We start from the raw sequence: 57,028 nt of genomic DNA, 5'->3' as shown, positions 1-57,028 counted from the left end.
CCGCAAGATAGAGTTTGCTCCACTCGCCCATGACCTGATTGGTCTTTAAGTTCAAATCACCCGCGATCGCTTCCAGGGTGCACCCTTCGCGTAGGCGATCTAGCAGTTGGCGCTGCTCTGACGTGAGGTTATCGACATAGTGCTGCCATTGCTCTGGCGTTAAACCAAGGCTGTGTTCTTGCAGAGAGGTTTCGAGCCAATTCGCGACAAGGTCCGGTTCATTTTTTAAGGCGAAAACCCGAATCGCGTGATAGCTGATTTTCTCCCGTAGCCGATAAACTTGCTTAATCGGTAGGTTGAGGGTGCGAGCGATCGCTTCTTGGGAGTGACCTTGCAGGTAAAGCTGTAACCAACGGGCTGCATCGGGTTCTACTTTCTCGGCTAGGTATTGCTCAAACGATTGCTTCACGGCAGTCCGAGCCATCTGCTGTTCTTCCCAAGCTTGCTCATCTTGGTATTGAGCTACGGCTTGGTTATCAAGCAAACTCACGGGGTTTTCGGCTTCGTCGGGGGTAATTTCTTCTGAAACCAGTCGCACTAAATCGCCGCTGGGCACTTGAGTCATACCACCCCGCTGAGAGCGCCGCAAATAGTTAACGAAGCGATAGACTAGCAGCGGTTGATTGCGAATAGGTCTGAGGCAGTATTCTTCGACACTTGCCAGGAGCAGTATATTCCGCAACCGAGGCTCTGGGGTGCACTGAGAAATCCAGGTTACTTGCTGTTGCATATAGCCATCGCTCTGCAACAGTTCCTGAACTACTTCCTGCAAGACATCCACAACCGAACGTTGGCGATCGCGGCTAAGAGCAACCCAGGTCTTAATTTTGTTGCGAATCAAAAACAAGCTACTAAGGCGCTGAATCAGCTTACGGTAAGCCCGTTCTGGCCCCACGCCAAGATAGCGCTGCTGCAAAATCCGATAGCGATAATCCATTGCTTGCTGAACGATCGCTAGTTGGTCGGGAGCTAACGTGTCAAAACGCGCTAAGTCCTCTCCCATCAGCCAACGGATAATGCTTTCCCGATGTGCCACAGATTGCTCTGGGCATTCCGTTTCCAGTTGCGATCGCCAGTCATTTGCCAGTTTGTCTGCCAGTCTCATGGAGTTGCGATCCTGTTAATCCCTATTAGTCCCTATCTATAGAGTTTGTCGCCAACCCCCGCACTTGGCCCTCACCCACATGGGTAAAAATATCCCTTACTGATACGTAAATTTACGTTAATTAGGCTCTAGCCTAGAAGCGAAATTAACTCTAGCCAAGCTTTCAGTGTTGGTTTACACCTTACACCTATCGTCACGCCTTGCACCTAAAGCCTTAGGGTTATAAGTTTGCTTAGAAGTGAGTCCGCCTAGTAATCGGCATTTTCGCTACTGTCATCAATAGAAGTCACCAAACGCTCCAACGCTTCGGTCAAGTGGTTCAAGCGCTCCATAGAATGGTTTTGGGTTTCAGCCAAGGTCTGCACAGCATCGCTCAAGGCAAAAATTTGGTATCCCTGCTGCTGTACTTGCTGAGACTGCTGCTGCACTTGCACCGCCAAAACATCTACCCGCTCAGCTAAGCGATCGATTGTTTCGGTGGTAGCTAGTACAGCTTCACCAATTTGCTGAATAATCGATTCTAAACGGCTTACTCTAACTTCCACGCCTCAGAGTCCTTATCATCAGATTGCAATTTGAGTGAGCATTTTGCACCCTAAAGTCTCGTAAACTCTTAACCGCTGATTGTCAAGGCATTTCTGCCCTCTGGAGTTGCTAGCTTTCTAGGCCGTGGAGCTATCGATTGCAATCGCGTTTGCAATTACAAAGAGCAGCCCACGATCAGCGCTAGTTGATCTGAACTCAGCTAAGAACCTGAATAATCAACAGTTCTAGCATCTTCTCAGGATTAACCGACAAGCTTAAACAATCTAATTAAACGATTAAGCAGCCCAATATATCTGGCCCAATGTATCTGGCTGAAATAAATTTTGCTCAAAAATACTGGCCCACAGACGTTGGGTTGACAGAAGCTTCATCTGTGTCCGTGACAGGTCAGACAGAAAACAAGGGTAAGCTCAGGGGCAGCTATAGAGCCATTAATGTCGGTCTTGAGGGCAGATGCCGCCCTAAGTTTGAAATCTTGACCTGCCTTCATTGAAACTTTATAAAACAGTAGAGTTATGCAGAAGGTAATGAAGATTTAGATAAGCCTTGGGAGAAACCTATCACTATCCATCGAGACGCGTCTATATATTATGTGTGCGTACGTGCTTCTACGGTCCTATAATGACAGGCTTGTCATGACGACGCATTCTCTACTGTCATCAACAGCTAGTCCCCTCATGGTGCCGGAGTCTGCCTTTCAGGTTCCCCATCCATCCACCTGCTCTGTAGCGAAGCGGTTGCTCGACATTGTCGGCAGCATTATTGGCTTATTGATTTTAGCTTTGGTGTTCGTCCCGGTGGCGATCGCAATCAAGCTAGACAGCCCTGGCCCGATTTTCTATAAGCAAAAACGTTATGGGCTGCATGGCCAACCGTTTGAGATCCGCAAATTCCGCTCAATGGTGGCAAATGCCGATGCCCTCAAAGCGCTAATCCCTAACGAAGCCAAAGGATTGATCTTCAAAAATCGGGAAGACCCCCGAATCACGCAGACAGGTCGTTTTCTGCGTCGTACTAGCCTGGACGAATTCCCGCAGTTTTGGAATGTGTTGAGAGGGGAAATGAGTTTGGTGGGTACCCGTCCTCCCACGGCTGACGAGGTGGTTCACTATGATGAGCGTCACTGGCAGCGCTTGTCTGTGAAGCCCGGTATCACCGGAGAATGGCAAGTCAACGGTCGTTCTTCAGTCAAAGACTTTGAAGCAATTGTGGACTTGGATTTGCGCTATCAGAGTCATTGGACTCCCTGGTACGATCTGACGCTCATCTTCAAGACCGTATTTGTGATCTTTGCCAAAACAGGCGCTTACTAACTCACTCAGCCGCGATCGCCTCACTTTCAGGCTGACACCAGCCTGACAAAAGACAGCATGCTCTAGTTCAATCACTCTGTCCTCAAACGGCAGGGTGTTTTTTGTAGCAGTGCAGTAGAGCAGGATCACCAATAGCTACGAGGGAACTACTGGGAAACAGATTAGCTAAAAAAAGCGTTCAGGATGTCTCGTTGTACTCACTTCGTGCTAGCGTTAGCCCAACTATGGGAGAGTTGCTTGAACATTCACAAATGCAAACCAATGGGTCCAGATCAGAGCTGAGATGGCTAGCAATGCCATTAGTAACGCCAGTAAAGCAAAACTCCCTAGTTGGTGATGTGAGGAAGTGCCGCAATGTTTGAACTATTAACGTTAGTTCTGCTGTGGCTGCTAGTTGGCATAATTATTTGGTACGTCCTCCAGAAGCTGATTCCGAAGGAGTACTACACCTGGCTCGGTGCCTTTGTGATGGTGTTGTTCATCATCCTGGCCTTCCTAACGCCGACCAGTCGAATTGTCTCTACCGTTTGGAGTGTGCTATCGCTGCCTTTTAAGCCACTCGGCTTGTCGTTACTGCTACTAGCCAGTGCTGCTGCCAAGATGGACAAAGGTGGGCTCAAGAAACCAGGTGGTACTTTAGTCATCGCGGCCCTACTCATTCTGTTGATTTCTAGTACTCCCTTTGTGGCTTACGCTTTAGCTCAAAAAACTGAGCAATCTGCTATCCAGTTCGATCAGCAACGGCGAGAACTTTGTGATCTCCAGTGCCCTACTACATTGACACCGCCAGAAGAGCAAACAGCCGCCGCGATCGCGGTGTTGGGGTGGGGAACCACGCAGGCAAATCTACCGTATCGGCGGCAAATTCAACTGACTGATACGGGCGATCGCATTATTTACGCCGCTCAACTGTATCAAGATCAACTGCGGCTGGGGAATCGACCTTTGGTGATTGTTAGTGCAGGTCCGAGGGGCGATTTACAAGGCAAGCCTGAGGAAATTGTGGAAGCAAGGGATATTGAAACTTTGCTGATCAATATGGGAGTGGCTCGGGACGATATTGTAGTGGAGCCGACTGGTGTAGATGTGCGAACCAGTGCCGTAGCGGTGGGCCGAATTTTAATGGAGCGGCGACTGGGCGATCGCGTCATCTTAGTCACCTCAGCGACCAACACTCGGCGAGCAGCTCTAACCTTTGCCAGAGCTGGCATTCGAGTCATTCCTCGACCCACCAACTTTTATACCTTTGAGTCGGGTGGCAATCTCAGGCGCAGATTGCGGCTTGCGGATTTTGTCCCTAGTGCCGATACTCTCGTGATCACAACTCGCGTAATTGAGGAGTACTTGCTCTCGGTGTACTACTTCTTAAGGGGTTGGCTCGCGCCTTTAGGTATCTAGATCGGCTCCTAGAGGGGTGCCTGCTACCCAGGTAATTCGTTTACGATGATCAAAGGGATGACGATCAAAAGGTTGCTGGATTTTTGCTCATGGCTCGCTCTCAGCTACGGAAACTTGCGGCTTACTTACAACCCCACTGGAAAACCACCGCTTTAGGCGTTCTATCACTGCTAATTGTGAACGTAGTCGGGGTTTATATTCCGCTGGTGATCCGCAATGCGATTGATGATCTCCAAGTCACCTTTAGCTTCGACCGAGTTTTGTACTATGTGGGGCTAATTTTGGCCCTAGCGTCCGTCATGTGGGGGATCCGCATGATTTCGCGGATTTTGCTGTTTGGCACTGGGCGGCAGGTGGAATTTGACCTAAAACAGAAGATCTTCAGTCACCTTCTGACGTTAGAGCCGTCTTACTTCTCCCTCAACACCGCTGGGGATCTGATCAGCCGCGCTACGAGTGATGTAGACAACATTCGGCGGTTGGTAGGGTTTGCAGTGCTCAGCTTGGCGAATACTGTCTTTGCCTACAGCTTAACGTTGCCCGTCATGCTGACGATTAACTGGAAGCTGAGCTTACTGGCGATCGTGCCTTATCCGTTTATGTTGATGCTGGTGCGCCTGTTTAGCGATCGCCTCCGCAATGAGCAGATCGCGGTGCAAGAAGAACTCTCTAGAATGAGCGACCTGATTCAAGAAGACATGAGCGGCATCGCCTTGATCAAGATCTACGCTCAAGAAGAAAATGAGCGGCGAGCCTTCCGAGAACTGAATCAGCAACTCCTCAAAGCCAACCTGAATCTAGCCAGAACCCGCAATACTTTATTTCCCTTACTGATCGGCATTGCCAGCCTCAGTATTCTGGTGTTGTTGTGGCAGGGGGCTAGAGCGATCGCCACGGGAGCGCTGAGTGTAGGTGACTTTATCGCCTTGCTCCTGTATGTCGAACGCCTGATCTTCCCAACAGCGCTGCTCGGCTTTACGATCACGGCGTATCAACGAGGTGAAGTTAGTATCGATCGCGTCGAGTCAATCTTGACGGTGGAACCGAAGATCAAAAACGAACCGGGTGTGGTGCCGTTAGCCTTAGCAGAAGTCAAAGGCCGCCTCACCGCTCGCGATCTCAGCTTTACCTATCCTGGCTCCGTCATGCCAGCGCTGCAAAATGTCAGCTTTACGATCGAACCGGGGGAAACAGTCGCAATTGTGGGGTCAATCGGGTCAGGTAAGTCTACTTTAGCCAACGCCATTCCTCGGTTACTGGATATTGCGCCAGGGCAGTTGTTCGTCGATGGCTACGATATTACCCAATTGCGATTGCAGGATTTGCGGTCTGCGATCGCCTATGTCCCGCAAGATAGCTTCCTCTTCAGCACCACAGTCAAGAACAATATTCGTTACGGCGACCCTCTAGCAGAACAGCCAGAGGTGGAGTACGCAGCCAAGCAGGCCCAAATTCACCAAGAAATTCTCAACTTCCCGCACCAATACGAAACGGTCGTGGGCGAACGCGGGATTACCTTATCAGGTGGGCAACGCCAGCGTAGCGCTTTGGGTCGAGCCTTATTGGTCGATGCTCCGATCTTAATTTTGGATGACGCCCTCTCCAGCGTCGATAACCAAACTGCCACCCAGATTCTGCAAAATTTGTCAGAAGGCACCCAGCGTAAGACCGTCTTGTTTATCTCCCACCAACTGGCTGCGGCTGCCACCGCCGATCGCATTTTTGTCATGGAGCATGGTCAGATTGTCCAGACGGGTACCCATGAACAGCTTCTGAAACAGCCTGGATTGTACAAATCGCTGTGGAACCAACATGCTTTGGAGGAGATGCTGCGATAGGACTGCCAAGAGACGCGATCGCAGTTTTGTGTCAATAAACAGTGATATGATTGCCCTACTCATGCGGTTCTAGTGAGGAACAGTCACTAGAGGTAACGGGGAAAGTTTGGTGTAAATCCGACGCTGTCCCGCAACTGTGAAGGAGTTTCAGCAACTAGGCGAAAACTTCTGAGCCAGGATGCCCGCCGATGGGAAGTTCTATAGCTCTAATGTGCGAGGTACACGATGAGAACTGCATCCCTAACTTCTGGATCTCTTCAGCAACAGGCCATCCGTTGGACGCTTTCGGTGCCTGTGCAAGCCACCCTATTTACTTCCTTATGTGCGTTGACGCTCTGGACGGTTTATTTCTCCACCTATCCTGCCGCTCATAACCACATGCACTCGCTGCGTCACAACACCTTGAGCGTTAGCTGCCACTAGAATTTCGCGCTTCGTCAGAATTCTCAATCCTCAGCACCCTCAAGGTTTTAAGTACCAATGACAAAAATTAAACTTGTTTCGCTCCTCAGCTTATTAGGGCTGCTAGGAGCTTTAGGCTATGGGTCGGTAGGGCGATCGCAAGCAGTCCAGCCATCCGTGAAACTGGCAACCGAACCACCCGCTAGCCAATTGCTGCCGTTTGAGGCCGAAGCCGCGCAGCCCCAACGACCAGTGCAGTTGACGCTACAAGCACTTGATGTGAATGGCAAGCCGCTGCAAAATGCCAACATTCACGTCAAGCTCTTGACTCCACCTGCAAATCCTTGGTTGCCCACCGATTTCCCTATGGTTGAGGGCACTCAGCTCCTAGACTTGGCTGCGATCGCACCTCAGGGCCAACTGCAATTCCAGCAGATGCTACCGATTCGCGGTAAGTACCAGTTGCAAGTTGAAGTAACACCAACTGTTGCCAATGCTTTTACCCCGTTCCAGCAGACCTTAACGCTGCCCGTCGCCGAGAACTCGATCAAATATCGCAACTTTGCCATTTTGGTCGTGATTCTGTTGGGAGTAGGCTTTGGTGGTGGTTGGGTGATTGGCGGCAAGCAAGAGCTACAACCAGGAGAAATTGCGCCGCAGCGCGTTCGCTTACTATTAAGTGGAGCCATTGTCGTTGCGATCGCGGCTCTACTCGTAGTCAACATCAGTGCTGAGTTGTCTCACTCTCATGAGCACTCCCATGAACATGCTCATGGAGAGCAGGCCGCAATCCCTAGCAGCTTGAACACTCAAGGCTTAGAGGTCAAGCTGCTAGGACATCACCATGCCACCGTGGGCGAACCTGCGGAACTCGCAGTCCAGGCGATCGACGCTACAACAGGTCAACCTGTCCAAGATATTGTCTTCAACATCCAAGCCAAATCTTTAGAAGCAGGTTGGGTGGCATTTGCTCATCAAGCCAGCCCCGATCGCCAAGGTAAGCTTGCTTGGCAGCAACAGTTTTTTGATGGCGCACCCCACCAAATCGAAATCGAAGTCGCGCCAAAACCGGATGCAGCTCGTCAGTTTTCAGCCTTCAAAGTTGCCCAAGAAATTGAAGTGGAAGGCATAGAGCCACCATTGCGATCGCGCCTCCTTGTCTTGGGTTATTTCGTTAGCATTTTGCTGGTAGGTTTGGGGCTGGGTTTGTGGGTACAACAACGGCGACAACCGCGATCGCACCTTGACATTAAGGCGGCAAATTAGGCATAATGGCAAATTGTCTGTCTATTCCTGCTCGGATCAGGTGAAGGCACCACAAAAAGCTGGCATGCTGATTGTGCAAAGCATTTCATAAAGAGCATTAACCAGCTACCTGTACGGCAACTGTTAGGAGAATTTCATGGCTTACGCAATTATTGAAACGGGTGGAAAGCAACTGCGGGTAGAACCGGGTCGCTTTTATGATGTCGAGCGGATTGCAGGTGATGTCGATGCCGCTGTCACCATCGACAAAGTTCTGTTTGTGCAGAACGATGGTGAAATCTCTGTGGGTCAGCCTTTAGTCGCAGGGGCAGCGGTTCAGGGTACCATCCTGCGCCAACTGCGGGGCCGCAAGATCATCGTGTATAAGATGCAGCCTAAGAAGAAAACCCGTAAGAAGCAGGGCCACCGTCAAGAATTAACCCGCTTGATGATCAACTCCATCAATGTGAATGGCACCGAGTTGGGTGCAAGCGAAGGCTAAGATCAAGTCAGGCAGCATTGTCAACCTGAAAAACTTGTAGAGATCTCTGAGGGAAAAATGGCTCATAAGAAAGGTACAGGTAGTACTCGTAACGGTCGCGATTCGAATGCTCAGCGCCTAGGCGTTAAGCGCTTTGGTGGTCAGGCAGTTCGCGCTGGCAACATTTTGGTGCGTCAACGGGGCACCAAGTTCCACCCCGGTAACAACGTCGCTCGTGGTAGCGATGACACTCTCTTCGCATTGGTTGATGGTGTCGTTACCTTTGAAAGAAGAGGCAAGAGCGGCAAGAAAGTCAGCGTTTATCCCGCTGCTGCTGAAGCTGCTGTTGCAGTGACTGCTTAAGCTAAAGCGATCGCAATTCATTGAAATCAACTGTAAGGACGCAGCAGGCTGTGTCCTTATTTTTTGTTCAGGAAATATCTGGAGTTTTACAGAAAGTTACTGAGTTGTAAGTGGCTAAGCAACAAGCCTTACACTAAATAAATTGTTGAGAAGTTTGAGAGTTAGTCAACCTTTCGTTACGAGGTTGCTAAGCCAGGTAGGTTTTCTAAATTTTTTACCTTTAGTAGACGCTATGTTTCCGACCCATCGCCCTCGCCGCCTGCGTGCCAATCCTCAGCTTCGTCGGATGGTACGTGAAACTATTGTCACCACCAGCGATTTGATCTACCCGCTGTTTGCCGTTCCGGGAGAGGCGATCGCTCAGGAAGTTCGTTCCATGCCAGGCGTTTACCAACTCTCGATCGACAAAATTGTTGAGGAAGCCAAAGAAGTCTATGACCTAGGCATCCCTGCAATTATTCTGTTTGGCATTCCTGCTGACAAAGATATCGACGCAACAGGCGCTTGGCATGACTGCGGCATTGTCCAGAAAGCGGCAACGGCAGTGAAAGAAGCAGTTCCTGATCTAATTGTGATTGCTGACACCTGCCTGTGCGAGTACACCTCTCATGGTCACTGTGGCTATCTACAAGTCGGAGATTTGAGCGGTCGGGTACTGAATGACCCCACCCTAGAGTTGCTGAAGAAAACCGCAGTTTCCCAAGCTAAAGCGGGCGTTGACATTATTGCGCCTTCGGGGATGATGGATGGTTTTGTGCAAGCGATTCGGCAAGGTTTGGATGAAGCGGGTTTCCCAGATCTGCCGATTCTTTCCTATGCGGCTAAGTATGCTTCTGCCTACTATGGCCCTTTCCGGGATGCGGCAGATTCTGCGCCTCAGTTTGGCGATCGCCGTACGTACCAAATGGACCCTGGCAATGCCCGTGAAGCCATCAAAGAAATTGAGCTAGACATCGCCGAAGGTGCGGACATGCTGATGGTGAAGCCTGCGCTGTCCTACATGGACATCATCTGGCGGGTGAAGGAAGCGACCAACCTACCTGTCGCAGCCTATAACGTCTCTGGCGAATACTCGATGGTGAAAGCCGCAGCCCTCAACGGCTGGATTGATGAAGAGAAAGTCGTGATGGAAACCATGACCAGCTTTAAGCGTGCGGGTGCTGATTTGATCCTCACTTACCACGCCAAGGATATTGCTCGTTGGTTGGGTGCTTAACCTAACCCCCAGCCCCTTCCCTAGTAGGGAAGGGGAGCTAGATTCATAGCCCCTCTCCGCGTCGGAGAGGGTTTGGGGAAAGGTTATTTATTTAGTCCAACAAATCTGGTTGTTGCCGCACAATTTTGTCGTAGAGCGGTTGGAAGCTGAACCAGCCGATGTTGTGGCTACCAACTTGGCGTTGGGCGATCGCGGCATTTTCAGAATCGATCGCGATCGGTTTTCCTGCAGCTTCTGCCATCAATTGCACTTGGCAAGAGCGATCCATCGTGATGAACCACCAGGCCGCTTCATCGACGGTGTGACCGACTGTGAGTAAGCCGTGGTTGCGGAGAATCAGGGCTTTTTTCTCACCTAACGCTTGAGCAATGCGACGACCTTCGACTGGGTCGAGCACGACTCCGGTGTAGTCATCAAACAAAGCGTGGTCTTGGTAGAAAGAGCAGGCATCTTGCGTCAGCGGATCGAGCAAGCGACCTAAACAGGACCAAGTTTTGCCGTAGGTAGAGTGGGAGTGAGCTGCTGCCACCCCATCCGGACGAGCGGCATGGATTTGGGAGTGGATCGCAAAGGCAGCACGGTTCACGGGGCGATCGCCCTCCACCACTTCACCTGCATCGTTCACCAAAATGAGATCGCTGACCCGAATGTGACCAAAGTACAGGCCAAATGGGTTGACCCAGAAGTGATCCAGATGCTCGGGGTCACGGACAGTAATATGGCCTGCAATGCCTTCATCAAAACCGTACTGAGCAAACAACCGGAGTGCTGCGGCTAAGCGTTGTTTGCGGTGTAGACGTTCTTCGGTAACGGAGGTGAAGGCGGGGAGCTGCGGAAGGTTGGGAGTAGCGATCGCAGTCGTCAACATGGGGTTAGACCTCAGGTTTGAGGGTTGAATAAAGCGTCTAGAGCGATCGCTTGGGCGGCAGGTATTTGACCGTAAGTAAAGACATAAGGCACATCAGCAGGGAGTTGGGGAATAAACTTCTCCACTGCATAAGGACTGCCGTAGATCACCAATGCTTGGAGTTGATCTGTTTTGAGCAAAAATTGAAACCAATCCTGAGCCGTCTGGGTGAGTCCAGCGCTACCGCGAAACGGGTTCCCCCGAATAAAGAGTTGCAGCAGAGTTGGTTGGTTGGCTGTAGCCTGAGGCTCAAAAGGGATACTTGGTGTATGACTGTCGATTAACTGGAGTTGATAGCCTTTGGTTTGGGGTAGGGCGATCGCGGGGGTATAGCGCCCTAAGAAATCGCAAGTTAAGGCATCATCCACAATCACGACGTTGCGTAAAGGCTGGTTCTCCTGCTTCTGGCTGAGACGCGACTCTGTAGGCAGGTGCATCTGCATAGAGTCTTGGAGAATGCTGTTGACAGTGGCGATCGCCTCTGGTGGTGAGAGTTGCTCTAGTTGAATTGGGGGTGGCGGTAAATTTTCCCAAGCGTAGGTAATGTCAGCACTCTCAGGCATGGGAGAACAAACTTTGAACTTAGCCCGCCAGATCCGCTCTACTGAGGCTTGAATGCGCTCTGGCGTAATCCGACCTGTTTCTACCGCTTCACACACTGCTTTGATCGCACCTGCGGGGTCGAGTGGCATCAACAAAATGTCTGCGCCTGCTTCCACTGCCAAAATTGGCGCTTCGTTCACACCATAACGGTTGGCGATCGCGCCCATGACCAAAGCATCGGTGACAATCAGCCCCTCAAAGCCCAAGTTTTGTCGCAGTTCTTGAGTCAGAATCCGGTGAGAAAGCGTCGCAGGATATTGAGCATCCCAAGCAGGGATTTGTAGGTGAGCACTCATTACCGTATCGACACCTGCCGCGATCGCGCTCTTAAATGGTGGCAATTCCAGTGCAGCTAAGCGATCGGGAGAATGAGCTAGGACAGGCAAATCCAGGTGAGAATCTGTTGCGGTGTCACCGTGGCCTGGGAAATGTTTAGCCGCAGTGAGAACCGGATGCCGTTGTGCCCCTTGAATGAATGCCGTTGCTAGCTTGGATACCGTCTCTGGTATTTCCCCAAAAGCCCGCACATTAATCACGGGGTTATTGGGGTTGTTGTTAACATCCACAATCGGAGCCAATACCCAATTAAGGCCGATCGCTAGGGCTTCCTGAGCCGTATAAGCGCCCATCGCCTCAGCGTAACGCAGTGCTTTGGCTAAATTACTTTGGGCGATCGCATTTAACGCCATTGGTGGGGGAAACCAGGTGGCACCTGGAAAGCGCTGGCCTACGCCTTCCTCAATATCAGCGGCAATCAAGAGAGGAATCTGCGCCCAGTCTTGCAGTTGTTGCGATCGCAGCGCAATCTCGGCAGCACTTCCGCCCAACAAAATCACGCCTCCCACACCCAGATCTTGCAACCAATGTTGCAGTGTGGCAGCAGGAGGCTCCCAAATTGGATATTGAATTTGGTGGTCGAACAGGTAGCCCGAAGCTCTGACAACCACCATCTGAGCTACTTGCTCAGCCAGAGATAAGCTTTCCCAGTTGGGTAGGGGAGGAGTTGCGCTAGATCCGACCAAAGGTGTTATTCCTCATCATCTTCGTCTTCCGCTCCAACCAGATCTTTTTCCCAATCGTCAGCGTCCTGGTCAATTTCTGCGGCTGCATCGTCGGGTTTGCGGTCTTGGCTCAGTTGGTTGATCAGAGAAAGAACTCTCGTCCCGCGTTCAATCGAGCGATCTTCAACAAAAATCACTTCTGGCGTACGCCGGAGCCGAACTCGCTGCCCTAGTTCACTACGCACAAAGCCTGTCGCTGACTTTAGCCCCGCCATTGTCTCTGCTCTCGCTTCGTCGCTACCATAAATGCTGACGAAAACCTTGGCATGCTGCAAGTCGCCCGACACATCAACATCGGTGACGCTAACCATGCCCGTACCCACTCGGTCATCTTTGATGCCAGAGAGGAGCATTTGGCTGACTTCTCGTTTGATTAATTCTGAAACGCGAGAGACGCGACGACTAGTAGCCATAACAAACCTGCTCTTTAACTCGAAAGCGAGACATCAATTTTACTGTGTCCGTACCCGAAACAGGAGCCTTGTATCAGGGCTGAACTCGGTACAGACTTCTAATTTAGGCAGGGATTGAGCAGTCAACCTCTCTCCAGAGAAATGAAATGCTTATGCAGGGCTTAGTCCTAGCATGGCCCGGAGCGTCAGACTGAGAAAGACCAAGCCTGCGACGAAGATACCCGTCAAGGCGATCGCGGTGGCGGGATTCTTAAAGAGCGGAATTAAGGGTCTGACAGCATTGAGGAAAACCCCTAAACCAATGCTGATGAAGTAGGTGGGGTAGCGAGATACGTTAACCAAAAAGTCTCTCATGGCTTTGATCTAGTAGCGGGTTTCAAACTTAAAGGTTGCCAGGTGCTGAGTCCGAACTTTTATTTTAATGCCAGAAGCAGCTTCTCCAGGGAGTCAGTACCAAGCTGCAAGATTTCTCTACAACTCTTGGGCTTTCAGTTAGGTTGGTTTGACATCATAATATTGAGTCTGCTGCTGCACCGCTTTCTTTGATGTCACCTCAAACCGCTCCCTCTATCGCTCCGCGTCCCTTCTTAAAGTGGGCAGGCGGAAAAAGCCAACTGATTTCTCAGTATCAACCGTTCTTTCCGCAAGAAAGATTTAAAACCTACTACGAACCTTTCTTAGGGGGTGGCGCAGTTTTCTTTCACCTCTTACCCGCACAAGGAATTCTGACGGATATTAATCCAGAATTAGTCAATGTTTATTGCTGTGTGCGAGACCAGATTGAACCTTTAATTCAACGCTTGCAGGAACACCAGAAAAATCATTCCTACGATTATTACTATCAAGTAAGAGCCAAAAAACCTATAAATAAATTAGCACGGGCGGCTCGTCTAATTTATTTAAATAAAACTTGCTTTAATGGCCTATATCGAGAGAATTCCAAAGGAGATTTTAATGTACCAATGGGGCGTTATAAAAATCCTGGAATTTGCAATGCAGACTTATTGCGAGCGGTTTCTATGGCATTGCGATCGACCATCATTGAAATCAAACCTTTTGAAGCAATTTTGCAACATGCTACGCACGAAGATTTTGTCTATTTCGATCCGCCTTACTACCCCTTAAGCCCTACCAGCAATTTCACTGCTTATAGTCGCTATGCTTTTGATCAAGAGCATCAAGTCAAACTGAGAGATGTATTTGTAGAACTTGCAAATCGAGGCGTAAAAGTGATGCTTTCCAATTCAGATTGTGAATTTATTCGAGAACTATATCAAGGCTTCAATATTTATGCGATCGCTGCTGCCCGCTCAATTAACTCTAAGGCAAGCAAACGAGGCAAGATTACAGAAGTTTTAGTGACTTCCTATTAACTTCTCTAAAATAGAAGCTGTCTGGTGGTCTTGGAGATGACCGAAAATGGTACAAGCACACCTGAAACCCATCATCTTAGAAGAGTTTCTGGCACTACCAGAGACTGAGCCTGCTAGCGAGTACATTGACGGCTACAGTATTCAAAAACCCATGCCTCAAGGAGAGCACAGCACGATTCAGGGAGAGTTAGTAACTGCGATTAATGCCGTCACCAAACCTCAAAAAATTGCTCGTGCTTATCCAGAATTACGCTGTACCTTTTCTGGACGCTCAATTGTCCCAGATGTCGCAGTCTTTCGCTGGGAAAGAATTCCTCGTAATCCAGATGGGAGTGTGGCAAATATCTTTGCCTTGGCTCCGGATTGGATCATTGAAATCTTATCGCCAGAGCAAAGTCAAACGAAGGTGACGGCTAAAATTTTGCATTGCTTGAAGCATGGAACCCAGATGGGATGGCTGATTGATCCGAGGGAGCGGGCTGTGTTCGCGTACTATCCCCAACAATCACCAGACTTACTGGACGAGTCCGCTCAACGGCTACCTGTACCATCCTTTGCCAATGAGCTACAGCTAACAGTTGGTGATTTGTTTGGTTGGCTGCTCGAATAACGTCCTAAATCTGCGATCGCTCCTCAGCAGTCAAATCGGCTTCCTTTACATCTCGACGCAGTACCCAACCATTTGGCCCCACGATCAGTCTGGGTAGATCTTGCTGTCTCACCAGTTGCAAGGTAGTCATGTCGTAGGTGGTGTAGGTCGTCGAAGCAGAACCTAACTTGACATCTACAATCGTCAGCGTTTTTTGTGGAGAGCGATCGCTGTTAAGCAAGCGTCTGGGGCCAGCACCGATCGCGCCTGCATGCAGCAGTTCTAGCTTGCCGCGATACCCAGGAAAATAAGCGTGATGATGACCGCTGATGTAGGTATGGACACGATATTTTTCTAACAGCGATCGCAACTTATCGGGTTGGTCAAGAATTTCACCCAGGCGATCGCGCCTCACAGCAACGGCATAGAGCGGTAAGTGACCGATGGCAATTCGCAGCTTGGCATTTTGGGCCGCAGGACTAGCTAAGCTTTTCTCAACCCAAGCCAACTGATCTGCTCGAATCGTGGCACTAGAAGCATCCCAGACTAAATAAAAGATGCCGTTTTGCTGAAACGTGTAGTAGAAGGGGAATTTAGCACGATCGACAAATTGCAAACTCGGATTGTGCTTGGGGTTATTCCAATGAGCCGCTGCTAGATTGCGATCGCGCTGGAAACTAAATGTGCCATTGGCAGACAAAGCAGCAGAAGCATCGTGGTTGCCAACTGTGAAGCCATAAGGCAGTTTAGCTTGGCGGAGCGGTGCCCCAATATGGCGATCGAAGGCAGCCCACATTGCTTTCACCTCAGCATCCGACAGCGCTTGAGATTGCCCTGCTACCATGTCACCGCCGCAAAGCACCAAATCGGGTTGCCAAGCAGGAATCCGCGCGATCGCTTTGTCTACCTCGGCTTCGTAGGTGGTGGAGCCATACTGGCTATTCAGGTCGCTAATCACCGCAATCCGCACATCGCCTCTAGCAGGGGCAAACATGCCTTTAGGCGCGATCGCTTTTCCCACTTGTGGGTTGGCACTTTGGAGCTGAGCGGTTTGTTTGGTGGGAACTTGCCCCAGAGACGGTTGGCTAGCAGGCTGCTTTACGACTGATTCGGCAAAGGTTCGTTGCATCAGCACAGCAAGACCAAAACCACCTGTTAAACCGCTCAAAACCAGAAATTGACGGCGATTCAGGCTCATAGTTGTGTGGAGGGATAGAGCGACAGCGTTAGGAGAATATCGGTTGTTGGGGAGAAAATGATAGGCTTTGTGGTAACACCCGTAAGAATTTACCGCGTTTCCTGCGGTTTGCGTAGCCTTAGAGGGAGATGTCATGTCAGAGGAGCAGCCAAACCAACCATCATCACCTGTCCCCCCGACTCCCAACCGATCGACCCCCACCAGCGCAAGTGGAACGGGTGGGACTAGTTTGCAACAGATCACCCAGACCTTGCAGCAAAAATGGGAGCAGGTCAAACCTGCATTGAAAACGCAAAGTGCCAAAGCGTTGCGCTTCACAATTCGAGGTTTAGAAACGGCAGCCGAAAAACTGGAGACCGACGCTCCAGAGAAATCTACATCAGGCGCGGCTACAACTCAGGAAACTTCCTCTAGAACCGGAACCAAGTCAGCGGCTCAATTCAATGCTTCGGAACTCCTAGAGCGATCGCGTCCTTTTTTAACCAAGCTCCAAACCTGGGCGACGACAGCCCTAGAAAAAATCCAGCCTCAACTTACACGGTTGCAAGCTTGGTGGACAAAAACCCTGCCCCAAATTCGCCACCGCCTGCCCGCTTCTCTAAACGAAAAACTGTCTGATCGCGCCCTGACAAACTTGGCGATCGCGACAGTTGTGTTTCTGGTTCTAACGACGAATTCAATCCTCTCTCCTAGCAAGCCCAAGGCACCGGAAGTCGCCAGAGTGCCACTTTCCCAGCGGGTGCCGCCAGCAGAACTCACCGCTCCACCAGAACTCAGTGCTCCGGAAGCCGAAATTCCCGTGGCGATCGCCCCACCTGAGGAAACCGCTCCTGTCCCTGCACCCATTTTGGTGGAACCAGAAGTACCTGCGATCGCTGAAGCCCCAGAAATACCTTTAGATCTCGTTGCTCCTGAACCGCCAGAGCCAATCGCGGTGACGGCACCCGAACCGAGCGAGCCTCCCGCCCCTGTCTTATCTCCTCAAGAACAAATCCTGGCTTCAATTCAAGCCAAAGTGTCTGAAGTCACCAATCAGTACACTGCGGATTTGGTGCAGTCGGTCAAAACTAACTTAGTCGGCAATCGCCTCACGGTGGCGCTGAGCGATCGCTGGTACAATCTGCCAATCAATCAGCAAGACCAGTTAGCCAGTGAAGTGCTAGCCAAGGCCAAAACCCTAGACTTTACCAAGCTAGAAATTACTGATACCGAAGGCAAACTAATTGCCCGTACCCCTGTCGTCGGTTCAGGCATGGTGATTTTGCAACGAGGCAATCTCGCCACTGCTTCTTAATCAACGTTTCCGTGAACCTGTAAAGTGTGTTCTCTCACACGTGTATCTAGGGAAGTTCATTTCTCCTTCATCCCTCCCTTCCAGCCAGTGCTTTCTGCGCCGATTGCGTAATCTGAACGATCGCAGCTAAATCCGGTGTGGAGGTGTTGCTATTCATGCTTAGCCAAAGCAGGTATTCAATGTTTCCGGCGGGGCCTTGCAGGGGAGACCAGGTTAGGTCTTGGTAGTGCCAACCAAGGGCTTGAGCGGCTTGGATGACTTGGGCGATCGCTTCTGCTTGGTCTTTGGGGTCGCGGACTACGCCGTTCTTGCCGACGCGCGATCGCCCGACTTCAAATTGTGGTTTTACGAGCAAAATGACTTCCCGTGGTTCTTTGAGCAATTGCCACAGGGCGGGTAAGACTTTTGTGAGAGAAATAAAGGAAACGTCGGCGACTCCCAGATCCGCATCGGGCTTTCCTTGTTCGTAAAGCTCTTCTGGTTTTAAGTGCCGCAGGTTGGTACGCTCTCGTAAAACGACACGGGGGTCTTGGCGGAGAGTCCAAGCAACTTGCCCATAGCCCACATCTACGCCGTAAACTTTCTGGGCTCCTGACTGCAACAGACAATCAGTAAAGCCCCCCGTGGAAATGCCCCCGTCTAAGCAAATGCGTCCAGTAATTTCGATGGGAAAAGCTTCTAAGGCTCTGGCTAGTTTCTCGCCACCTCTAGAGACGTAGGGCGATCGCTGTTTTACCGTAATCTGGGCCGCTGGATCAATCTCGGTACCCGGTTTATCGATGACCTGCTGGTTCACCATGACTTCTCCGGCTCGAATTAGACGCTGGGCCTGTTGGCGAGAGTCACAGAGTTCTAGGTCTACGAGTAGGGTATCGAGTCGTTGCTTGGCCAAGGAACTGCACTAAAAAAATTAGAATGAGGAAACATCTATAAAATAAAGCCTTTGGGGCTCTATCATCTTCCACTATGCCATCCGAAGGTTCTTCGCAGACGACCGTGAATCCTCCTCGCATTTTACAGTCTCGAACTCAGTATCAGCCTTGCCATATCCGCGTGCCTGATCTAGACGATCGCATTGTGGCGATTCGTGTGGATGGAAAGTACTACAGTCTGATGAAGCTAGTCAAAGAGCGGCAGCAAGCCCTAGAAATTGCCAATCGACTGGCTAACAAGGGTGAAGAAACGATTATTACTGCCACCGTTAGAGGTGATGCGATTTGGGTGCTAGAGCGAGATGCTTACCTGGATTTGCCAGCTCAGCCTGCTTCAGCAACTACCCAGCCTAAAAGCGTAGGGGTAGCAAAAATCTTAGAATCTCGGAGCCAATATCGCCCTTGTCATATCCGAGTTCCTGATCTAGACCATCGCTTATCAGCGATCGCCGTTGAAGGCCAGTATTACAGCTTTTTCAAAGTTGTCAAAGATCGAGCGCAGGCGTTGGAAGTGGCAGCTAGACTCGCTCGCAGAGGTGACCAAACTGCCATCACCAGCACCGCTAAAGGCGAAGTGGTTTGGGTTCTAGAACCGGAAGCGGAGTTAGACGCTCAAAATCTCTAGCAGTATGCTCTTGTAGTTTAGCTAGGTATCAAGCTGAAGGGGTAAGCTCAGCAACAATTTTTGCAGTTACGCAAATTTTGCTACCAAACCTACCCCTATCTAAATCAAACTTGAACCTAAAGATGTCCCAAAGCAGGGTGGACTGAGCGATTAAACGTCTTGTTCGCTGAGTTCGCGAGTCATGTAATCAAAAGGTTGATCTACAAAGGCTGTATCAGCCACACCAGCCGCTACAGCTTGCTCTTTGACAATGTCTTTCATCAGTTGGATGCCGCGCACCGTAGGGCCAATGGGAACGCCTAGAGAGTTGTAAGTTTCTCGCAGACCTTCCAACACTCGCTCATCTAGTACATCCATGTCTCCTGCTACCAGAGCATAGCTGGCATAGCGTAGGTAGTAGTCCATATCGCGCAGACAAGCTGCATAACGACGGGTGGTATAGGCATTGCCACCAGGACGAATGAGTTCTGGGAGTTCGTCAAACAGACGTGACCCTGCCTGCTTGACGATGGTAGCAGCGTTCGCATTGATGACTGCGGCTGCTTGAACTCTTGCGGTCCCACTGCCAAAGTAGGACTTCAGTGAGTCAAGGGCATCTCTATCGAGATATCGGCCCGTAATGTCATAGTTTCTAATCAGGCTTGTCACTGCGTCCCGCATGAAATGACTCTCCTAAGTGGTTCCTATAGGTGTTTGCTATGCTTGACCTGCGTCAACTTGTCATTAGAAGTGAGTTGTTCTAGCTGCCAAAAACTGGGCGGCACTGTTGAGGTCAGAGATGGCGCATGCAATGGCTACAACTTACTGTACAGAATGATTCTGCACTCCTAGCGCTGAGCTTACCTTTAACCGTGAGTTGGGCTGGTGCGTTAGGATTTAGGGTTAAGTTTACCACGCCAAGATCAGCCTAATTGACGCTGAATTCCGGGCTAGTCGCTTCTATTCTGTTAAGTTTTATGTGCTGCAATTTCTGCAATTCTCAACATTTAAAAATAGTAGAAATCTCAGCTATTAATTATTTAAAGGAAAATCAAGAAAAAACTTTGGCTTGCGATCGCTGACTAAAAGCTTGCTGCTTCGTTCTACGGTTCATTTTTTGTGAGGCTTCGCGGTCGCCCAACGAACAAGCAGGATACTGAGTTTGTCTTGGGAAGTTTAACCAGGTGCGATTCAGGGCAGGAGTTGGCAGAAGCTGTAACTCTTCTGGGTAGCGTGGCATCGGGTCACTTGCCAATACAATAGGCGGCACCATCATCGGGTCGTAGCCAACAATAATATCGACCAGACCTGGTTGATGTTTTAACTCCACCTTCTGACCTGGCCGAAATTTTAGGGCTTCTTGGTGCTCAGACTCAGTTTCAAAAATCATAGTTGGCCTAAAGTATAGAACGGTAGCTTCTGATACTATTTTAGGGACCAACTCAGCCTAAAAATGAAAAACTGTCAATTCCGCTACAATTTTTCATTTTTCAGGGAAAGGCTGAAGGAGGGTAGCTCCAAGATTAATTTCGTCCGTATTTTGGTAAGCTTCAATAGGGTTTAGTAACAAAGGATACAAAATATCCCCAACCCTATTTTTAGGATGATTCAGGTGTAACCAACCCTGCCGATGAGTGTGTGCTAAAAGACGCCGCAAAAATTGCCTAGCTGCTAAGCGCCTCTAGAAATAGCGAGTCGCAGGAATCATCAAGTAACCGTTGTAACTGATCACCTACCAACTGCCAGTAACTTTGGGATTTGCTGACTGCTCATGTCGCAGCTAACCCCTGGCGACTCAGTTGAGGCAGTGCAGTTCTAAATCAGGTTGTCTCCCTCTATTCACCTGGCTGACCTCTCGCGATCGCAGACCTTCCCTTCCTAGATTTGCCCAGACATTAAGGAGTAATTCATGCCGACTGCACAAGACATCTTGAATCTGATCAAAGAAAAGCAGATCAAGATGATTGATCTCAAATTCATTGATATGCCAGGAACCTGGCAACACCTCACAGTCTTCCACGACCAAATCGACGAGAGCAGCTTCACCGAAGGTGTTCCTTTCGACGGTTCCAGCATCCGGGGTTGGAAAGCGATCAATGAATCAGACATGACAATGGTGCTCGATCCCAACACTGCTTGGTTCGATCCCTTCATGGCTGAACCGACTCTCAGCATTATTTGCAGCATCCAAGAGCCCAGAACTGGTGAGCCTTACAGCCGCTGCCCTCGCACCATTGCTCAAAAAGCAGTGGATTACCTCGCCTCCACTGGCCTAGGTGATACGGCATTCTTAGGCCCTGAAGCAGAATTCTTCATCTTCGACGACGTGCGGTTCGACCAAACCGAAAACGAAGGCTACTACCACGTTGATTCTGTAGAAGGTCGCTGGAACTCTGGCCGCAAAGAAGAAGGTGGCAACTTAGGCTATAAGCCTCGCTACAAAGAAGGTTACTTCCCTGTTGCTCCCACCGACACGCTGCAAGACATCCGGACCGAGATGCTATTGGTAATGGCTGAGTGCGGCGTTCCCATTGAGAAGCATCACCATGAAGTTGCCACGGGCGGTCAGTGCGAACTCGGCTTCCGCTTTGACACTTTGGTTCGTGCGGCAGACCACTTGATGACTTACAAGTATGTGATCAAGAACGTCGCTAAGCGTCACGGCAAAACCGTTACTTTCATGCCCAAGCCTTTGTTTAACGACAACGGTTCTGGTATGCACACCCACCAATCCATTTGGAAAGACGGACAACCGCTGTTCTGGGGTGATGGCTACGCCAACCTGAGCCAAATGGCTCTCCACTACATCGGCGGCATCCTCAAGCACGCTCCTGCTCTACTGGCGCTCACCAACCCCACTACCAACTCCTACAAGCGCTTGGTGCCTGGATTTGAAGCTCCTGTAAACTTGGCTTACTCTCAAGGCAACCGCTCTGCTTCCATCCGGATTCCGCTGACTGGCAGTAACCCCAAAGCCAAGCGTTTAGAGTTCCGTTGTCCTGATGCGACTGCCAACCCCTACCTAGCGTTTGCAGCGATGCTCTGTGCGGGTATCGATGGCATCAAAAATCAAATTGATCCAGGCGAGCCCTTGGATGTGGATATCTATGACCTCAGCCCTGAAGAGCTGTCGAAAATTCCTTCTACTCCCGGTTCTTTGCTGGATGCGCTGAAGGCTCTGGAAGAAGACCACGAGTTCCTGACTGCGGGTGGCGTCTTTACCGAAGACTTCATCAACACATGGATTGAGTACAAGCTCGACAACGAGGTGAACCCCATGCGGTTACGTCCTCACCCCTACGAGTTTGCGCTCTACTACGATGTCTAATCTCCTGAATATCTAATTAATTTTAGCTACCGCTCAGGGGAATTCGCGAGCCACCTTACGGGGTGGCTTTTTTACGACTCGAATAGTGCATAAATCTCCTGGGTTGAGCCAGGAACGACTGCGTTAGGATGAGAAAGTTACTTTACAAAACCACATAAAAAATATGACTGTTGCTTATCCTCGCAAGCTGCTCAACACACTGGGCGCCCGCGAGATTTTGAGCCAAGTAGTCCGCGATCGCGAGCTACATTTAGTCACCCTCAACCGCTACCGCTATAGTGAGCAGCGCAGTTGCAAAGACTTAACCGATTTAATTGAACAGTTGGATGGGCAACCTCCGGAGCTAATCCGCGATCTTTCCCGGCATATTTCTGATGAAGCTCGGCATGCCATGTGGCTAACGGATCTGTTAGTGGATTTGGGTGCAAATGTTGGTTTGCCACCGGGTTCTTCTTATATTCAAGAGTTTGAGCGCTTACTCGATAGCGAGGCTGTGAATCTAGGACACGATCGCGATGAATTCTTGATTTCAGTCCTAGCAGCCATTAATGTCACTGAGAAGCGGGGTTGCGAGTATTTTTCAGCTCATATTCATGCTTTGAAAAAAGCGCCCCAAACCGAGGAAAATATCAAAGTTCGGGAAACAATTGAGCGGATTTTGCCCGAAGAAGCGGGACATGTACGCTGGGGCAACCGTTGGCTGGCAGAACTGGCTCGCAAGAGTCCAGAACATGCCCAGAAGGTAGACCTAGCCAAGCGTAAGTATGCCGCTGTAGAGCAAGCTGCCTTTGAGTCAGGCATGGACATTACGCTGGGGGCTGAGATTCGCCGGGTCGAGAAACTCGTAGCGATCGCCGATACCATGCCCCTGTGGCAACGCCCTCAGTACTTGATGGAACGGCTGCCGCAAACTCTACTCGCACCCGACTTACAACAAACTCGAATTGACGTGGTGCAGCGAGCCTGGAAGCGCGACCCCCAAGCCTTCTTGGAAAAGTTTGTCCCCATGTTTATTAGCGGCATCAGCAAATCGACTAGCAGCAAGCCGGAAAGCTCCAAAGCCACTGCCTAGCTATCCATCTATTGCATCAATGGCATTGTTCAGGCTGAGGATGATAGTGGTAGGGATACCCCTCGTGGGTGCCCTGACCTATTGGATGGACAGGTACAAAACCTATCCCTACCGCTGCCAACTCTTTTATGATTGAGAAATTTCTTGCAAGATAGAGTGAGTGTAACGACAACCGACGAGGCGTGAGGTAGATTGGTACTTGCGTCACACCGATTTACTCTACTGAGCAGGATACTGAGCAGGAACTTTTATGACTAACTATCAACCCGATCCGGAAACTGTCTCAACTCAGAATCTGTCCAGCAATGAACTTGTGAACGACCTGCTAGAGAAAACCATTCAGAGCAATCATGCTGATGTGATTGAAACGGTGATTTCTAGCTTGGACCAAGACCAAAGCGCGATGGTCAACCATACTGAGAATGGCCATCTGTGGAAATTTAAGTATGGTAGCGTTGAAGTCTTTGTTCAACTCACGGGCAACACGGACGACGATACATTTACCACTTGGGCTCAGATCTTGAAGCTGCCTGTGCAAAATGAAGCCCAACTTCTACGCAAATTATTGGCTATGAACTGGAGTGACACCTTCGAAGCTCGTTTCGCTTTGGTGGATGAGCAGGTTGTGGTTGTCGCCACTCGCACAGTTGCTGAGCTTTCACCTGGCGAAATTTCTCGTGCCATTACCGTAGTTGCCTCTATTGCAGATGACAACGACGACGCCCTCCAAGCAGAGTTTGCTGCCGCCTGAGCTAGCCCCGGTTTGGCGCTTCATTCCTCCCTTCCAAGCACCCGGACAAGTACAAATGGCCTTGGATGCTTGGCTGTTTCAGCAGCATTGTCTGGGGTTACATCCCCCCACTCTACGGTTTTATACCTGGGCTCCCGCAGCCATTTCTCTGGGCTACCATCAGCGGCAGTGGCCCTCATTTTGGCAGGAAATTACTTGGCAAGGCACACCGTTAGAGTTGGTGCCACGACCCACGGGGGGACGCGCAGTGCTGCACCAAGGCGACTTAACTTATGCCGTGATTGCTTCTGGTTTTCCAGGTAACCGCACGCAAGCTTACCGCACCATTTGTGAGTTTTTGATTCAGGGTTGGCGATCGCTCGGCATTGAGTTGCACTACGGTACAGCGGGTCGGGGCTACATTCACAATCCCAACTGTTTTGGTACGGCCACTGGCGCAGATTTAGTCCTGCCACAGGGAGGAAAACTGATTGGTAGTGCTCAGTTGCGTCGTGGGCAAGCGATTTTGCAACATGGTTCTATGCGTTTAGAACCCGATGTGGCTCTGTTTAGCCAAGTGTTTGGATCAGACTCTATCCATTTACCAGAGTTGCCCCTAGCTTTACAAGGGAAATCCCTGGTTCAAGCCGTAATCGACGCTTTGGTGACAGCCTTACAAGACTGCTTTGGTGTGCAATTGGTGACGCAGCCGCTCTCAGCCGCAGAATGGGAGGCAGTGCTAGCTCAATCTACCTTGAGGCAAAAATCCTCTAGCTGCAATGCTACCAGTGCTAATTAGCTTCTGACACTAAGGATTCTGCGGTGGTTCTGGCGATCGCGGGCAATGGTAGACCAGGAGGATAGCTGCCTTCTTCCTTAATCCGTTTAATTGCCGCTTCAGACACTTGAATATTTAGCTTATCGCCCACGGCCCGGACAATATCACCGCGATCGATTACACCTGCCACGGCTCCCGCTGGAGACAAGACTGTGATGCGGTTGAGCTGTTGAGTTTCCATTTGATTAATTACTTGAATCAATGGAGTAGGTTCCTGCACCGCTGGAATTGCAGCCAATGGATGCAGCACTGCTTGTAGGGCTTGAGTTTCCCATTGGCTACGCTCGACTTGACGTAAGTCATCAGCCGCTACCATCCCTCGGTAACGACCCTCAGACGCAGCAAAATAGGCAGGGGGCCGAGCCACTTCTAGCAGATAGTCATCGGCAAACTGACGCAAGCTGAGATTGGCATCCACTACCCGGAAGTCTCGCGTCATCGCATCTGCCGCTTTGATCTGCATCAGGGCTTCCTGTAAGTCGGTCATGCGATCGTAGGCGCTGGCGTTGCGTAAGATAAACCAACCCAAAAACGCCACCCACAGCCCACTGACAAAATAACCAGGGTTGAGCAGGACAAACACAAGCCCTAAAGTAATCGCGAACCAACCTAAGATTTGGCCCGATCGCACCGCCCAACGCACCCCTTGAAAGCGGTTGCCCGTAGCCTTCCACACTGCCGCCTTAAAGATCTGCCCGCCATCTAAAGGCAAGCCAGGAATTAAATTAAATAGTGCTAAAACCAAGTTAATTAAGGACAGGTCTGTGATGACTACTGCGAGTACAGTCTGCTCAGGTAACGCATAGGCGATCGCTCTTAACAACAGGTATAAGCTAAGGCTGACCATAGGCCCAGCGATCGCCACCTGAAAAGCCTTACCTGGGGTTTTCGATTCTTGGTCAATCGAGGCAACCCCACCAAACAAAAACAGCGTAATAGAATTGACCTTGATGCCTTGAGACTGCGCGACTAAGCTGTGCCCCAATTCGTGCAGCAGCACCGAGGCAAACAATAATAGAGCCAGGGCCAAACCTGCGACCCACGCAAAAACTGGACTCCAAAGCTGTTGTTTAAGGTAGCCCTCGCTGTTGAGAATGGAAAAGAAAGCGAGAACATACAACCAGTTAGGGTCGATAAAAAGGGGAATACCAAATACAGATCCGATTCGCCAGCCTGCCTGCATAGGATTTTCCTAAATCGAAGTTGCTCAATGTGGCTGGTAATGCAGCCCCACATGTTCTTGCTGCTTTGATCAAGATGCAGCTCAATCAAGCTCAGTTGATGCATGCTAGCTATAGCTTGATTCCATGACTATAGCCATCCATCTAGCTAAAGCCCTCTCCCTACTAGCATAGACAATGCTTTCCTGAAACATCAGCTCCGAGAGACTCCAGGCATTGAGCAATAATTGAGCAATAAAAAAATGCAATAAAAAAGTAGTAGTGCGACTGCCTCCAACCAACGGGGACCAGTAGCACTACTACTCAGCTAGATTGAAAAATCTCAAATAGGTTTGTCTGAGCTAGGGGTATGGCCTAGAGGACACCTGCATTGGTAAGTCCTAGGATGACACCTGCCCCCAGGATGTGACCAAAACTCATTGTAGCGAGTAATTCAGGAACGCCAAAATTGCTAAAGAGCGCAGGGGCTTCGACGGGGAGTTTGGGACCTACACCCTTCTTTCTGATGGCAAAGCGACCGATCGCAACTGCAAACAGGCAGCAAGCTGTCATAATTAGCCCGATGGTAGGATTCCAATCAACGGCTCTAGCAGAGGCAACTTGTAGCGCTAGCAAGGTCGAATAAAGCAAGATCTCGTCTCCTGCATTGATAAACTTATACAAACAAGAAGGATTATAAAAAGATGCTTGGAAATAACTGGAATTTGTCTTAAGAGTTAACAGTTAGTGGGATTTTTGCTACAAATCTGCAACAGTTTGCGATCGCAACTCCATTCATTAATACTGAGACTCAGTTAAATATCTAACCAACGCCCTACTTAGCAGTTTCATGAGTCAGCATGCGAGTTAAAATTTGCGGCATTACCAAACCAGAACAAGGACGAGCGATCGCAGAACTCGGAGCCACGGCTCTGGGATTTATCTGTGTGGATACTTCCCCTCGCTATGTTGCGGCTGAGCAAATTAGTCAGGTAGTGGAGCAGTTACCCTACCATCCCCAGACAGGCCGCTTAGTGGATCGGATTGGCGTGTTTGCCAATGCCACGGTGGCTCAGATTAGCAAAGTCGTCGCGATCGGCGGTCTGAATGGGGTGCAACTACACGGCGCAGAATCTCCAGAGTTTTGTGCCCAAGTTCGAGACGCACTGCCCCATATTGAAGTCATTAAAGCGCTCCGGATCAAAAGCACAGAAGCCCTTCAGGAATCTGCTGCTTATTACAGCCCAGTTCATACCCTGTTGCTCGATGCCTATCACCCTGGAATGTTGGGTGGCACAGGTGTCACTCTAGATTGGCAGAGCTTGCAGCAATTTGCGCCTGCATGTTCCTGGTTTCTAGCGGGCGGCTTAACGCCAAACAATATCGCCCAGGCTCTAGCTCAGTTGCAACCGGACGGCATTGATCTCTCTAGCGGGGTCGAGCGATCGCCCGGTGACAAGGATTTAACCCAAGTTGCCCACCTATTTCACCAGCTTCAAGAAGCACAAAAAATAGGGGCAAGGTAAACTCACCCCCAAGTTATCTAGTTATTTACTTCTCTCCCCCAAGGAAGAGGGCAAATTTTCTACTTATCTAGTTCCCTCTCCTCTTGGGAGAGGGCCAATTTAGAAGAAACTAGGACGATGGTGGATCAAATTGAGAAATTCTTCGCGAGTTTTTTGATCTTCCTGGAACACACCCACCATTGCACTAGTGACCGTCCAAGCACCTGGCTTCTGCACACCTCGCATCACCATGCACATGTGAGTTGCTTCTATGACAACTGCCACACCTTTGGGATCTAGAATTTCCTGCACTGCCTCCGCTATCTGACGAGTCAAGCGCTCTTGCACTTGCAGGCGACGACCATACATCTCCACAATCCGAGCCAATTTGCTCAGACCGACTACTCTTTGATTCGGAATGTAGGCAACGTGGGCTTTGCCCATAAAGGGAAGCATGTGGTGTTCACAGAGGCTAAAGACATCAATGTCTCGCACCAACACCATTTCATTGTGGCCTTCATTGAAGATCGCGCCATTCACCAACTCCTCTAAGGACTGGGTATAGCCACTGGTGAGAAACCGCATGGCATCTGCCACTCGCTTGGGAGTTTTCAACAACCCCTCACGCTCCGGATCTTCCCCAACCCCTATCAAGAGAGTCCGGACAGCATCTGCCATCTCATCCTTGAGTTCGTTGTCTGCGGGAGGAATTACTATGGCCTCTTGACCATGAAGTGTGTTGCGATCGGGCCGAACTTCAGGAGTTTTGGAATCAGACACAGCAGGTACGTTAGAGCCGTTAGCACTGTTGGAAGAAGCAGTAGTCATAGTCAAGGATGTTGTAGCTGCAAATAGGGGTTGCGTAGTCAGGAATGGAACAAACTTAAAAAACTCCAGCATTCGGCATCAAAGTCAATTCTTCAACCACAGCTTGCTCTGGTAAAAGCACTGTCTGTAGAATCACTTGAGCCACGATATCTGGGGTTAACATGGCCGAACGGTCGAAGTCGGATTGGACTGTGTCAGTGTCCCAAATGGGTGTGTTAACTGAGCCTGGACAAATAGCAGAGACCCGAATGCCATTGGCTCGCTCTTCTGCTGCCAAGGTTTTGGAGAGCGCCATGAGACCAAATTTACTGACACAATAGGCTCCCCAATTCGGAAAAGCTTGTTGCCCCGCAATCGAGACGACATTAATGACGGTTCCTTGCTGGCGATCGCGCATCCCTGGCAAAATGCCTTGAATGCACTGCAAAACGCTAGTCAAGTTGAGGTCTAAGACACGCTGCCAGTCATCTAACGGCATCTCCATCAAGCTTCCGGTATAACCCATGCCAGCATTGTTGACTAGGATATTAATCGGGCCAAAATCTGCCGCGATCGCGCTGATGCGGTCTTTGACTTGACCCACAACCGACAGATCTAGAGGATAGGTTTTCACCTTCACCCCTGTCTGTCTGGCTTCATCCGCGACAGCTTCTAACTTGGATTCAGAGCGACTGACTAAGGCCAGATGAATTCCAGCTTTAGCAAACGCCAAGGCAGTTGCTTTGCCAATTCCACTGCTCGCTCCTGTAATAAGGGCGTGCCGTTCTATGAGAGAAGTCATGCAATATCCTGATTCTCTTGCGTCAAGTCAAGCATTCCACACAACCACGATCTAAGACCAATCGAGGGTACTCCCTTTTTGAAACAATGTCACTCCCATGTAATTTTGAGAATTTCCCTCTCGTCTTTGAATTCGGGTTTTACCTTGAGGCATCTGTGGAGAATCACAGTCGGGGTTGGAGTCTCAAGCCACCGAGCAAAATGTAAAAAAATGTTACCTTGCGAATTATATCACTCAGAATTGTGACCGCGCACCCATCGCTGCTGGATCAAAGCCTTGGCGCACAGATAAGACAGCCAAAACTAAAACAACGCCTAAGCCAAAAATCATGACCTGAGGCAATCAATGCCTAACGCTCAGCGACATACGAATCTAGCCTAAGTCTGGCTCAGCGAACTGTAAGCTGCTCCCTCAGCTAGGCGGAAGCCTCCAAGAAAACGCCAATATTACGAAACTTTTGATAACGTAATTCTCGCCGCTGTTGGTTAGTCATTTGGCTCAAGTCTTCCAAATGCTGCAAGAGTGCAGTTTTTAACGTTGCCGCTGCTTCCAAAGGGTTCGAGTGAGCACCCCCAATCGGTTCTGGTAGAAGTTGGTCCAAAATGCCAAGCCCTTTCAAATCCCAAGCGGTGATCTTTAGGGCCTCTGCTGCTTGGGGAGCTTTGCTGGCATCTCGCCAAAGAATAGAGGCACAAGCCTCAGGACTAGCCACGTAATAAACTGAGTGCTCAAACATTAGTAGGCGATCGCCGACGCCAATTCCTAAGGCTCCACCAGAGCCGCCTTCACCAATCACTGTACAAATAATTGGCACATCCAAGCGAAACATTTCCCGGAGGTTGTAGGCGATCGCTTCCCCTTGACCAAACCGCTCGGCATCCAACCCAGCCCAAGCCCCAGGCGTATTAATAAAAGTCAAAATTGGCATCCCAAAGCGATCGGCATGCTCCATCAATCGCATGGCTTTGCGATACCCCCCAGGAGCCGCCTGCCCAAAGTTACGAGCCACGTTGTCCTTAGTGTCTCGCCCTTTCTGATGCCCCAAAATTACCACAGGCCGACCCGCAAACCGAGCCACACCCCCCACTAGAGCAGGATCATCTGTGCCACCGCGATCGCCGTGCAACTCCATCCACTCATCACTAATCGCTTGGATGTAGTCCAGCGTACTCGGTCGGCGAGGATGTCGTGCTACTTGGAGTCGTTGGGCAGGAGACAAACCACTGAAGATTTCCTGGCGAAGTTGCAAAGCTCGCGCCTCAAGCTGACGGATCTGATCAGACACATCGACGTCGTTTTCTTCCGCAAGTTCACGAATTTGATGAATTCGTGCCTCTAACTCTGCCAGTGGCTTTTCAAAATCCAAAAGAAGCGGTTTGCGTTCAGTCGTTGCCATGCCAGCGCCACACTACTCCGAAGTAACAGTTACAAAAAGATCTTAAGGCTTTCCACCTGCACCTTAAACCAGGCTACACCTTCGTGCACCATTGTTGAAGTTACCTATAACTTCCTAAACTCAGCAACAACCTCGGCTCCCAAAATGACTCGTTCATCCTTTTAGGAACCCGCATGAGGATTAAGTTTTCGTACGATTAATCGACCACAAAAAGGCTAGCAAGTCGATTCTTCTGATCGCTCAATCAGCCAATTCTCTCTAGCAATAAAGGTTGGAACCCATGTTTCACTGAGGCTTGGCCAATTTGCTCCATTTTGTCAACTGTAATTTGGTTGCGTCCCCAGGAAAAATTGGTGTGCCATTTTTCGAACTCTAGGAGCATAGATTCGGCAAAACAGGCAAATAGTTGGCGTGCAGGTACATCCATGCTGACGATTTGCATAATTCGCCAATCGATGTCGAGGGAATGTTCTACGATGCCGCCATTGAGAACATGGACACCAGGATGCTGAATCTTAGTTCCTAAGTTTTTAGGATAGCCCCCATCAATCAACAGACAAGGCTGCTTCAGACGAGACGGATCAATTTCTACGCCTTTGGGCATGCTTGCTACCCAGACTACAATGTCGGCTAAAGGTAGGGCTTCTTCTAGCTCCATAACTTTGCCGCGACCTAGCTCTGCTTGCAAATCGAGTAAGCGCTCTTGATTGCGAGCAATTAGCAAAAGCTCGGCCACATCTGTCCGGGCATCTAGCCAGCGACAAACCGCACTGCCAATATCCCCGGTAGCTCCACAAACGGCAACAGTCGCTTTCGAGAGGTCAATCCCTAATTGCTTGGCTGCCTGCTCTACTTGGCGACAGATGATGTAGGCTGTGTGAGTGTTACCTGTGGTAAAGCGTTCAAATTCCAGCTTGATGTTACGAATTTGCTGGATTTGGTTCAGATTAAAGTTTTCAAAGATGATTGAAGAGAAGCCACCCAAGGCAGTGATGTTGAGGCCGTGCTTTTGAGCATGAGCCATCGCATTAATCACTTTGCGAGTCGCTGCTTTGATCCGCCGTGTCGCCAGCATTTCTGGCAAAAAGCAAGATTCAACGTATCTGCCTTCAATCTTTTGGCCCGTTAGGCTGGTGACCGTGATGGTATCAACAATCTGCGGGGGAGCGCTGCACCAAAAATCTAACCCTTGGTCAGCATATTCTGGGTAGCCTAGTTCTTTAGCAACAGATTGGGCGTGTTCTAAACTGGTGAGGTGACCGATAAGACCAAACATGGACGGTTAGGGAGCCTAAGATTCAGGCTAGCTTTAGGTTAGTGGTGATTGAAATGGGTGATTGCTAAAAGCACTTCAAGATACTACATAAATTTGCCGATCAACTAGTAGGTTCTGATCAGCAAATTTGTGTAGGGACTAGATAGCGATCGCTCAGTGGAAAACAACTGATCTCGTGAGCAAAAAGAGAAGTTTGCAGAAGCAGGATTATGTCAAGACTCGGAAGGGGCCTCAGAGTTTCGGGCTTAGGCAGCACTCAGGCCGTAAGCAGACATGCGCATGATATCGCGAGTGGTAAACCCGATATTGCTCAAGGCTTCACCGTACTGGATCATGAAGTCTTCTACTAAAGCTTCTTTTTCCATGCCCAAAACCTGAGCGTCTTCTGCAACTTGGTTCAACATACGCCAAACCAGTGGTAAGTTCTGTCGATTGGCTGTTTCTAGTTCATCTTTTGCTGTTTCAAAGTTGGCTTTGAGCCATTCTTCCCCATAATTAAGATGGCTGTACTCGTCTTTCACGACGCCCTCAGTGATTTTGCGCGCAAAGTCGTCAGCAACAGGAATATAGATGTTGTAGGCAGCGATCGCAAAGCACTCAATAATGAGGGATTGAATCAGCAAGCAAGTCACAACCTGGTTGTTTGCCGCTGCGACTTGAAAGTTACCGTGCAAGTCCGAGAAGAACTGGCGGGCAAATTCCATATCTGGCGTGACTTGAAGATTACGGCCACAGGCTTCAAAGCCTTTCTTGTGGCGGTTTTCCATTTTGGCTAGACTCACCAATTGATCGCGGTTGTCCGGCAGCATTTCAGCCAGCTTCAGATAATTTTCGTGAGCCTCTTGTTCGCCTTCAATCACGATCGCGTTGATCCGACTGTAAGCATCTTTGTAGGCTGCGCTATGGAAGTCAATTTCTAGACTGGCCTCAAGCTGCGGCATGGATCTCTTGTCTCCTCATCATGAATCAGTCGGTAATAGTTCAATTGAATGGAACTATGGACAAAGATGGCGACGGCTAAATGTAAATTATTGATTTACAACCTAAAGTTACTTTACCTTTTTTAACGGCGGATTGACTAAACAAGATATAGGAATATCGCGCGCTGATCCGTGAGCCAGTCGCTACAAAGCCACTCAAAACTCACGCTTCTATAACTCTTATGACCTTAACACCGACAATGAGGGGAAAACTCACCCAATGGTCATATTTACCATAATAGATGTGGACAGTATGACTCAGGAGCGGTAGGAGGCTGAAATAGTCGTGAATCAGGATTCGCCCCCAAAATTCCATACTCACTCCCAACCTGTAGAACAGCCTATCTTGAGTTGGAGCCAGGTTTTAAGCTGGTTGAATGGGCTACTGCTCATCGCTGGAGCTGCGATCGTTCTGCTGCCCCTAGCAGTTGTTTTCTTCACGTCTTTGTCACCCACTCAGACGGTAGGCGCTCTTAGCTCGCCTTCAGGATGGTCTTGGGAGCATTACCGGGAAGCTTGGCGGCGAGGCCACTTTTTGTTGGCTTTTGCAAATTCAGCGCTGGTCGCGATCGCTGTGACGGGGCTGCAAACGATTACTTCAGCATTGGCGGGTTATGCTCTCTCTCGTTTCCAGTTTTGGGGTAGGCGAGCAGTGTTGCTCATTGTCTTGGCTACACTTGTGATTCCGTTTCAATTATTGGTGATTCCCGTTTTTCTAATTTTGAAGTGGGGTCATTTAATTAATACTTATGGGGCTTTGATTTTGCCCACTGCGGCTAATGGATTTGGTATTTTTCTACTAAGGCAATATTTTCAGACGATTCCTGTGGAGTTGGAAGAAGCTGCGACGCTGGATGGAGCGACTCGTTGGCAGATTTTATGGCAAGTTATGCTGCCGTTGGCTCGTCCTGGTTTGGTGACACTGTTTCTGTTTACTTTTATTGGCGAGTGGAATGATTTGTTTAAGCCACTCGTGTTTACGACTCGTCCAGAGTTGCAGACTGTCCAGTTATCTTTGGCCAGTTTTCAGGAGCAATTTACGAACAATTGGCCTTTGATGATGGCAGCAGTGGTAATCGCAACTGTTCCCGTGGTGTTGCTGTTTTTGGTGGGCCAGCGGCAGTTTATTCAAGGTATTGCGACTACGGGAATTAAAAACTAGATAGTAGTTTCTCCTACAGGCTGGAAACCCAACAGTGCATAAAGCGGCTTTTATACTGAAAGACTGGGGCGCAGGAGTTAGGGCATGCAGAAGTTGGGCTTGGTTTTAGTTGGGGTGTCGTTTTTGCCTTGGGCGGCGATCGCTTTTGTCTTGCCTTGGCTACCAATCACCCAGGCCCAAAAAGTGCTACTGGTTCCTGTGTTGTTGGTTTTGGCGGAAATTTTGTTTTGGTTGGGGCTGCTGATTGTGGGGAAGGAGGCGGCTCAACGTTATAAGCAGTTTTTTAATTTTCGGGCTTTGTGGCGATCGCTGAAGCGGGGGATTAATCGGTTGGGGCGCAATTTGAGGTAATCCGATCCTTGGGGGCACTCGCCCCCAAACCCCTGCTGAGGGACGGTTGCGTCCCCCAGACCCCCTCCAAACGAGTTTAAGTGTCGGTGTTTCGGGTCTTGGTTTGTGTAGGTGGTTAGGGGTTGGCTTTTGGCTCTTAGCTTTTGACTCCTGGTTTCTGGCTCCTAGCTCCCCTTTCATCCCTCATCCCTCATCCCTCATCCTTCCTCCATCCCTTCCTCCTCACTCAAGTCTGTCTGGATGCTTAGTCGAATGGTTCGGGAGGATTCTAGGCTACCAATTTGGGTTTCGATGACTTCCCCGGAGAGGTGGTTGAGGCAACTGAGGAGCGATCGCAGCTGGGGGGTGCTGGCTCCGCTGTCTACGTAGAGGCGATCGACTAAGCCTGTGACTCGCTTCCAGGTGGTGTAAAGCTTGGCGATGGTTTGTTCGAGTTGAGCGGCTTGGTTGACTAGATCTGCGGTAGCGCTGAGGGAGCCAATGCGGAGGGCTTCTTCTAAGGCTCCTTCTAGGTCTAGGGACTCGTTATTGAGGGCTTGGACGTTGGTGGCGGCTTCTAGATACTTGGCTAAATACTTAGCTTCTGAGGTGACTTGCTTGAGGGTGTCTACGTCTGGGCTTTCGGCTACGGTCTCGCGAAGTTCTGCCTGGTGCGATTCTGGCAGTTTTTCCATTTCCCGCACGAATGGCGCTAGATACCGAGAGGGGATGGAGTTGGCGGCGGCTTTTTCTTTGATCACTTCTGGTAGCAAATCGGAGGTCATGGCGGTCCATTCGTCGGAGAGCTGTCGCACTTCGCGCCGGGTAATGCGATCGCCTCTTCGCGCAGCGTCACTGACCATTTGCTGGACTTCTGGGGCAGATTGAGCGGTTTCGACAAAGGCGCGTTTGCTAAAGCGCTCAACAGAGTCGGTGTCAAGGTAGCCGCCTTCTAGTAGAGTGTCGGCGCTATCAGCTACCTCAATGAGGGAGTAGGCTTGGCTTTTGCTGATTTCTCGGTCTTGCAGCCACTTAAGGAATCCGGTGCCGCGTCCTTCACCACCGCGTTTTTCGCGATCGCGGACGGTGCGCAAAATGCGTCCTCGCCAAATGTCGGTCTGGAGGTCAAAGCGATCGCAGACTTGCCAAGCGGCTTCTACCCGTTGCTGAAATTCTAGATCTGGAATCTGCTCATCTTCTGGATCAGGCAGTTCGAAGTTGAGTTCTAGTCCACCTTCTAGAGCAGCATTGGCGAAGTCGGTGGGAAATTCAGTGGCTTGAACCATGAGAAACCATGTGCAGAAAACAGCCGGATCATTATGACATGCCTACAAGGGGTTGCCATGAGGAAAACTGACCAAAAAATTAAGTAAGTTTGCGATCGCCCAGTCTTGATTACCCAATCCATCACCGCACCCCTCAATCGTCCTCAATCGTCCTCAACTGCCTGTGAACTGGCGAAACAGCCAACTAAAAACTAAAAAGCTCAATGTCACCACACCAATAAACACAATCAGTAGTGCTAGCAATGCTCCAACCACAATCCAACGGTTTACTGAGCGGGCATTAGCAGGAGCAACTCTGAGATGGTCTTCTAGTAAAGCTACGTTTTTGGTATTCGCTTTCCAAGTGACATCTAAGAGATCGCCAAACACAGGTACAGTGCCCGCTACTGTATCGAATAACACATTGGACAGCATACGGGTTAAAGTTTCTTGAGATACTCCCAGTTGGGCACCTTCCCAAATAATGTAGGCCGAGAATAAAAAGCTAGCGAAGTCTCCGCCACCGGGTAAAAGCCCTAAAATTGGGTCTAGCCCAAAACGGTAGCGAGTCCCTGGAATCGTAATCGAGTTGTCGAGCAGGTGACTGAGGCTACGAATTCGCTTGAGCCGAGCAGTTTTGGCATCTGAATCGAGACGCATGAGAGGTAGCCAATGAGGTTGGCAATTTAGAGTACTAGAATCTTCCGATCTTGTCACGTTACTACCGTCGGATTATTAACACTTCTGATACCAACTCATGCAAAAAACACATAGCAGAAAGTTGTATCAAGAAACACCAGCAATGTTTGGCATAACCTACTTTTCCAAGCCAGAATATAAAACAGCTCAAATCAAACATCAGGGAAGGTTATGGACCCTTTATTAGGTGCGCTAATCGCGGCAGCTACTGTGATTGCTTTACAAATTGCGACTTACAAGCCACCCAAAGAAACGAAGAAAATTAGTGTAGTAATAAGTGGTAAAACTTACGAGATTATTGAGAAATAAAGCTTGAAAAAACTGTTAATCACCGGAGCCAGTGGTTTTTTAGGGTGGCACCTGTGCCAAATTGCTCAGCGCCAATGGGATGTCTATGGCACTTACTGTTCCCAAGCGATCGCAATGGCTGGAGTCACGAGTCTCAAAGTCGATATCAGCAATTTTGTCACCCTCAAGCACTTATTTGAAACAGTCCAACCGGATGCAGTTATACACTTGGCGGCGCAATCTAGCCCCAACTATTGCCAAACCCATCCCGAAACCTCTCACGCCATCAATGTGACGGCTTCTAGCAATATTGCGGGGCTTTGTAGCGATCGCGCCATTCCTTGTGTGTTTACTTCAACTGATCTAGTCTTCGATGGTCTTAATTCGCCCTACCGCGAAACTGATCCAGTCAATCCAGTGAATCTCTACGGTGAGCAAAAAGTCTTAGCAGAAGTAGGCATGCGATCGCGCTATCCCCAAACCGCTATTTGCCGCATGCCCCTGATGTTTGGGGAAGCCAGCCCTACGGCAAGCAGCTTTATCCAACCCTTCATTCAAATGCTGCGATCGGAACAAGAACTGCGCTTATTCACGGATGAGTTTCGCACGCCTGCCAGTGGCACCACAGCCGCGAAAGGACTATTACTAGCACTAGAAAAGGTGCAAGGTTGCATCCATTTGGGTGGGAAAGAACGCATCTCTCGGTATGAGTTTGGTCGCTTACTGGTTGAAGTGCTGGGTTTACCAGAGACAGGACTCCAAGCTTGCCGCCAACAAGATGTCCAAATGGCCGCTCCTCGCCCCCCAGATGTTTCGCTAGATAGCTCGCTAGCCTTCTCGCTAGGTTATGCTCCATCGTCTCTGCGGGAAGAATTAGAGGCGTTGCGAGGCAAGATCTGAGGCACTTCACAATGATTAAATGAGCTAAATTAGCCCTAATCCTTTTTCATAATGTAGAGTTCATGCTCAACTTCTACAGTTTGCTGATTCATCTTGATATTGCTTCATAGCTTTACCACTCCTTATTCCTAATCTAAATGAAGGTGAATAGATGCTTTGCGATCGCTTTACTGAAAATTGCAAACAAAGACATTGTTGGATAGAAACAGCCTTTAAACAACGCTAAAGGTCATATAGGCCACGAAGATGAATTAAAAGAGTACGTCTATCTCACTACGATGAGGTAACGAAGCAACTTCTGCTAGAAGTATTTTTCTGTCTAGATAAGATAATCTGTAACATAACTCTCTGCCTGGCGAAACTGCCCAAAAATATGCAGGTTTTATAAAAGCACAAAGCTCATATTTGGGATGATTTGACCTGCATTTACAGTCACTTTTATTATGTTGGCCCTGCTGGCAGCAATAGCGAAAGTCTTCAATCAGTTTCTCAAATTCACGGCTGTCCTTTTTTACCTCTCCACAGATCAGAATCTTGCCAGCAGCAGATTTAATGACTAAATCGACCCCACGGGCTAACGCTCCAAAATCTTCTCTTCTCGCCTCGATCTGTACTTGAGATATATCCCAACCATATTTCAAGATTAATGATGATGCAGATGCAAGTTGACTAATACCCTCTCGAAATAAAGCACGTGTCTTACGACCCTTATTAGTAAAGTGCCAGAACAGCTGAAATCCCTTTTGTTGTCCTTTACTTCCACTCAATTTCAGTAGAAGAGAACTTTGAGCATAGCCTTCATCATCAATACTAAAGAGTTCTGCTTCTAGCCCTAAGATAAAGTATTTTGCTTCATCGCTGTCTAGAGCAGGATCAATACGCAAAGCAGGGTTACTGCCCGCTATAGACTCATGTACCGGAAGAATACTATACCTCTCCTCTAGATATTCTTCCAGCTCATAAATCCAATTTCTCTGTTGCATAGTCACTAGCTTTAAGTATTATCTTTAACTGTCGGAAAATTCCCTCTAAGACAGCATACAGTTTTTAGTGAGTCTTTAAAACTTGTCAATTCAATCTTATTGAATTCCGAACTGGATGGTAAATTTTATTGTTGCTGGCAATCTAAAGTAATTCTCTCAGATGCCAACCAGGTTTTGATATTATTTACTTCCTCTCTTTTAACAAAATTCAGCCAATCAGAAAAGTAATTGTCATCAAGCCCTTCTCCCTGTAATTCGCTTAAGGCTGCACATACTAATTCTAAAGAATTATTTTTCCCAGCTGCTTGCTCAAGCTTGGTTTTAGCTTTTAGCAGAAAATTGGAATCATAATTTTCTGCGACAACTTCTAATATGTTTTCGACCCATTTTTTGGTAACTTCTTTATTAATTGACCATATTCTACTAGACGGAACTTTAAGAAATTGCTCTCGGTTCTGTACTTCTTCCAAAAACATATCTTTTTCTGAAACTATTTCCCCTGTTTCGGTATCAATGTAAGTTGACACTTCTATTAAATCACTCTCTGCAAGAACGGCCTTAAGAAGATGTAAATCTATGTTTATTTTTTTCAAGCTAACCATCCTGATAGATTCATAAACTTGAATGACCGAAGGAATGAGGTATAAATTATGGGATCACTTTAACTTGAAATTTACTGCTGACCCCTTAAAGTTGAGTTTGCCAAAAGCATAAGTACTGGTTAACGGTCGCTTCAAATAGAACAGTGCGATCGCCCCTCTGATCATCTTTAGACTAATTAGTGAAATTAGTGAACTGGGTTCGGAGTTCTCGCAGCATTTTACTAGTGCCTTCAGCGATCGCTTTTTGTACCCATTCGGGAATTAGCTCCGCGATCGCCAGATCGGGAAATGTGGGGCTGATTGAGGTTTCGATGTAGCCGTTTTCTTGCAGCACATACATCTTGAGTTGTTGGCTGCGATAGATCCAGACCTCCGGGACGCGCAGCGCTGTGTAAGCATCTAGCGTGGTTTTAGAAGTGACATCAGATTCGATCGCCAGATCTGGGGGCGGATAAGTGGAGATATCCATATCCGTACAGCCTCTCACTTGAGCAGCGTTTTGGATATAAAAACAAGTATCTGGTTCCACCCCTGCGATCTGCGGACGCTTGAGCGTGGTCGAACCAAAATCATCCCAGTCACGCTCTTGGGCATCCAGAATCGCGGTGACAATGTAGCCAATGATCCGATGCGGGCGTTCGTGACTGGCTAAAGGAGACATGATTTCGAGCGTGCCTTGGTAGTAAGCAATCCGAGTGCTGCGCTTTTCAGGCAATTCTGTTAGCAAGGTTTCAAAGTCTTGCCACGACACATTTTGAACACTAATCAGGCTACCGGGAGTCAGTTCAATGGCTCGGATAGGAATTGTGACGGTCATATCGCTGCTTGGACCTCAGCTCACGCTGTTTCAACACTAACCTGGCGCTACTTGGCTAGCGAGACCACTGCTGGAGAATGTAAGCGTAGAAGCGATCGCGATCGACTTGAGTCATCATGCGGATTTTGCGGCCTCCGGGCAAAAGCTTAGTGCGGCCTTGGCTGAGCCCGGTGGTGACGACCGCAGTCTCGATTTCCTGTAGCTCATAGAATTCGGGATGGGCCAGATAGGCCGTGGCGAGGACATCCCAAAAATAGTAATCCTGCGGAATCACTAAGGCGTAGCATTGACCCGCAAAGTCGGAGAGGCGATATTTGCGCTGCTTGGCGAGACGGTGGGCAAATTCTGAGGTGACAGGGACTTGATTGGTGATATCCAGCGAACACAGCACGATCGGGATATTACTTTGCCAAACGCGATCGACAGCGAAGGGGTCCCAATAGGCGTTCCATTCGGCTGAGCCATCTTGACCCGCTTCGAGCGATTTCTCCACATTTCCTGGCACATTCACCGCGCCACCCATCCAGACGATTTCTTTTATCTTGACTTCGATGTCTGGAGCAGTATCGAGGGCGATCGCCACTGTGGTTAATGGCCCTGTCACCAAAAGCGTCACCGGTTCGGCAGCTTCCCGCAGCGATCGCACCATAAACTCCTGCCCTGACTCTGGCAGCAAAGGCGTCTGAATCATTTCTGGTTCATTCAAAATGGGGAGGTGATCCACAATCCACGAGTCTCGCCGATAGAGACGCGGAAAGGGGTTAATCCCTCGAACAGTGCTGGCTGCTACCGGAACTTCCTCACGACCCACCAGATCAATAATTTTGCGCGTAGCACTGACGGCAGGTTGAATATAGCAATCGGCTGGTGTCACCACGACCCCTAGCGGGTGTAAGTGCCCCATCGTCATCAGTAGCAGTGTTGATAGATAATCATCAACACCTCCATCGTGATCCAGCAAAACTAAAGGCTTAGACATCCTGGTTCTCGGTAGATAAACGACTCAACGATCGCTGATTTCTGTTTCGTCGGCATTCTCTTCGTCTTCATCGGCATAAAAGCGATAGAAAACATAGCCATCTTCAAACGGACGATCCTCTAAGACATGGTGAATCACGCCTTGCTCAATCAAGCTTTGCCCCAACTGAATCGCTGACTCACGGGTACAGTTTTGGGTTTGTACCAACCACTCCACCGCTTCGGCTCCTGTAAAGCAGGCGGGGTAAAGATTCATCCGATAGCGACGGTCTTGAATTTTAAGTCCTGCTGGCCCTCGCATGGTTGTGATCAAGGCATCCAGAAAGGTATCTGTCTCTGGGCGAGTGGTGGAGTCGGCAAGCGTGAGTGTGCTCCCAGTCGCTTCAGCAAATCCATCCGTTCCTGGGAAAGCAGAAATCGGGCGATCGCTAGATTTATTTCCATTCGAGGCGGGGCGTTGCAGCTTCCAAGATGGGGGAGTCGGTGGGTGCAAGGATGCTAACCACTGATTGAGTTCCGGCGATCGCACATGAAGGTCGCGTTGGGGAAATGGCACTTCAATGCCGTAGCGGCGCAGAGAAGCTTCAATCCGATAGTAAATGTCGCTTTTCACTCGAAACTGTTTCTTGGGTTCCCCAGTCCAAACCAGTAACTCAAAGTTAAGAGAGTTATCTCCAAAGCTTTGAAACCAAACTTCAGGTTGCGGTTTCACCAACACTTCAGGATGGCTTTTGGCTGCTTCCAACAGGGCTGTCTGTACCTGATCGATGTCTGAACCGTAAGCCACCCCAACTGCTAGCTTCAACCGGGAAACTGGATCACCGTGGCTCCAATTGATCACCTCACTTTCTAGGAAGCGAGAGTTGGGCACAATGATCGTCACTTGGTCGAAGGTGCTAATCTCGGTGCTGCGGGCACCAATCCGCTTCACTGTTCCTAGCAGCTCATTGACTTTAATCAGATCGCCAACTTGGATCGGTCGCTCTAACGTGATGATCAAACCGCTGATGAAGTTGTTGGTAATGTTCTGGACGCCGAAACCAATCCCCACACCGAGGACGCTGGCCAGAATTGCCAAAGAACGGACATCTAAACCCCAAATTTGCAGCAGCACAATCAAGCCTAAAAAGGTCAGGACGTACTGAGTTAAGACAGCCACCAATTCTTGAACTCGCGGCTCGGCTCCCGTTCTGGCCAAGACATAGAAGCGGAATAAGCGAGTTAGGCCACTGACTGCAAACCATAAACCAGTGGTAAATGCCAACAGCAACAGCAGTTGTAGTGCCGAATAGTTGCTCTCCCCTAGGCTGACAACGGGCACTGTCACGAAGTGGAATAGCTGATACCGCCAACTCCGAGCCTGCGGAAATAAATCGGTGACGTACCAACTGACGGCAGCCCATAAACCAGCTTGCAAACCGAGTAGTCCTAAATGCAGTAGAAGCCGACTCGGTTGCTCCCAAAGGTGTAGCAGGGAAGCGGGATGCCCTAAGTAGCGAGAGATTTGGCGAGTCAGTAAGCGCTCCACTAGCCACAAAAGCAGATGAGTGGCGATCGCCCCTAACAACACTACCGAACTAAACACCAACGCCTGCTGAAAATAAGCAAGGCTGCGCTCCAGTTGTCCTTGCCGCAATGCTGACTGAATCAAACGACTCCAAAAGCGACCCTGACTCGCTGGATTAGTGCCTTGGAGCACATCTCGCTCGGTGACGGTGAGCAAGGCGCGATCGCTGGACTGACTGCGAATAATTGTTTGTTGATTTTCCTCAGCTACCTCAATGGCAGTTGGTTCTGAAGAGCGTACCTCTTGCTCTAGGGCTGCATTGACGATCGCGGCCCGTTCTGTAGCCGTAAAATTACCAAAATTGCCGACCTGAAACAGTACTCGACCATCCAGCACCACGGGAGCTTGAGCGGCCCGGTTATTAGGGCTAGTTTGGGCTAATCCTGGGCTGGGTGTGAATGTGAGCCAAAGAGTGAGCCAAGTGAGCAACCCTAACCAGAACCAACCCCAACGCCGTTGAACTCGCAAGCTTGAGGGATGCGATCGCAGGCGGCAGAACGCTGGTTTAGAAGCCGTCATCGCAGAATCCTCAAGAGTTAGGAGCAGAAGTTGGAGTCGGAGTGTCTGGAATCTGGGGCCGCGATCGCTCCAGCAAAGTGCCGACCAAGCCCCAAGCACCCACCCCCATCAACAACAGCACAATGCCACCAATTAGCCAAATTACCACTGTGTTTTTGTGCAAAGCGCTCGGCTGTTGGTCAAAATGAGTGCGTTCTCGGTTTAAGGCTGTGGCATTGGGATCGCCTTCTCCCATGACCGTGGCAATAATTTTGTAAGGCCCAATACGAATGGTATCTTTGCTAGAAAACGGATGACTTCCGGGACGAATGGCCCGACCATTGAGAAAAGTACCGTTGGCGCTGCGATCGGTGATATAAAGCTGAGAGTTCGCGACTGTGATCAGGGTGTGGAAGCGCGAAACTTCTTTATGGGCTAGCTCTAAGCGCGAGACTGATTTTTCTCCTAGTGTCTCTGGCATTTGGTCACTTTCTCGGCCAATGGCGATCGGAGCTTTGAGTAAGGGTTGCTGCACCTCTCCGGTTGCTGTGTCTTCCCAAACTAGTTGTACATACACAGACTCATCACTAGACATGGCACGTCTTCTAGCCGCTATTTCTGACTACATCACCCCATTAGATTTGTGGGGTTGATTTGCTCGAGCAAAGCCTACCCAAATCAACCAAGCTAAAGGGTGGAATACTACTTTATTACCGTCGGTATCATAAACCATCAAGCTTGAAATGCCCATTTCACCTGAGCAGCAATGAGCCGCGATCGTGGGCAAAATCACATAAGTACATTTGACTGAATTGAAACTTTTTTTGTAGAAAACTTTCAATTTACATGGCGGCAGGTTAGTAGCAACGACTCTGAGGTACAGGGCACAGCATGGGCTTAAATCTTTTACGGTTACTGCAATCACCCAACCCTGACAAACCTGTAGGGGGACGTTATAAAGTCCTGAGCAAGTTGGGCGCAGGTGGGTTTGGTCAGACATTTCTAGCAGAGGATATGCATTTACCTGACCATCCTCACTGTGTGGTGAAGCAGCTAAAACCTCAAGTCACGGATGCTAGTAGCCTGCAAACTGCCAGACGCTTATTTGATACTGAAGCGAAAGTACTGTATCAACTCGGTAGCCATGACCAGATTCCTCGCCTCATGGCCCACTTCGAGGAAGACCAAGAGTTTTACTTGGTGCAAGAATTTGTGGATGGGGCTGCTCTCTCAGAGGAACTAGTCACCGGGCAGCCTTGGCCAGAAGCGCGAGTGGTGGCACTGTTGCAAGATATTTTGCAAGCTCTGGCCTTTGTCCATGATCAGCATGTGATTCACCGCGACATCAAGCCGCCTAACCTGATGCGTCGCCGCCTAGACGGCAGAATTGTGCTGATCGATTTTGGTGCCGTAAAACAGGTGAGTACTCAGATCGTCACTGCGAAGTCTGGGCATACGAATTTAACTATTTCGATTGGCACTCAGGGTTACATGCCCAATGAGCAATTGGGTGGCAATCCTCGCTTCAGCAGTGATCTTTATGCCGTCGGGATGATCGGCATTCAAGCGCTCACAGGCGTTCACCCCCGACACCTCAACGAGGACGTTAAAACGGGAGAAATTCAATGGCGCGATGCCCTAGGCAGGTCGCAAGGCAACCAACGTGCTGCTCAGGCGACGCCTGAATTAGCAGATTTCCTCGATCGCATGGTGCGTTACGACTTCCGCGCCCGCTACACCACCGCTGGGGATGCCTTGGCCGCGTTACAAGCTTTACCCGCTGAATTATTAGCCGCGATCGCTGTCTCTGCCCCCTGCCCTAACCCCATCGCTCCCGATACAGAAGACACCCCAGGAGACACAACAGATGTAGATACAGTTGCCCTTCCAGAACCAACCCCTCCTGCTAACACCGTCACAGCTCCCACTTTGGCTGTAGGGGTTTCACCTGCTACCTTGCCAGAAACGCAACCCTCTCCCCCAGTCAGAAGTTCTATCCCCACGGCTGTTTTACCCAGTGCCACCCGACTTCAAGGCGTAAAGCCAGCGGTAATTGTGGCCGCTTTAGTGGCGATCGCAGCGACCTTCCTGCTTGCCAAAGCTTTATTCACGCCTAAACCTGCGCCTCAAACCACTTCTACTCCAACCACTTCTACTCCAACCACTACCGCTTCTACTCCAGCTACAACTGCCCAACCTACGACCTCCTCTCCTGCTGCCACTCCTGCTCCTGCCCCAAGCGCCTCTCCTGCTTCAGCGACTGCGCCTATACCCACCCCCGCTGTCCCTAACCCCAACCCTAGCCCCAGCTCCACCCCTGCCCAGCCTCCCATTGCGCCGCTCTTGGCTCAAGCCGATGGTTTACGTACCGCTAATCAGCCAGAGAAAGCTTTAGCTCTGTATGACCAAGCGATCGCCCAATCACCCGCCAATGCCACGGCTCAATGGGGCCGCTGCTACAACTTGAATCAATTGCAGCGTCCTGGAGAAGCGATTACTGCTTGCGATCAAGCCTTGGCGAGTAACCCTAAATATCCAGAAGCGTTGTGGAGTAAAGGCTATGCGCTAGACCAACTCAAGCGCCACTCGGAAGCGATCGCCCTGTATGACCAAGCGATCGCCCTAAAGCCTAATTTTGCGGAAGTTTGGAGTAACAAAGGATCATCGCTACTGCTCCTCGATCGTCCCGCTGAAGCGGTAGCTGCCTATGACAAAGCGACTGCCTTAAAACCTGACTTGGCCGAAGCTTGGAATAATCGCGGTGTTGCCCTGTGGAGCCTACAGCAATTCGATGAAGCTGTAACATCCATCGACAAAGCAATTCAAATTAAGCCAGATTATCCAGACGCGATCCAAGTGCGGCAGAAAATGCGGCAAAAGTTAGGCCGTTAGGTAAACAAAAACTCCTTTTCTCCGTACCATTTGTTGATACAAATCGTTGAGGGATTCGTTATTCTGGTCAGGACTGGCCTGAATCGTAGGCTAAATAGTTAAATCTATCTAAAATATTCGTTTGGTTACTTTTAATACCTGTTTTATTAGATACCATCTAATTCATGCGTACTAGTACAGAAATTTCCACAGAAATCGAGGAGAAATTTGGATTTTTTCCACCTTTTTTCTCGCCTGCATTAGCCACTCCAGCAATTCTAGAGAACCTTTGGCAGCAAACTATTGCAGCCTACATCGAAAATCCTTTACCGCCTTTATTTAAAGAAAAACTTTCAGGTTATCTTTCCCGCTTCTGCCCGGTTCCTTATTGCCTTATTTGCCACAGTTGCTCGCTTTATCAATTGGGTATGCAAGCGCAAGAGATTCTGGCTTTTCTAGAACTCGCTCCACCAAATTCTCAAGAGATTAATATCCATCTAGATCGGCTGAGTGCTGAAGCAGATGTTGTCCGAATACTATCCCAGCTAAACGCAGCTCTAGATGAGAGTTTGCTGTGCTGTGCTATCTTTATTGCCCTACAGACAGACCAAGCTGAAGTCTGCCGACAGGAATTGCGCCAGCTTTTGGGTGATGAGAACTACCACTATCTCGTCACCTTCATTGCTTATGTCAAAACCTCGCATGAATGGATGAAAGCACATCCTGAAGTATCTTATGAAGCGGATCAGCGGTTTCAAAACAATTTCAGTGATTTAGTAGAGCACGAGCCTCGACTAGTTAACTTCTTTAATACTTATTGGCAACGATCGCAGCAAGAGTCGCTAGGATGGCCTCGCACACCGGAGATCCAAATCACAAATGAGGGTGGAGAAGCTGCGGCGATCGCTAACCTCAACTTTGCCCAAGCAATCAACTCCGCCTCCGATGGCATCTTGTTGAGCGATCCGAACCAGGATAACAATCCGATTATTTACGCCAACCCTGCCTTTTCTCGAATCACAGGTTACTCAGTCGCAGAGGTTTTGGCGCGTAACTGTCGGTTTTTGCAAGGTGCTGCCACTGATCCTAAGGCTGTGACCCAGATTCGGGAGGCGATCGCTCAACGGCGAGAAATTCAGACCACGATCCTGAACTACCGCAAAGATGGTCAGTCCTTTTGGAATCAACTGAGGATTTCTCCAGTTTGCTCCAAGAGCGGGGAGCTACTATATTTTGTGGGCTTACAAGCAGACATCACCGAGCGAGAGCAAACAGAGGAGCAAATCCGCGAGCAAGCCCTGCTCTTTAACCATTCTCAAGATGCCATTCTGGTTTTGGATTTAGAAAACCGCATCCTATTTTGGAATAGCGGTGCAGCTCGCTTGTTTGGGTGGGCCGCTCATGAAGCGATCGGGCGCTACCTAGATGAATTGCTGTTTGACGAGCTGTGTCCAACTCTGCAAGCCGCTCAAAGATCTGTAAACGAACAGGGTGAGTGGCAAGGCGAACTTCAACAACGCACGAAAGACGGCAGACAAGTAACGGTAGAGAGCCGCTGGTCTTTAATTCGACAAAGCAATGTCCCTAAATCGATCTTGATCGTCAACACCGACATCACCCAAAGAAAACAAGCCGAGAATCAGCGCTTACGAACTCAGCGACTAGAAGGCATTAGCACCGTAGCAAGTGGATTGGCGCATGACCTCAACAACGCACTCTCACCCATCCTGATGGCGATTCCTTTGCTCTCCCAAAAGCTCCAAGACGAGCAAAGCCAGCAACTGTTAGGGATGCTAGAAAGAAACGCGCAACGCAGTGCTAGTCTGCTGAAACAGGTACTAGATTTTGTCCGAGGCATTGAAGGCGAAAAGCAAACCATAGATGTCAATCAACTCATCTTGGGCGTTGAGCAAACCCTGAAACAGCGATTTCCTCAGAACATCCTCGTTCGCACTTCGCTCAGCGCTCCAGACTTGTGGACGATATCGGGAGATGCGAACCAACTGCATCAAGCCCTGATGCATCTCTGTGACAATGCGCGCGATGCCATGCCCAACGGCGGTATTCTGCGGATTTCTGCCGAAAATCTTTGGATTGATGCGAGTAATCTGCGGGCTCATGCGATCGCTGAAATGGGTTCCTATATCCTGATCACCGTTTCTGACACAGGTTTTGGTGTCCCCGCCGAAAATCTCAACCGCATTTTTGAACCTTTCTTTACCACCAAAGCTTTTGGGCAAGGGACAGGCTTAGGGTTGTCACGGGCTGTAGGCATTATCAAAGGTCACGAGGGAGACGTTGATGTGTTTAGTGTCGTAGGTAAGGGCACCCAACTCAAGGTGTATCTACCTGCAATTCCCCGTTCTATTCCTAGCAGCCACCAGCCCGGATCGACGGCTGAGGGCAGCTTAATTCTGGTGATCGATGGCAACCAGCCTGCCCGTGAGCTGGCTCAAACAACGTTAGAAGGCTGTGGCTATCAAGTTTTGACCGCCAGTGATGGCATTGAGGCGATCGCGCTTTACGCTCATCACTGGTCAGAGATTTGCCTGGTGATTTTGGATATGGCAGTTCCAGAACTTGATGCACCCACAGTGATTCAGGCGTTGCACAAAATCAACCCGCAAGTTGGGGTTGTTGTCACGACTAACCAGTCCCTCACCGATCCAGTGAGTGCTGAGCTGGGCGGCAATATTAAAGCAGTTCTCAATCAGCCCTACACCCGCGAGGAACTGACGGACACGTTACAAGCAATTTTTGGCTAAGTTCCTTCTGCTCTAAGTTTGGGTGCTTGCTTTAGATTCCCCAAATTGAACAAGAAGGGGACACTATTGCCTTGATCTCCCATGACTAATACTTCAGGCATTTGAGACCCACCCTGTCGCCAAGCCTCGATCGCTTCTTTTTGCAGGACGAGTTGACCTCCTTCCGCTTTCAGGGTTTCGGCTAGCAGTCGTTGAGCTTCGGCTCGGCCTCGTGCTCGGTTGATGTCTGCTTGGGCTTCCTGTTCTGCTTCTTGCGCCACATACACAGCTCTCTGTGCCCGTTGTTCTGCGATTTGCTTTTCTTCTACGGCTCTAGCAAACTCTGGCGAGAAAGTGAGATCTACCACGCTCGTATCGATAACCACGATGCCATACTTTTCCAAACGCTGGCTCAGCGCTGCATCAAAGTCTTCTTTGAGGTCGTTGCGTTTGGTAATAGCTTCTTCGACGGTTCTTCTCGCTGCTGCAATTTTGAAAGATTCTTGCGTTTGGGGGGCAATGATTTTGGAGACAATGTTGGCTAAGGTGCCTTGCTTCCGCCGAATCTCGACTACTTCAGCCGGATCAATGCGGAAGTTGATGGCAAAGCGTGCCGACAAGTCTTGCAGATCGCGCGTGGAGCTTTGGGCTGGCACTTCAAATTTCTGCACGGTCAAATCGTAGATTGCCACCTGAGAAACGAGCGGCGGCTTAAAGTGCAACCCTTCTGCGAGGACGCCATCTCTGGCCTTACCCAAGATGCTGAGTACCCCTGCTTCACCAGGATTGATCACAATAAAAGAATTGAAACCCACTAAGACTAAAACGGAAGCGATCACCCCTAGCACGAGTGATTGCCAGGTCTGAAGATATTGGCTTTTCAAAGCTGTATTGGCTATTCGTAGCCTTGAGTGCGATCGCCCCTATTATAGTGAGCCTGAGAAAATCCCGTCGGTCACAGGCTCTCGTGACGCAGCTTGGGATTGAGGATGGTAATGGGATGCTATAGAGGTTTACGTTCTTGGGCCAGCAAATCTCGTTTACGTGCCAAGCCCCAACGAAACCCACCCAACGAACCATCACTCCGCAGCACTCGATGGCAAGGCACCACCAAAGCGACTGGGTTAGTCGCACAAGCCCGCGCTACTGCCCGTACCGCTTGCGGCTGTCCCATCATTGCAGCCACCTGTGAGTAGGAGCGGGTGTCACCATATTCGATAGAGCGCAAGATTTGCCAAACGCGCCACTGAAACGCCGTCCCTGGTACATCCAAGGGTAAGTCTAACTGAGGCTCCTGCCCTGCCAAGAATCCCAAAAGCGATTCAGTCCAAGTTTGCAGGTGTGAATCATCGAGTTGCATCTCACCTGCTGGAAACTCCTGACGCAAGGCGGCTTCGAGCGTTACTGTTGCATCGCCTAATGTAACGGAACAAAGACCTGTTGGAGTCGCCGCTACTAACAAGAAGCCTAGCGAGCAAGGAACAATACTGAAGCGGATTTGTGCGCCTTTACCACCACGCCGATAAGTCGCTGGAGTCATGCCCAATGGTGAAGTTGCCTGTGTGTAGTCTAAGGTGGGCTGTAAAGCATGATCTAAAAGTTGCGATCGCATGTTGCATGAATAAAGTGTGAGCATTCTGAATGTATCGCTATCAATCACCTAGCGATCGCCCTTAATTATAATTCTCTTCAAAAAATCAACAGCTAACCTCAACTAGCGTCATTGCAGCGCTAAGTGAAGCTGCTCTAGACTTAAGGAGCCACTTTTACTATGGGGTTCACAACCACCATGAGCTATCGCGATATCATTACGATCGAGCCAGATAAGCGAGGTGGCAAGCCCTGTATTCGACGTATGAGAATTACTGTGTACGATGTTCTGGGATGGTTAGCGGCTGGAATGTCTCATGCTGAGATTCTAGAGGACTTTCCTGAACTCACAGAAGCAGATATTCGAGCCTGTCTAGAATTTGCGGCTGATCGTGAGCATCGTTTAGTGGCTTCTGTAGGTGCTGCTTGAAGCTACTGTTTGACCAAAATTTAAGTCGTAAGTTAGTCGCTCGGTTAGCCAGTATTTTTCCTGATTCCAGTCATGTTCAATTTCATGATTTAGCAGAAAAGACTGATACTGAAGTATGGGAATTTGCCAAAGCAAATGATTTTTGTATTGTCACTCAGGATGCAGATTTCGCGGAAAGAAGCCGTTTATATGGCGCACCACCTAAGGTGGTATGGCTACGCTGTGGCAATGCACCAACTATTGAAGTCGAAGGTCTAATTCGTTCTGGAACAGAAGCCATCCAAGAGCTTTTAGACAACCCTGATTTACACTCTTTAGAGTTGTACTAAAGCAGCTCTACTCCCAGGAGCAGTGATCGCTCTCTACAACTTAGCGATCGCACGCTGGCAAATCATAAAAAACTACTGCTCTCACTCTCTACAATCCAGCGATCTCATCTCATCAATTGATTTCCGGTTAAGTCCCCACCGAAGACTTGCAGCGCTTTTTTGTGCCGAGGTTATTAAGTATCCCGTGTTGAATGCGAGAAGCAAAGCGCGATGCTAAACATATGCTGAAAATGATGAAGCAAACACTCCATTTTATATGTCATCATAAAATGCCATTTTCAATCTCGTCTAAATAGACAAATGTGGGCGCTTTGACCCCAGCTTGCTTGCGGATTTCTACCAATCGCTCGGACTCGAAGAAGTTCTTTGCATTTTGCAGTGAATTCCAGTGTGAAAAATGCACAATGTTGTTTTCGTTGTTTTCAAACCTGAGTAATTGATAACTAAGTTCTCCAGCTTCTTTCCGGATTTGTGCTGCATTATCGAAAACTGTTTTCCATGCGGCGTAATCTTCAACTTCGTGAATAATGAGGACGTATTGCATATTTTCCTTTTGGCAATCATTTTACAAGTATTTTGGTAACTCTTCGCTTCCCTCAAGCTGCGCGCCACAACACAACTATTCAGGCCATCGCCCTCTACAACTCAGCGATCGCACCTGGGACAATCTATCAAAAACTCCTGCGATCGCCTTCTACAATTCCATAGCGAGCGATCGTATTTGCATCTAAAAACCTATAATTCTAAAAACCTCTGGGTTATGTTTGCGCCAAATTTCGCGCTCAAGACTCTCTTCAACGTCGCATGAGTGCTCATTGTGTTTACCAACTTTGAACCACTCCTCAACCGTATCTAACATAGATGTGAATGAGTCATAGTAAGGGTCGAGAGCACCTTTTCCTGTACAAATGATGGGAAGCTCTATGTTTGGGCACATCCTCTGTCCTGGATAGCTCAAGTACAAGTTAAAACCAGTGAATGCAGCGAATGGGAACATCTTTTCAGGCTCCAATCCAATTTCTTCGTTATCGCCTTCACTCCAAAACACTTCCATCATTAACTCATACTGAGCAATCGAGTTCTCAAGGCTTAACCAAGCCATATCTCTGAACATTAAAAAGTCTTCATCTTTAGTTCCGTTACGCCACGTGTATAACTCCATAAACTCTTCTGGAAAATAGAATGGATATTGCGAAATCTTTTCCTGAAGATACTGACGGCTTAAACCAGGTAAGAAATATTGCTCAACAGGCTGTCCAATTTTTCTGCGAAAATCTATAAGAGTTTGGAAACGAGTTATCAGATTATTCATAAAAACTCACTATTTATAGAACAAAATTGTCTGCTTACCAACGCTTTTAGTGATTTCCACGTATTATCTTCGTTTTAATTGTTTAGGTTCAAAGATTCGATATTTTTTAGTGCTTTAATATTTGTGGATTAGCCTAAGATTCTTCAGTGAATGATTGAGTGAGTGAAAATTGCTAATCTATGGAAATACCTAGAGATTAAACTGTAGCGCTAAAGAGAAAACCCCCGATCGCGTGACCAGGGGTTTTGTTTTCTAGTTGTGCAACTTTAGGGAATTAAGACAGCCATTCGGGAACGGCTTCTTCCTTGGTGTTGGTATTGCGAGATGGGGTTTCGCGAGTGAGCTTCATGTGAACCGATCGCGTTTGTTCGCCATCTGACGCTACCGCCATGATGGGGTAGTCGATCAAGCCATCTTGGAACGACATCTGGAAGCGGAACGTGCCATCGGGGTTGAGCTTGATGGGGCGACCGCCGATCGTTACTGTGGCATCGGGTTCAGTGGCACCGTAGACGATGAGTTCTGCATCCGCCACCAACCAGAACTGGCGAGGCCGAATTGGAGGGGCGGAAGCAAAACCAGCTCCAGACATGCCCACACCAGACATATTCAGGCCAGAAGCCGTAGGAAGCGCCCACATACCCACACCAGACGGGAAGACATAAGAGCTAACTGCTTGCTCATGTACAGGCACTTGCTGCATCGAGCCGTAGAGCGAACCCGCGACCCGCTGAGCCTCTGTCGTTTGCGCCATGCCGAAGATAGCATCGTAGATGGGGTTGCCAGCAGCATCGATAGGGGCACCTGCACCGTAACCAGTTGTAGCCGCAGCAGCCCGCTTAGCAGGGGGAATCAGCTCTAGGAAGGTCTTATCGCGCAGATCTTCTTCCCAAGCTAGGGTGATGAATTGATCTTCAATCCAGTCGGAGGGATAAACTGGGGGCACCCGTACTGGGGCAGAACGAGCTAGCACCAACCAGCGACCATCCGCACAGCGATAACCAATGTCTACTACATAGTCGCGATCGCTCACGGGAATCGGCAAATACCACTCCCGCGCCAACTCATCGCTAGGATACTCTTGAATGCTGTGAGGGCTTTGGTATTCCAAGCTGATGTCTGTCACATCATAGAGACGCAGAGCTAGCTGTTGACCACCTTGACGGCGCAAGTCTTCCTTATGCTCATTGGGGATATCCCAGTAGGTGTAAGCCCATTGGGGATCGCGAGGCATCAGCACAACGCGGCTCTCTCCATACCCTTCAGGGAGATCTGCCAATCCTTCGTCAACGGCAGCCAGTGAACCTCCTGTACGGTCCTCTTGACCTACGTCAAACTTTGCTGCTTCCACTTCTTCTTGTGCCTCCAACGTGCGAGATGGACTGAGAGAAAACTTGGTACGTTGTACTTCTTGAATCGCTGCTAGCAGTTGATCTTTGCGCATGCGACTGTAGCGAGAAATGTTGCATTCGCTAGCCACTTTACGCAGCTGCCGCAGGGTCATCTCTTCTAAAGGTGGACGTTCCTTAGCCATGGGTTATGGTCTCCAAATAGTTTCGACGGCAAGTAGATCACTAAATAAACTGACGCATGAACGAGTGATGCATGCCTGCTCGTGGAATCTGCACAATCGTTGCCTTTCGACCTGTAGTCCCCCTTGATTTCAAACTCTGACTAACCGAGTGAGGTAGTGCTCTAGCCAACGGCTTAAAAGACTACGCTCGAAAGCAGATTATGAGTTAAAAGCCTCTCAATACCTTGTGCGAATTCCTGAGCCACCCAGCTATTGATCCGCGATCGCGAGGAAGTATCTATAAACTGATCCCCGTTTTACTTCTGCAATCCTTGTGGGCTTGAGAGAGTAATCAGCAAATCAGAATTAATTTGGGATCGCCGGGATCGTTGGGTTACTCATATGTTGCAAAAAAGCTTTGTTAGGGTCAAGGGGTAAAAACGGTGATTTTGAGCATTTCTACGCATTTACAAGGCGATCGGGGATCATATGTCATGAATTCATGACATAAATAAACAGCTGGGGATCAAGTATCCATCGCCTTTAGCGATCGCAACCGTAGCAGGCTCAGCAAAAATTAAGAAACCATGACAATTTAGCTCCCAGGCTTATAGTGGGAATTTCGCCACCTTCCTGTAAGCTTTTGGGCAGTAGAGATTGCACGATGCAAGAGTGACTTTGCAACCTTTTGGTCTGCTGCCAACGTCATTGATCGCAGCTCCCCACCTCGTTCTATCGAACAGCTTTTTAGCCTTAGGTTGTAGTCTGAGCAGACCGTTACAACGGCTTAGTGGTGTTTTCTGTCCCTTTCCCCAGTTCTAAAGCAATGGATTCTAGTTCCAGTTCTCCTAAGGTTGCTTCTCCATCTCCTGATCCCGCCCAGCCACCATTCCCTGAAAGCACAGAAGCCGACATGACCGCAGCAAAACAAAGCCAACTGATCAGTAAGGTGTTGTCGCCCGCAGTACGGCTATGGTTGCGATCGCAGGTGGAGCAAGTTGAAGAATTGCAAGTCAAAATTGAAGGGGGCGATCGCCGCATCCTAACGGGACAGATTCAAAGAGTGGGGATCACGGCACACAAAGCGATCTACCAAGGGCTGCATCTCAGCCACTTGCAACTGGTGGGAGAAAATATTCGGATTAACCTGGGCCAAGTTCTGCGGGGTAAACCACTGAATTTGCTAGAACCGATCCCCGTTACAGGCAGCTTAGTGCTAGAAGAAGCTGATCTGAATGCTTCGCTGTCAGCCCCCTTACTTGCAACCGCTTTAGCCGAATTCCTAGCAACTCTGCTGAAATCAGAAATCCAAGCCGTTTTAGATGCACCGCTCCCTGGTCACCAAGCCATCAACTTGCAAAACTCCCAAATTATTATCGCTGCGGGCCAACTGACCTTGAGTGCCAGTCTAATAGCCGTCAGCGGAGCCGTGACTCCGATCGTGATTCGCACTGGGTTGCAGCTAAAAAACGGCCATACCTTACAGCTCGATCGCCCCCAATGGCTCACTCATCTACAAGCCAAGCGAGGTTTACCTTTAGGCGATCTAGACGGCTTTGAAGTGGATCTAGGGTCAGAAGTTGATCTCGAAGAGTTATCCCTAGAAAACAGCACCCTAATTTGTCGCGGTCGCATTATGGTGACGCCAGCATAGCAAGCAAAAAAGAATAATGCAAAGCATTATTCTTTTTTCAAGTCTGGGGCAAAAGCGGCAACAACAAAGTCACAAAATAGTAGACCAGTGGTGCGGTAAACACATAACTGTCAGCGCGATCGAGAATACCGCCATGTCCAGGAATTAGCTGCCCGGAATCTTTGACGCCAGCATCTCGCTTCATCATTGATTCGGTGAGGTCGCCTAACAAGCTGGCAATCCCGATCAGCAAGCCTAAGGCGAAACCTGTTAGGGGCCACCCGGACCAATCTAGCCACCAGGAGCCAGTCATAGCGACAGCAATGCTACCAAACACCCCAAAAGCGGCACCTTCTACAGTTTTCTTGGGACTGATGTCTGAGAGGCGAGTGCGGCCAAAGAATTTCCCGAAGGTGTAAGCGCCAATGTCAGCGGCCCAGATGCAGCAAAATGCCAGGAGAGTGACCACTAAGCCTTGGGGTAGTGCTTGCAAACTAGTCCAGTTATCGGGCCAGTAGCCCCAGAGTGGCAGGTTGCTGTGCTCGACGGTGCCTAGCGATCGCAACCTTACCCAGTAACTCGGTAAATAACCGCCATAGAACAAGCCCATAATCGAGGCGGAAATATCGGCGATCGTGGCAAATTTAGGCTGAAACAGCAGATAGAAACAAATAAACGTACCCGCCACTGGAAACACAGCTTCTGCTAAATCGGGAGCCATTGTGGAGAGCACCAACAAGGCTTGGCTGACTACCAGGGTTGTCTTAGCCGCAGGAGCAATCCCTTTGGCGCGAACTAGCTGAAAGTATTCTAGTTGACCTAGATAAATGATCACACCGAAAGCCAGGGTGAAGTACCAGCCCCCTACTACAGTCAGGGCTAGGGCCAGGGCGATCGCAATAATTCCACTAAAAATCCGAGACCAAGGCATAGGATCGATGTCTTACATGAATTGTTCACCCCTCAATTCCTCCAGTATGGAACTTTTGTCAGGGCACTGAGGAATTGATGGATACACTCCAATCTGGCCTCAGTCTAGGCTTGAGCCGAATCATAAGGTTAGCTGAAGGTTAAGAATTACTTTGGCACACTTTAAGCAATTCGGCGAAAGTTCAAGCTCACTCTAGCTTCTCACCGCTAAGGACAAAAATTGGGTCAACTGAGGCAAAGGTTTGATTCATCCCTCGCTTTTCTAAGCGGTTCATTGCCGATTGCACCACTTCGATATTGCGAACCTGCAATTCCGAAAAGCTTTCAGAAGCTGCATACAACCCTTCCAAACTGGAAGCCGTCACCACAATCCGCCCCTGCAACGCCAGATGAGACCACACAGCTTTGAGGATCGCTTTGACCGAGCGGCCTCCTTCAAGGCAAACGCGATTGGGCTGACGTTGGATAGTTTTGAGGCACTCAGGCGCACTCCCTTCGATAATTTCCACATTGTTGACCCCGAAGCGATCGCAGTTTCGTCGAATCAAACTGACAACATCTTCATCTCGCTCGATCGCCACAATATGCCCTTGGGGACAGAGCAGCCCTGCCTCTACCGGAATCGTACCTGTGCCCGCCCCAACATCCCATAATACCGAATCGGCTTTGAGACGCAGATGCGACACCAGCAACAACCGCACCTCCCGTTGGCTCATCGGAATCCCTGGCAGTCGCTCGAACAGATCGTCAGGAATGCCAGGAGTCACATAGGGCCAGAGGGGAGAAGACATGGCGTTAAAGGATGAAGGATG

58 protein-coding genes and 1 riboswitch (1 of these 59 cut by a window edge) are annotated in these 57,028 nt (G+C 49.4%); of the genes, 25 read left to right on the top strand and 33 right to left on the bottom strand.

Going from position 1 to position 57,028, the window contains the following annotated elements; all coding sequences use genetic code 11:
- Positions 1-1,105 carry the 5' portion of a HetZ-related protein 2 gene (locus KME12_18660; GenBank protein MBW4489809.1) on the bottom strand. The gene continues 26 nt to the left of window position 1, outside the view, so only the first 1,105 of its 1,131 coding nucleotides appear in the window; the start codon lies at positions 1,103-1,105; the stop codon falls past the left edge of the window.
- A 248-nt stretch (positions 1,106-1,353) separates the two neighbouring features.
- Positions 1,354-1,650, bottom strand: coding sequence for a hypothetical protein (locus KME12_18655; protein MBW4489808.1), 297 nt, complete (start codon positions 1,648-1,650; stop codon positions 1,354-1,356).
- Positions 1,651-2,328: 678 nt separating this feature from the next.
- On the opposite strand from KME12_18655, the gene KME12_18650 reads away from it, so the two are divergent.
- The 8 genes from KME12_18650 to hemB all read left to right on the top strand — a co-directional run bounded on the left by KME12_18650 (position 2,329) and on the right by hemB (position 9,907).
- On the top strand, positions 2,329-2,964 hold the full coding sequence (locus tag KME12_18650; GenBank protein MBW4489807.1) for a sugar transferase: 636 nt from the start codon (positions 2,329-2,331) through the stop codon (positions 2,962-2,964).
- 354 nt (positions 2,965-3,318) lie between these two features.
- Positions 3,319-4,362, top strand: coding sequence for a YdcF family protein (locus tag KME12_18645; GenBank protein ID MBW4489806.1), 1,044 nt, complete (start codon positions 3,319-3,321; stop codon positions 4,360-4,362).
- A gap of 89 nt (positions 4,363-4,451) precedes the next feature.
- The gene (locus KME12_18640; protein ID MBW4489805.1) at positions 4,452-6,200 is read left to right on the top strand and encodes an ABC transporter ATP-binding protein/permease; all 1,749 of its coding nucleotides are present in this window, start codon (positions 4,452-4,454) and stop codon (positions 6,198-6,200) included.
- A gap of 47 nt (positions 6,201-6,247) precedes the next feature.
- A riboswitch (cobalamin riboswitch) is annotated at positions 6,248-6,405 on the top strand.
- A 20-nt stretch (positions 6,406-6,425) separates the two neighbouring features.
- On the top strand, positions 6,426-6,623 hold the full coding sequence (locus KME12_18635; protein ID MBW4489804.1) for a CbtB-domain containing protein: 198 nt from the start codon (positions 6,426-6,428) through the stop codon (positions 6,621-6,623).
- Between the two features lie 57 nt (positions 6,624-6,680).
- Positions 6,681-7,868 carry a hypothetical protein gene (locus KME12_18630; protein ID MBW4489803.1) on the top strand — a complete coding sequence of 396 codons (1,188 nt, stop codon included), beginning with the start codon at positions 6,681-6,683 and terminating at the stop codon, positions 7,866-7,868.
- Positions 7,869-8,004: 136 nt separating this feature from the next.
- A complete protein-coding gene (rplU, locus tag KME12_18625; GenBank protein MBW4489802.1) occupies positions 8,005-8,349 on the top strand; it encodes a 50S ribosomal protein L21 in 345 nt (114 codons plus the stop codon).
- A gap of 57 nt (positions 8,350-8,406) precedes the next feature.
- Positions 8,407-8,691 (top strand): 50S ribosomal protein L27, encoded by a 285-nt coding sequence (gene rpmA, locus KME12_18620; GenBank protein ID MBW4489801.1) that lies wholly within the window; start codon positions 8,407-8,409, stop codon positions 8,689-8,691.
- A gap of 232 nt (positions 8,692-8,923) precedes the next feature.
- The gene (gene hemB / locus KME12_18615) at positions 8,924-9,907 is read left to right on the top strand and encodes a porphobilinogen synthase (GenBank protein MBW4489800.1); all 984 of its coding nucleotides are present in this window, start codon (positions 8,924-8,926) and stop codon (positions 9,905-9,907) included.
- A gap of 91 nt (positions 9,908-9,998) precedes the next feature.
- Here hemB and KME12_18610 read toward each other — a convergent pair whose 3' ends face one another.
- The 4 genes from KME12_18610 to KME12_18595 all read right to left on the bottom strand — a co-directional run bounded on the left by KME12_18610 (position 9,999) and on the right by KME12_18595 (position 13,245).
- Positions 9,999-10,775 (bottom strand): class II aldolase/adducin family protein, encoded by a 777-nt coding sequence (locus KME12_18610; GenBank protein MBW4489799.1) that lies wholly within the window; start codon positions 10,773-10,775, stop codon positions 9,999-10,001.
- 11 nt (positions 10,776-10,786) lie between these two features.
- Positions 10,787-12,367 (bottom strand): beta-glucosidase, encoded by a 1,581-nt coding sequence (locus KME12_18605; GenBank protein MBW4489798.1) that lies wholly within the window; start codon positions 12,365-12,367, stop codon positions 10,787-10,789.
- A gap of 77 nt (positions 12,368-12,444) precedes the next feature.
- A complete protein-coding gene (gene rbfA / locus KME12_18600) occupies positions 12,445-12,891 on the bottom strand; it encodes a 30S ribosome-binding factor RbfA (protein MBW4489797.1) in 447 nt (148 codons plus the stop codon).
- Between the two features lie 150 nt (positions 12,892-13,041).
- Positions 13,042-13,245 carry a DUF751 family protein gene (locus KME12_18595; protein ID MBW4489796.1) on the bottom strand — a complete coding sequence of 68 codons (204 nt, stop codon included), beginning with the start codon at positions 13,243-13,245 and terminating at the stop codon, positions 13,042-13,044.
- 191 nt (positions 13,246-13,436) lie between these two features.
- On the opposite strand from KME12_18595, the gene KME12_18590 reads away from it, so the two are divergent.
- Together KME12_18590 and KME12_18585 are read left to right on the top strand one after the other, a co-directional pair.
- Entirely contained in the window at positions 13,437-14,264 is an 828-nt protein-coding gene (locus KME12_18590) for a DNA adenine methylase (GenBank protein MBW4489795.1), read from the top strand.
- A gap of 46 nt (positions 14,265-14,310) precedes the next feature.
- Entirely contained in the window at positions 14,311-14,874 is a 564-nt protein-coding gene (locus KME12_18585) for a Uma2 family endonuclease (protein ID MBW4489794.1), read from the top strand.
- A 4-nt stretch (positions 14,875-14,878) separates the two neighbouring features.
- On the opposite strand, the gene KME12_18580 is transcribed toward KME12_18585, so the two are convergent.
- Entirely contained in the window at positions 14,879-16,051 is a 1,173-nt protein-coding gene (locus KME12_18580; GenBank protein ID MBW4489793.1) for a metallophosphoesterase, read from the bottom strand.
- Positions 16,052-16,184: 133 nt separating this feature from the next.
- Here KME12_18580 and KME12_18575 point away from each other — a divergent pair, with 133 nt between their 5' ends.
- The gene (locus KME12_18575; GenBank protein ID MBW4489792.1) at positions 16,185-17,345 is read left to right on the top strand and encodes a hypothetical protein; all 1,161 of its coding nucleotides are present in this window, start codon (positions 16,185-16,187) and stop codon (positions 17,343-17,345) included.
- Between the two features lie 67 nt (positions 17,346-17,412).
- Here the strand turns inward: KME12_18575 and KME12_18570 are convergent, their stop codons facing one another.
- Positions 17,413-18,237: a TlyA family RNA methyltransferase gene (locus KME12_18570; GenBank protein MBW4489791.1), complete on the bottom strand. Its 825-nt coding sequence runs from the start codon at positions 18,235-18,237 to the stop codon at positions 17,413-17,415.
- 74 nt (positions 18,238-18,311) lie between these two features.
- Here KME12_18570 and KME12_18565 point away from each other — a divergent pair, with 74 nt between their 5' ends.
- Positions 18,312-18,902: a hypothetical protein gene (locus KME12_18565; protein ID MBW4489790.1), complete on the top strand. Its 591-nt coding sequence runs from the start codon at positions 18,312-18,314 to the stop codon at positions 18,900-18,902.
- A 150-nt stretch (positions 18,903-19,052) separates the two neighbouring features.
- Here the strand turns inward: KME12_18565 and apcB are convergent, their stop codons facing one another.
- Together apcB and KME12_18555 are read right to left on the bottom strand one after the other, a co-directional pair.
- Complete coding sequence (apcB, locus tag KME12_18560; protein ID MBW4489789.1) at positions 19,053-19,562, bottom strand: allophycocyanin subunit beta; 510 nt, start codon at positions 19,560-19,562, stop codon at positions 19,053-19,055.
- A 370-nt stretch (positions 19,563-19,932) separates the two neighbouring features.
- Complete coding sequence (locus KME12_18555) at positions 19,933-20,271, bottom strand: hypothetical protein (GenBank protein ID MBW4489788.1); 339 nt, start codon at positions 20,269-20,271, stop codon at positions 19,933-19,935.
- A gap of 519 nt (positions 20,272-20,790) precedes the next feature.
- Between KME12_18555 and glnA the strand changes: the two genes are divergently transcribed.
- The 4 genes from glnA to KME12_18535 all read left to right on the top strand — a co-directional run bounded on the left by glnA (position 20,791) and on the right by KME12_18535 (position 24,810).
- Positions 20,791-22,209, top strand: coding sequence for a type I glutamate--ammonia ligase (glnA, locus tag KME12_18550; GenBank protein ID MBW4489787.1), 1,419 nt, complete (start codon positions 20,791-20,793; stop codon positions 22,207-22,209).
- 163 nt (positions 22,210-22,372) lie between these two features.
- Positions 22,373-23,281, top strand: coding sequence for a ferritin-like domain-containing protein (locus KME12_18545; protein MBW4489786.1), 909 nt, complete (start codon positions 22,373-22,375; stop codon positions 23,279-23,281).
- Positions 23,282-23,531: 250 nt separating this feature from the next.
- Positions 23,532-24,032, top strand: coding sequence for a YbjN domain-containing protein (locus tag KME12_18540; protein MBW4489785.1), 501 nt, complete (start codon positions 23,532-23,534; stop codon positions 24,030-24,032).
- Entirely contained in the window at positions 23,989-24,810 is an 822-nt protein-coding gene (locus tag KME12_18535) for a lipoate--protein ligase family protein (GenBank protein ID MBW4489784.1), read from the top strand. Before KME12_18540 ends, KME12_18535 begins: the two co-directional genes overlap by 44 nt.
- On the opposite strand, the gene KME12_18530 is transcribed toward KME12_18535, so the two are convergent.
- Both KME12_18530 and psaK read right to left on the bottom strand, forming a co-directional pair.
- Positions 24,803-26,032: a site-2 protease family protein gene (locus KME12_18530; protein ID MBW4489783.1), complete on the bottom strand. Its 1,230-nt coding sequence runs from the start codon at positions 26,030-26,032 to the stop codon at positions 24,803-24,805. The two genes, KME12_18535 and KME12_18530, sit on opposite strands and share 8 nt — an antisense overlap.
- Positions 26,033-26,384: 352 nt before the next feature.
- Positions 26,385-26,660, bottom strand: coding sequence for a photosystem I reaction center subunit PsaK (psaK, locus tag KME12_18525; protein MBW4489782.1), 276 nt, complete (start codon positions 26,658-26,660; stop codon positions 26,385-26,387).
- Between the two features lie 209 nt (positions 26,661-26,869).
- Here psaK and KME12_18520 point away from each other — a divergent pair, with 209 nt between their 5' ends.
- Positions 26,870-27,535 (top strand): phosphoribosylanthranilate isomerase, encoded by a 666-nt coding sequence (locus tag KME12_18520; GenBank protein MBW4489781.1) that lies wholly within the window; start codon positions 26,870-26,872, stop codon positions 27,533-27,535.
- 99 nt (positions 27,536-27,634) lie between these two features.
- Here KME12_18520 and folE read toward each other — a convergent pair whose 3' ends face one another.
- From folE to KME12_18495, 5 genes are all read right to left on the bottom strand, one after another.
- Positions 27,635-28,342 carry a GTP cyclohydrolase I FolE gene (gene folE, locus KME12_18515; GenBank protein MBW4489780.1) on the bottom strand — a complete coding sequence of 236 codons (708 nt, stop codon included), beginning with the start codon at positions 28,340-28,342 and terminating at the stop codon, positions 27,635-27,637.
- Between the two features lie 55 nt (positions 28,343-28,397).
- On the bottom strand, positions 28,398-29,123 hold the full coding sequence (locus KME12_18510; GenBank protein ID MBW4489779.1) for an SDR family oxidoreductase: 726 nt from the start codon (positions 29,121-29,123) through the stop codon (positions 28,398-28,400).
- 415 nt (positions 29,124-29,538) lie between these two features.
- A complete protein-coding gene (gene accA / locus KME12_18505) occupies positions 29,539-30,519 on the bottom strand; it encodes an acetyl-CoA carboxylase carboxyl transferase subunit alpha (GenBank protein MBW4489778.1) in 981 nt (326 codons plus the stop codon).
- Between the two features lie 244 nt (positions 30,520-30,763).
- Positions 30,764-31,795, bottom strand: a complete 1,032-nt coding sequence (locus tag KME12_18500) for a long-chain acyl-[acyl-carrier-protein] reductase (GenBank protein ID MBW4489777.1) — start codon at positions 31,793-31,795, stop codon at positions 30,764-30,766.
- Positions 31,796-32,040: 245 nt separating this feature from the next.
- A complete protein-coding gene (locus tag KME12_18495; GenBank protein MBW4489776.1) occupies positions 32,041-32,736 on the bottom strand; it encodes an aldehyde oxygenase (deformylating) in 696 nt (231 codons plus the stop codon).
- A 382-nt stretch (positions 32,737-33,118) separates the two neighbouring features.
- Between KME12_18495 and KME12_18490 the strand changes: the two genes are divergently transcribed.
- A complete protein-coding gene (locus KME12_18490; protein ID MBW4489775.1) occupies positions 33,119-33,937 on the top strand; it encodes a carbohydrate ABC transporter permease in 819 nt (272 codons plus the stop codon).
- A gap of 84 nt (positions 33,938-34,021) precedes the next feature.
- Positions 34,022-34,288 carry a transporter suffix domain-containing protein gene (locus tag KME12_18485; protein MBW4489774.1) on the top strand — a complete coding sequence of 89 codons (267 nt, stop codon included), beginning with the start codon at positions 34,022-34,024 and terminating at the stop codon, positions 34,286-34,288.
- A 197-nt stretch (positions 34,289-34,485) separates the two neighbouring features.
- Here KME12_18485 and KME12_18480 read toward each other — a convergent pair whose 3' ends face one another.
- Positions 34,486-35,553, bottom strand: a complete 1,068-nt coding sequence (locus KME12_18480) for a hypothetical protein (GenBank protein MBW4489773.1) — start codon at positions 35,551-35,553, stop codon at positions 34,486-34,488.
- 153 nt (positions 35,554-35,706) lie between these two features.
- On the bottom strand, positions 35,707-36,192 hold the full coding sequence (locus KME12_18475; GenBank protein ID MBW4489772.1) for a DUF4112 domain-containing protein: 486 nt from the start codon (positions 36,190-36,192) through the stop codon (positions 35,707-35,709).
- A gap of 351 nt (positions 36,193-36,543) precedes the next feature.
- Between KME12_18475 and KME12_18470 the strand changes: the two genes are divergently transcribed.
- Positions 36,544-37,419: an NAD(P)-dependent oxidoreductase gene (locus KME12_18470; GenBank protein MBW4489771.1), complete on the top strand. Its 876-nt coding sequence runs from the start codon at positions 36,544-36,546 to the stop codon at positions 37,417-37,419.
- 251 nt (positions 37,420-37,670) lie between these two features.
- Here the strand turns inward: KME12_18470 and KME12_18465 are convergent, their stop codons facing one another.
- The 6 genes from KME12_18465 to KME12_18440 form a co-directional block, all read right to left on the bottom strand.
- Positions 37,671-38,402, bottom strand: a complete 732-nt coding sequence (locus KME12_18465; GenBank protein ID MBW4489770.1) for a hypothetical protein — start codon at positions 38,400-38,402, stop codon at positions 37,671-37,673.
- A gap of 125 nt (positions 38,403-38,527) precedes the next feature.
- Positions 38,528-39,004: a hypothetical protein gene (locus KME12_18460; GenBank protein MBW4489769.1), complete on the bottom strand. Its 477-nt coding sequence runs from the start codon at positions 39,002-39,004 to the stop codon at positions 38,528-38,530.
- Between the two features lie 172 nt (positions 39,005-39,176).
- On the bottom strand, positions 39,177-39,821 hold the full coding sequence (locus KME12_18455) for a Uma2 family endonuclease (protein MBW4489768.1): 645 nt from the start codon (positions 39,819-39,821) through the stop codon (positions 39,177-39,179).
- A 55-nt stretch (positions 39,822-39,876) separates the two neighbouring features.
- Positions 39,877-40,800, bottom strand: a complete 924-nt coding sequence (locus KME12_18450; GenBank protein ID MBW4489767.1) for a nucleoside hydrolase — start codon at positions 40,798-40,800, stop codon at positions 39,877-39,879.
- Positions 40,801-40,824: 24 nt separating this feature from the next.
- Positions 40,825-42,885 (bottom strand): mechanosensitive ion channel, encoded by a 2,061-nt coding sequence (locus KME12_18445; GenBank protein MBW4489766.1) that lies wholly within the window; start codon positions 42,883-42,885, stop codon positions 40,825-40,827.
- 10 nt (positions 42,886-42,895) lie between these two features.
- On the bottom strand, positions 42,896-43,459 hold the full coding sequence (locus KME12_18440) for an FHA domain-containing protein (protein ID MBW4489765.1): 564 nt from the start codon (positions 43,457-43,459) through the stop codon (positions 42,896-42,898).
- A gap of 296 nt (positions 43,460-43,755) precedes the next feature.
- On the opposite strand from KME12_18440, the gene KME12_18435 reads away from it, so the two are divergent.
- On the top strand, positions 43,756-45,756 hold the full coding sequence (locus tag KME12_18435) for a tetratricopeptide repeat protein (protein ID MBW4489764.1): 2,001 nt from the start codon (positions 43,756-43,758) through the stop codon (positions 45,754-45,756).
- A 164-nt stretch (positions 45,757-45,920) separates the two neighbouring features.
- Complete coding sequence (locus KME12_18430) at positions 45,921-48,500, top strand: PAS domain S-box protein (protein ID MBW4489763.1); 2,580 nt, start codon at positions 45,921-45,923, stop codon at positions 48,498-48,500.
- Here KME12_18430 and KME12_18425 read toward each other — a convergent pair.
- Complete coding sequence (locus KME12_18425) at positions 48,497-49,363, bottom strand: prohibitin family protein (protein MBW4489762.1); 867 nt, start codon at positions 49,361-49,363, stop codon at positions 48,497-48,499. The genes KME12_18430 and KME12_18425 overlap by 4 nt on opposite strands.
- A 119-nt stretch (positions 49,364-49,482) precedes the next feature.
- Entirely contained in the window at positions 49,483-50,091 is a 609-nt protein-coding gene (locus KME12_18420) for a methylated-DNA--[protein]-cysteine S-methyltransferase (GenBank protein MBW4489761.1), read from the bottom strand.
- Between the two features lie 177 nt (positions 50,092-50,268).
- Here KME12_18420 and KME12_18415 point away from each other — a divergent pair, with 177 nt between their 5' ends.
- Positions 50,269-50,499: a DUF433 domain-containing protein gene (locus KME12_18415; protein MBW4489760.1), complete on the top strand. Its 231-nt coding sequence runs from the start codon at positions 50,269-50,271 to the stop codon at positions 50,497-50,499.
- Positions 50,496-50,828 (top strand): DUF5615 family PIN-like protein, encoded by a 333-nt coding sequence (locus KME12_18410; GenBank protein ID MBW4489759.1) that lies wholly within the window; start codon positions 50,496-50,498, stop codon positions 50,826-50,828. The genes KME12_18415 and KME12_18410 overlap by 4 nt, the downstream gene beginning before the upstream one ends.
- A 262-nt stretch (positions 50,829-51,090) precedes the next feature.
- Here KME12_18410 and KME12_18405 read toward each other — a convergent pair whose 3' ends face one another.
- The 4 genes from KME12_18405 to KME12_18390 form a co-directional block, all read right to left on the bottom strand.
- Positions 51,091-51,372, bottom strand: a complete 282-nt coding sequence (locus KME12_18405; GenBank protein ID MBW4489758.1) for an antibiotic biosynthesis monooxygenase — start codon at positions 51,370-51,372, stop codon at positions 51,091-51,093.
- A 183-nt stretch (positions 51,373-51,555) separates the two neighbouring features.
- Positions 51,556-52,140 (bottom strand): SMI1/KNR4 family protein, encoded by a 585-nt coding sequence (locus KME12_18400; protein ID MBW4489757.1) that lies wholly within the window; start codon positions 52,138-52,140, stop codon positions 51,556-51,558.
- Between the two features lie 274 nt (positions 52,141-52,414).
- Positions 52,415-53,674, bottom strand: coding sequence for a DUF4912 domain-containing protein (locus KME12_18395; GenBank protein ID MBW4489756.1), 1,260 nt, complete (start codon positions 53,672-53,674; stop codon positions 52,415-52,417).
- A 756-nt stretch (positions 53,675-54,430) separates the two neighbouring features.
- A complete protein-coding gene (locus KME12_18390; GenBank protein ID MBW4489755.1) occupies positions 54,431-54,568 on the bottom strand; it encodes a hypothetical protein in 138 nt (45 codons plus the stop codon).
- Here KME12_18390 and KME12_18385 point away from each other — a divergent pair.
- Complete coding sequence (locus KME12_18385) at positions 54,567-55,307, top strand: DUF2993 domain-containing protein (GenBank protein ID MBW4489754.1); 741 nt, start codon at positions 54,567-54,569, stop codon at positions 55,305-55,307. The genes KME12_18390 and KME12_18385 overlap by 2 nt on opposite strands.
- A gap of 37 nt (positions 55,308-55,344) precedes the next feature.
- Here the strand turns inward: KME12_18385 and KME12_18380 are convergent, their stop codons facing one another.
- Entirely contained in the window at positions 55,345-56,217 is an 873-nt protein-coding gene (locus tag KME12_18380) for a phosphatidate cytidylyltransferase (protein MBW4489753.1), read from the bottom strand.
- A gap of 187 nt (positions 56,218-56,404) precedes the next feature.
- Complete coding sequence (cbiT, locus tag KME12_18375; GenBank protein ID MBW4489752.1) at positions 56,405-57,007, bottom strand: precorrin-6Y C5,15-methyltransferase subunit CbiT; 603 nt, start codon at positions 57,005-57,007, stop codon at positions 56,405-56,407.
- Between the last annotated feature and the right edge of the window lie 21 nt (positions 57,008-57,028).

This window comes from Trichocoleus desertorum ATA4-8-CV12, from assembly GCA_019358975.1.
Taxonomy (GTDB): Bacteria; Cyanobacteriota; Cyanobacteriia; order FACHB-46; family FACHB-46; genus Trichocoleus; species Trichocoleus desertorum_A.
The sequence above is the reverse complement of the archived record's forward strand: the minus strand, read 5'-3'. Positions and strand labels throughout refer to the sequence as shown.

Coding starts and splice junctions, on each gene's coding strand:
- KME12_18650 (MBW4489807.1), top strand. CDS start 2,329: ATGGTGCCGGAGTCTGCCTTTCAGGTTCCCCATCCATCCACCTGCTCT.
- KME12_18645 (MBW4489806.1), top strand. CDS start 3,319: ATGTTTGAACTATTAACGTTAGTTCTGCTGTGGCTGCTAGTTGGCATA.
- KME12_18640 (MBW4489805.1), top strand. CDS start 4,452: ATGGCTCGCTCTCAGCTACGGAAACTTGCGGCTTACTTACAACCCCAC.
- KME12_18635 (MBW4489804.1), top strand. CDS start 6,426: ATGAGAACTGCATCCCTAACTTCTGGATCTCTTCAGCAACAGGCCATC.
- KME12_18630 (MBW4489803.1), top strand. CDS start 6,681: ATGACAAAAATTAAACTTGTTTCGCTCCTCAGCTTATTAGGGCTGCTA.
- rplU (MBW4489802.1), top strand. CDS start 8,005: ATGGCTTACGCAATTATTGAAACGGGTGGAAAGCAACTGCGGGTAGAA.
- rpmA (MBW4489801.1), top strand. CDS start 8,407: ATGGCTCATAAGAAAGGTACAGGTAGTACTCGTAACGGTCGCGATTCG.
- hemB (MBW4489800.1), top strand. CDS start 8,924: ATGTTTCCGACCCATCGCCCTCGCCGCCTGCGTGCCAATCCTCAGCTT.
- KME12_18610 (MBW4489799.1), bottom strand. CDS start 10,775: ATGTTGACGACTGCGATCGCTACTCCCAACCTTCCGCAGCTCCCCGCC.
- KME12_18605 (MBW4489798.1), bottom strand. CDS start 12,367: ATGGTGGTTGTCAGAGCTTCGGGCTACCTGTTCGACCACCAAATTCAA.
- rbfA (MBW4489797.1), bottom strand. CDS start 12,891: ATGGCTACTAGTCGTCGCGTCTCTCGCGTTTCAGAATTAATCAAACGA.
- KME12_18595 (MBW4489796.1), bottom strand. CDS start 13,245: ATGAGAGACTTTTTGGTTAACGTATCTCGCTACCCCACCTACTTCATC.
- KME12_18590 (MBW4489795.1), top strand. CDS start 13,437: ATGTCACCTCAAACCGCTCCCTCTATCGCTCCGCGTCCCTTCTTAAAG.
- KME12_18585 (MBW4489794.1), top strand. CDS start 14,311: ATGGTACAAGCACACCTGAAACCCATCATCTTAGAAGAGTTTCTGGCA.
- KME12_18580 (MBW4489793.1), bottom strand. CDS start 16,051: ATGAGCCTGAATCGCCGTCAATTTCTGGTTTTGAGCGGTTTAACAGGT.
- KME12_18575 (MBW4489792.1), top strand. CDS start 16,185: ATGTCAGAGGAGCAGCCAAACCAACCATCATCACCTGTCCCCCCGACT.
- KME12_18565 (MBW4489790.1), top strand. CDS start 18,312: ATGCCATCCGAAGGTTCTTCGCAGACGACCGTGAATCCTCCTCGCATT.
- apcB (MBW4489789.1), bottom strand. CDS start 19,562: ATGCGGGACGCAGTGACAAGCCTGATTAGAAACTATGACATTACGGGC.
- KME12_18555 (MBW4489788.1), bottom strand. CDS start 20,271: ATGATTTTTGAAACTGAGTCTGAGCACCAAGAAGCCCTAAAATTTCGG.
- glnA (MBW4489787.1), top strand. CDS start 20,791: ATGCCGACTGCACAAGACATCTTGAATCTGATCAAAGAAAAGCAGATC.
- KME12_18545 (MBW4489786.1), top strand. CDS start 22,373: ATGACTGTTGCTTATCCTCGCAAGCTGCTCAACACACTGGGCGCCCGC.
- KME12_18540 (MBW4489785.1), top strand. CDS start 23,532: ATGACTAACTATCAACCCGATCCGGAAACTGTCTCAACTCAGAATCTG.
- KME12_18535 (MBW4489784.1), top strand. CDS start 23,989: ATGACAACGACGACGCCCTCCAAGCAGAGTTTGCTGCCGCCTGAGCTA.
- KME12_18530 (MBW4489783.1), bottom strand. CDS start 26,032: ATGCAGGCAGGCTGGCGAATCGGATCTGTATTTGGTATTCCCCTTTTT.
- KME12_18520 (MBW4489781.1), top strand. CDS start 26,870: ATGCGAGTTAAAATTTGCGGCATTACCAAACCAGAACAAGGACGAGCG.
- folE (MBW4489780.1), bottom strand. CDS start 28,342: ATGACTACTGCTTCTTCCAACAGTGCTAACGGCTCTAACGTACCTGCT.
- KME12_18510 (MBW4489779.1), bottom strand. CDS start 29,123: ATGACTTCTCTCATAGAACGGCACGCCCTTATTACAGGAGCGAGCAGT.
- accA (MBW4489778.1), bottom strand. CDS start 30,519: ATGGCAACGACTGAACGCAAACCGCTTCTTTTGGATTTTGAAAAGCCA.
- KME12_18500 (MBW4489777.1), bottom strand. CDS start 31,795: ATGTTTGGTCTTATCGGTCACCTCACCAGTTTAGAACACGCCCAATCT.
- KME12_18495 (MBW4489776.1), bottom strand. CDS start 32,736: ATGCCGCAGCTTGAGGCCAGTCTAGAAATTGACTTCCATAGCGCAGCC.
- KME12_18485 (MBW4489774.1), top strand. CDS start 34,022: ATGCAGAAGTTGGGCTTGGTTTTAGTTGGGGTGTCGTTTTTGCCTTGG.
- KME12_18480 (MBW4489773.1), bottom strand. CDS start 35,553: ATGGTTCAAGCCACTGAATTTCCCACCGACTTCGCCAATGCTGCTCTA.
- KME12_18475 (MBW4489772.1), bottom strand. CDS start 36,192: ATGCGTCTCGATTCAGATGCCAAAACTGCTCGGCTCAAGCGAATTCGT.
- KME12_18465 (MBW4489770.1), bottom strand. CDS start 38,402: ATGCAACAGAGAAATTGGATTTATGAGCTGGAAGAATATCTAGAGGAG.
- KME12_18460 (MBW4489769.1), bottom strand. CDS start 39,004: ATGGTTAGCTTGAAAAAAATAAACATAGATTTACATCTTCTTAAGGCC.
- KME12_18455 (MBW4489768.1), bottom strand. CDS start 39,821: ATGACCGTCACAATTCCTATCCGAGCCATTGAACTGACTCCCGGTAGC.
- KME12_18450 (MBW4489767.1), bottom strand. CDS start 40,800: ATGTCTAAGCCTTTAGTTTTGCTGGATCACGATGGAGGTGTTGATGAT.
- KME12_18445 (MBW4489766.1), bottom strand. CDS start 42,885: ATGACGGCTTCTAAACCAGCGTTCTGCCGCCTGCGATCGCATCCCTCA.
- KME12_18440 (MBW4489765.1), bottom strand. CDS start 43,459: ATGTCTAGTGATGAGTCTGTGTATGTACAACTAGTTTGGGAAGACACA.
- KME12_18435 (MBW4489764.1), top strand. CDS start 43,756: ATGGGCTTAAATCTTTTACGGTTACTGCAATCACCCAACCCTGACAAA.
- KME12_18430 (MBW4489763.1), top strand. CDS start 45,921: ATGCGTACTAGTACAGAAATTTCCACAGAAATCGAGGAGAAATTTGGA.
- KME12_18420 (MBW4489761.1), bottom strand. CDS start 50,091: ATGCGATCGCAACTTTTAGATCATGCTTTACAGCCCACCTTAGACTAC.
- KME12_18415 (MBW4489760.1), top strand. CDS start 50,269: ATGAGCTATCGCGATATCATTACGATCGAGCCAGATAAGCGAGGTGGC.
- KME12_18405 (MBW4489758.1), bottom strand. CDS start 51,372: ATGCAATACGTCCTCATTATTCACGAAGTTGAAGATTACGCCGCATGG.
- KME12_18400 (MBW4489757.1), bottom strand. CDS start 52,140: ATGAATAATCTGATAACTCGTTTCCAAACTCTTATAGATTTTCGCAGA.
- KME12_18395 (MBW4489756.1), bottom strand. CDS start 53,674: ATGGCTAAGGAACGTCCACCTTTAGAAGAGATGACCCTGCGGCAGCTG.
- KME12_18385 (MBW4489754.1), top strand. CDS start 54,567: ATGACCGCAGCAAAACAAAGCCAACTGATCAGTAAGGTGTTGTCGCCC.
- KME12_18390 (MBW4489755.1), bottom strand. CDS start 54,568: ATGTCGGCTTCTGTGCTTTCAGGGAATGGTGGCTGGGCGGGATCAGGA.
- KME12_18380 (MBW4489753.1), bottom strand. CDS start 56,217: ATGCCTTGGTCTCGGATTTTTAGTGGAATTATTGCGATCGCCCTGGCC.
- cbiT (MBW4489752.1), bottom strand. CDS start 57,007: ATGTCTTCTCCCCTCTGGCCCTATGTGACTCCTGGCATTCCTGACGAT.